The organism is Amycolatopsis sp. NPDC043885 (assembly GCF_056435685.1).
This window is the reverse complement of record NZ_JBWKEA010000001.1, coordinates 541748-595444: the sequence shown is the minus strand read 5'-3', so window position 1 is coordinate 595444 and position 53697 is coordinate 541748. Positions and strand designations below refer to the sequence as shown.

The window sequence follows — 53697 nt, the reverse complement described above, 5'->3', positions numbered from 1 at the left end:
CGGTGATCCGCAGCTTCGCGCTGGGGACGGCCTCGACGACCTGCTGGGCGATCTCGGCCACGGTCACGTTGTTGCGCTCGGTGCCGATGTTGAAGGCCTTGTCGTGGACGGCCTCCTTGGGCGCGACCAGCGCGGCCTCGAAGGCGCGCGCGATGTCCTTGGCGTGCACCAGCGGCCGCCACGGCGTCCCGTCCGACAGCACCAGGATCTCGCCCGAAACGTGGGCGTGCGCGGTGAGGTTGTTGAGCACGATGTCCGACCGCAGCCGCGGCGAGAAGCCGAAGGCGGTGGCGTTGCGCATGTACACCGGGGTGAAATCGTCGTCGGCGAGTTCGTGGAGGTCGTCCTCGACCCGCACCTTCGACTCGGCGTACGGCGTCACCGGGCGCAGCGGCGCGTCTTCGTCGACGAGGCCGTCTCCGCCCGAAGCCCCGTAGACCGAGCACGTCGAGGCGTAGAGGAACCGCTTGACTCCAGCGTCCTTCGCCAGCTTCGCGAGCTTGACCGAGGCGTGGTGGTTGATGTCGTAGGTGAGCTCCGGCGCCAGCGACCCCAGCGGGTCGTTGGACAGCGCGGCGAGGTGGATCACCGCGTCCACCCCGGTCACGTGCTCGGCCGTGACGTCGCGGAGGTCGACTTCGTAGCCCTTGGGATCGTCGGGCTTCGGGCCCAGCACGCAGGTGTCGAAGAGACCGGAGTCGAGGCCGACGACCTCGTGGCCTTCGGCGGCCAGCACCGGGGCCATCACCGTGCCCAGGTAACCCTTGTGCCCGGTCAGCAGCACACGCATGGCTTTCAGCCTTTCGGAGTGAGGTCGAGCGTCAGTTTCTTGAGGTCGAAGGCCTCCGCGTAACGCCGCCCGCATTCGATTCCGCGGATGCGGGCGAGGCCGAGGAAGGCTTCCCGGTCGTACCAGGGCCGGTGCCGCTGAGAGGCGTAGTGCTCCTGCAGCAGCCGGACCTTCTCTTCGGCGCGCTCGGGCGTGAGCGGTACGTACGCGGTGGGTTTGGCTAGGTCGCCGTCCCATTTCGCGATCTCGTACTCCAGCTGGAGATGGGTGCGGAACACCGTCGGCACCAGCGTCGCCAGCCCGCGGTGGTCCTGGTGCGCGTCCGCCGTGCGCGGGGAGAGGACGAGGTCCGGGTCGGTGCGGCGGCGCAGCTCTTCCAGGGCGTTCTTGGCCTCTTCCCAGTGCGCGGGAAACCGGCCGTCGGGCAGTTTGAGCACGGTGACCTCGACGTCGGCGCCCTGGCAGAAGGCCGCGAGCGCGGCGCGCTCCTCGGCCTCCCGTTCGGTGCCGCCGCCGGAAAGGACGAGCACGTCCACCCGGACACCGGGGTTGGCGGCGCAGAGGGTCAGCAGGGTGCCGCCCGCCCCGATGGCGATGTCGTCACAATGCGCGCCCAGCGCGACGATCCGTTCGAGCCCGCCGGTACCGAGTCCGATCACGCGATGCTCACCGGAGCCGGTTCGTTTTCCCACAACGCCCACGGGCGGTCGCCGTGCGCGTAGGCGTCGTCCAGCTGGACGCGTTCCTTGACGGTGTCCGTCGGCTTCCAGAAGCCGCGATACGGGTACGCGAGCAGCTTCCCCTGCTTGGCGAGTTCGCCGCAGCCGTCGGCCACCAGGTCGCCGCCCTCGGGGATGTGGTCGAAGATCTCCTGGCGCAGCACGAAGTACCCGCCGTTCTCCCACAGCGGCATCTCGCTGACCGGGGTCAGCGCGCCGATCCGGCCGTCCTCGCCCATCTCGACGCAGTGGAACGACGACTGCGGCGGTACGACCATCATCGACGCGCCGGCGTCGGATTCGGTGAACCGCTCGATCATCTCCGGCAGCGGGGCGTCGGTGAGGACGTCGGCGTAGTTGGCGAGGAACATCTCGTCGCCCTCGAGGTACGGGCGCACCCGGCGCAGCCGCTCGCCGATGGCCGATTCGAGGCCGGTCTGCACGAAGGTGATCGACCAGTCCGCGATGTCGGTCGACAGCAGTTCCGCCTTGCCGTTGCGCAGGACGAAATCGTTGGAGGTGGTCTCCCGGTAGTCGAGGAAGAACTCCTTGATGTGGTGCGCGCCGTAGCCGAGGCAGAGGACGAACTCGGTGTGGCCGAAATGCGCGTAGTACCGCATCACGTGCCAGATCAGGGGTCTGGGGCCGACCATGGCCATCGGCTTGGGCACGTCGGACGCGTCACCGTTGCGCATCCGCATGCCGTAGCCGCCGCAGAAGAGGACTACCTTCACGACTTCACCTCGACGATTTCCAGGTGCGGGATGGGAAAGACCAGTTTTCCGCCCCATTCGTCCACAAAGGACAGTTGGGCGGTCAGCTCCTTCCGGAGGTTCCACGGAAGGACGAGCACGTAATCCGGCTTGTCGGCTTCGATCCGTTCGGGTGGCAGGATCGGGATCCGGGTCCCGGGGGTGAACCGGCCGTGCTTGTACGGGTTCCGGTCGACGGTGTACCGCAACACGTCCGGGCGGATACCGCAGTGGTTCAGCAGCGTGTTGCCCTTGCCGGGGGCGCCGTAACCGACGACGGTCTTTCCGTCGAGCGCCGCGTCGGTGAGGAACTTGTTCAGCTCGAGCCGGACCTTGGTGACCCGCTCCGAGAATTCGGTGTAGCCGGACATTTCGTGCAGTCCGGCGGCTTTCTCGGCGTCGAGGACCTGAGTCATCCGCTCGCTCGGTTCGCCGGCGACGGCGTCCGGGCGCGCCCACAACCGGATCGAACCGCCGTGGGTGGGCAGGAGTTCGACGTCCACAACGGACAATCCGCCGCGCGCGAGGGCCCGGCGCGCGGATTCCACCGTGTAGTACTGGAAGTGCTCGTGATAGATCGTGTCGTATTGGTTCTCCTGGATCAGTGTCAGCAGGTGCTGGACCTCGATGCTGACCCAGCCGTCGTCGGCGACCAGGGCGCGGAGCCCGTGCGTGAAACCGATGATGTCCGGAATGTGTGCGTAAACGTTGTTCGCCACTACGAGGTCGGCCGGACCATGTTCCTCACGGACGTCGCGTCCGGTCTCGGGACTGAGGAACGCGGTCTTCGTCGGCACCCCGGCGTCACGCGCGGCTTGGCCCACGTTCACCGAAGGTTCCACGCCCAGACAGCGGATCTGCTGCGCCACAACGTGTTTGAGCAGATAGCCGTCGTTGCTGGCGACCTCGACGACGAACGAGGACTCGTCGAGCCCCAGCCGCTCGACGGCGCCGTCGACGAAGGTCTTCGCGTGTTCGACCCAGGAGTCGGAATACGACGAGAAGTACGCGTATTCGGTGAACGTCTCTTCCGGGGTGATCAGCGGCGGGATCTGGGCGAGCCGGCATTCGGTGCAGACTTGCAGGTGCAGGGGGTAGGTCGGCTCCGGCTCCGCGAGCTGCTCCGCGGTCAGGAATCGTTCGCACGGCGGTGTCGCCCCGAGGTCGGCGACACTGGCGAGATGGGCCGAGCCGCAGAGTCGGCAGGTGGTCATCTAAGAGGCTCCTTGGCTCGCGTCACGTATCCCAGACGTCGGCACCTCGGGTCGCCTCGTTACATGCCTTTCAGGGGACTCACGCTTCCGTCTCACAACCGAAACCTGTCGTCTCGGCCATCCGCGCAGACGTCTCCGCCATCCGGGCGCGGGTACCCCCGGCGGATCGCGTTTAGCGGGCTGAACGCGATCCGGCCAGACCCGCGTGAAGGCCCCTTCTCGCGGCTGAGCCGAGGGAAGGGGGCCTTCACGCGCCTTCAGCCCATCGTCAAGAAACCACCAGCGCGTAGTCCGCGTCGGTGGCCGACGTCTCCGGGTGACCGTCGGCGTTCACCTGCGTCGCCACGACCTCCACCGTCCACGTCCCCGCGGCCGGCTTCTCGAGGATGACGTTCTCCACCGTGTCGACCGTGTTCGGCGAGCCGCCCGCGGTCGAGAAGTTGCCCGCCTTCAGCCCGTTGTTGCCGTAGTAGACGGTCCCGTTCGGCGCGGTGACCTTCAGGGTCAGGTCGTTGACCCTGGCGACCGACGCGCTCGGAGAGCCCGCCGGGTCGGTGTAGGCGAGCGTCGCCTTGAACTGCTTGGTCCCGTTCACCGCGACCGCGTACTTCTTCGACTGCCCGGTGCCCAGCAGGTCGGTCTCGTTCACCAGCACCGGCAGTTTCCACCCGTTCGCCTTGGCCTGGTCGTGCAGGTACCGCACGTTCGCGGTGCCCCAGCCCTGATGTGTCCTGGTCATGTCGTGCGACGTGCCACTGAACGCGAACTGGTCGGCCCCGTTGACCAGCAGGGCCTTCGCGGTCGCCGCGTGCGGGCGGCTCGTGAAGACGTCGCGGCCCTTGCCGGGGCCGCCGTCGAACACGCCGTCGGCCCACATCTGGAACAGCAACCCGGCGTTCCCGCAGGTGATCGGGGTCGCGCCGCTCGTGCCGCCGAACGACGTCGTGTACGAGGTGTCACTGCCCGAAGACGTGGTGTCGATCCGGTCGTAGTAGTTCGACAGTTCCGGTTTGATCCGGCCGTCGGCGGCCGGGCCGATGCTGGCGCCGCCGCTCCACTTGTCGTCTGTGCGGCCCAGCGTGTTGTAGTGGTACTGCCCGCCGACCGAGAGCACGTTCTTCGACCAGGCCTGCGGCCGCGACTGCTGGGTGCCCGCGTTGCTCTGCGACTGGCAGATCAGCAGGTCGTGGTCGAAGACGATCTTGTCGAGCTCGGCGGAGACGGAGTTGTAGGCCGTGGTCAGCCCGCCGCCCCAGCTGTTGCTCTGGAACACCGCGCGGTACTTGCCCGCCGGGTCGACCAGCTCCTTGGTGTGGGCGTAGCGGTCCGGCTTGTTGTAGGTGGCGAAGATCCCCTGCCCCTCGGGCAGCAGCCCCCGTTGTGGCGCGCTCACCCCCGACGCGAAGATCTGGCCGTAGGTGGAGGTCCCGTGGCTGGTGCTGGTGGAGTTCGAGCCGTGCATCACCGTCGGCCGCGCCTTGAACTCCTGGTGGGTGACGCGCAGGCCGCCGTCCATCACCTCGCCGCGCACGCCCTGACCGCGATAGCCGCCGACGCTCTCGACGTAGTTCGCGCCCCCGCTCTCCCTGGCGTTGGCCATGTCGGTCTCAGGGGCGGTGATCGCGCCGACCGCGAGCACCTCGGCCCCCTGCGCCACGGTGGCGGCTTGACCGGAACCGAGTTTCGCGACGATGTGCTGTCCGCTCTGCGAGATCGCCTCGATCCCGCCGCCGAGCCGAAGGATCCGCTCGGCCACCGCGCGTTGGTCCCTGGCATCGGATTCGACCAGCGTCACCAGATAGCTACCGGTCGCGGCCAGTGAGATCTCCACCTTGTCGTCCGGCCGGTATTCGCCGAGCCAGCGGACGAAAGCCAATTCCGCCACCGATTCGCGGTTCTCCGGCTTCAGTCGGACCACGTAGGCGAAATCGGGAATGTAGGTCCCGATCCGCACGCCGAGTGAGCGCAATTTCCCGCGCTGCGCGTCGGTCAGCGCGCTTCGGACCTGCAGCAGATACGCGCCCTTCCAGTCCTGGCTCGCCGCCGCGCGCTGGGTCAGCGGGTCGAAGGTTCTGCTGGCCAGACGGATGAACTGGGGGTCTTCGGCGGCCGGGGCGGCGACGGCCGCCCCGCTCGTCAGTAGCATCGCGCCGATCATGGGCGCGAGGAAGCGGACAGACTTCGGCCGTGGCATGAAATACCTCCGGGGAGCTCTGCAGGGGAGAGGTCTTTCGAAGGTACCGGCCGAAAAGCGTGATGATCAGCCGCTGAACGGCCCAGCCGTTTTGCGGTATTGCGGGAAATGGAGCATAAACGGTTAAAAACTGATTCAGGACATCTCGTCGATCGCCCCGCTGAATCGCGTCAGCCGCTCGCGTTCTTCTTCGTCGAGCCGCCGGGTGCTGCCCTCGGGCAGGGTGCACGCGACCCAGATGGTGCGGCAGCGCGCATAGACGGCCCGTTCGTCGCGCAGCCTGCTGTTCACCACGACGTCGCAGGTGCCGATCCGGCCGACCACGGTCTCCACCTCGACCGGGTTGTCACGGAACGTCAGCCTGCGCAGGTAGCTGACGTTGTGCTTCGCGATCAGGTACGCCGGTCCCTTGGCCTGGAAAAGGTGCTCACGCCGCGGGTCGAGCAGCGCGATCTGGGCTTCCTGGAAGTACTCCAGCAGCCGCACGTTCCCGACGTGACCGAGGCAGTCCAGGTCGGCGACACGCAGGCGATGGCGGTGGAGGTGGATCTCGGGAGCGGGACGCGCACTGGTCGTCCCCAGCGGATGTGCGTGCACGAAGTGGATCTTCAACGATCGCGTGGTGTTCCGGCCGCGCGGCGCAACGGACACCGGCCCGGTTCACTCCATCAGGGCTTCGGAGAGCTCGCGGATCGCGGCGGTCTCGGCGGTGTGGATGTCCCGGATCATGGCGCCCATCGTGCCGAAGAGTTCACGGGCTTCGACGTCGGTGAACGGTGTTTCGTCGTTGTAGTGCGCGCGCAGTTTCCACATTTCCGCACCGGCCGCCGCCGCGGCGTCCTGCCCCGCGTCGCCCTCCCGGACACCCGTCGACACCGCGCTGACCAGCCCGCGCACCCAGGCGAACTCCGCGTTCGACGCCGGGACGGCCGTCTCGGCCAGTTCGGCCCAGCGCTCGCCGATCCCGCGCCAGGTCGACGCCTGTTCGGCCAGCGCCGGAAGTTCGAGCAGGCCGGCGGCTTCGGTGAGCGCGTCGGCGAACAGCCCGCGCAGGTGCCCTCCCTCCATCCCGGCCGGGGTGACGCTCTCCCAGACGTTGAACAGCGCTCCGACCAGCCCGCGCCGCTCGCCGAACGCGCGCGGCCAGCCCTTCGGGTCACGCTCGTCGGTCATCGCCTTCGCCCAGCGTCCCCATGCGGGCAGCGAGAACGACTTCGACGGCGCCGAGAGGTTCCGGACGCAGTCCGTCAGCCCGGCGCGCACGGCCGTCCGCCAGTCGGAGACCTCGCCGGGCCGGATCGTCGCGAGCAGGTTCTTGTACGAGCCGACCCGGCCGCGCGCGGCGTCGAAGGTCTTCCGGCCGACCGTCAGCGGGGCGAGGTTCCGATCGTCGACGAGCACCCGCCCGTCTTCTTCGCCGTACGCGACGACGAAGTGGCCGCCACCGCCGGACATCTCCGGCGGCAGGTGCCAGTAACCGACCGATTCGCAGTCGGGGAGGACGAGCACCGGCCGCCCCGCTTCGAGTTCGGTGTCGAGTCGTTTCGCGGCGGCGCGTTTACCACCGGTGGTGTGGAGATCGAGGCCGAGTCCAAGGCGGTCCACTGTGGACTTGAGCCAGTCCTGGGGGTACTGCCAGCGCGCGCGGAAACCGAACACGATCGTCGACATCGTTTCGTGCGCGAAATCCCACAGGATGTAGCCGGCCCCGATCCCGCCGGAGACGGCGAAGATCAGCGCCTCGCCGGGCGCCTTCCCGTCCGGCCCTTCGACACCGTGATGCGCCAGCACGGCGGCCACGGCCGAGACGTCCGGTTGCAGCCCGCCGCGCAATTCGTACTCGGTCACCCCACCATCATGCCCGCTTCGGCCTCAGAAGTCCCTGATCAGGGAAACCCTGCCGCGCAAGGGATCCGCCACGTACACCGTCCTGGTGCGCTGGTCGATCGCGACCGCGCCCGGGTTCACGCCGAGTGACAGGTCTCCGGTGAGCAGGCTCGTCACCCCGTCGATCCTGGCGAGGCCGTTCGGCCCTCCGTTGGAGTACACGGTGTTCGATCCTTCGTGGACCACCACCGACGAAGCTTCCGAGCGCAGCAACACGGTCGCCTTCTCTTTGCGCGTGCCCGTGTCCACGATGGACAGATGATGGATCGCCGAATTCGCGACGAACACCGTCCCGGACGCGCTGTGCACGGCGACTCCGGTCGGTGACTTGCCGACCGGGATCCCGCCGGTGAACTTGCCCGCGCCGATGTCGAAGACCTCCAGCGAGTCGGTGGCCGTGCTGGTGCAGTACGCGAGCTTGCGTCCGCTGTCGACCGCCGTCGACGACAGCCCCCGCGTGGGACCGGGGACGAGGTCCAGCAGGCGGCAGCCGACGCCGTCGATGACGGCCAGCGTCCCGGTGAGGGCGCTGGCCGCGTAGATGCGGTTCGCCCGCTCGTCAATGTCGACACTGGACGCTCCAGGACCGGCCGGCACCACGCTGACGACGTCGTTGGTCCGCCCGTCGAGGACGAGGACGGTCCCGCCGGGCGGGTTCGCGACGAAGATCCGGTTGGTCACCGTGTCCACGGCCAGCCCGGCGGGCTCGCCGCCGACCGGGATCACGTCGCCGACCGTGCCGGACCGTGAGTCGAGGACGACGACCGTGCCGGTGGACGGGTCGGAGACGTACGCGAAGCCGGTGACGGAATTCACCGCGACCGCCTCCGGGGCGCCTCCGACCTCGACGAGAAGCACTTTCTCGGCTCTGGCCGCCGGCGCGAAGGCGACTGCGGAGGCGCCGGCCGCGGCCAGGGCGAGCAGGGCTCGGCGGCTCAGTTCGGGTCCTCGCACAGGCGCCTCCCGATGATCGTTCCGAGGTTCGACGATAACCCGCGAGCCGAGCACGCGAAGGAACTTCGCGTCCCCCGATCGCGTTGTTTCCGATGAGTAACCCCCACCCCTGAGAAAGGAAGGAGCAGGACGCCGTGCACAAACACCAGAACGGGCTCAAGACCGTCGTCCTGCTCGGCCTGCTGTCCGCGCTCATCGTCGGGATCAGCGGTTTCTTCGGGCGGGGCGCGCTGGTCATCGGGCTGGTGGTGGCGCTCGGGGTCAACGCGTACGCCTACTTCAACTCCGGCAAGCTGGCGTTGCGGGCCATGCGCGCTCGTCCGATTTCGGAGGCCGAGCAGCCGGCCATGTACCGGATCGTGCGGGAGCTGGCGACCACCGCGCGGCAGCCGATGCCGCGGCTCTACGTCAGCCCCACCCAGGCCCCGAACGCCTTCGCCACCGGCCGCAGCCCCCGGCACGCGGCGGTGTGCTGCACCACCGGCATCCTCGGCCTGCTCGACGAACGCGAACTGCGGGCGGTGCTCGGGCACGAGCTGTCCCACGTCTACAACCGCGACATCCTGATCTCGTGTGTCGCGGGCGCGCTGGCGAGCGTGATCAGCGTGATCGCCAACATCGCGATGTTCACCAGCCTCTTCGGCGGCAGCAACCGCGAGGACGGCGACAGCCCGCTGGCCGGGCTGCTCCTGGTCTTGATCGGGCCGATCGCGGCCGCCGTGGTGAAGCTCGGGGTGAGCCGTTCGCGCGAGTTCCAGGCCGACGCGTCGGGCGCGGAACTCACCGGCGACCCGCTCGGGCTCGCCTCGGCTCTGCGGAAGCTCGACCAGGGGACGCGCGCGGCGCCGCTCGTGCCGGAACCGAAGCTGGTCTCGCAGTCGCATCTGATGATCGCGAACCCGTTCCGGCCGGGCGAAGGCCTCACGAAGCTCTTCTCGACCCACCCGCCCATGGCCGAACGCATCCGGCGCCTGGAAGAAATGGCGCGCCACCCCCACTGACCAGCCGGATCGCGTTTAGCCCGCGAAACGCAGGTCACGGCCGGGATCGCGTTTAGCCCGCTAAACGCGACCCGCCCTGGGCCCATGCCCCCGCGTCGCGGGGCCCGCTGGCCCCAATGCGGCATTGGAGACACTCACCGCCCCCAATCTCATCTGGGGCGCGCTGACCAGCCGGATCGCGATTAGCCCGCGAAACGCAGGTCGCCCGCCGGATCGCGATTAGGGGGCTAAACGCAGGTCACGGCCGCCGGTGTCCCACCTCGTGGGAGCGGGAATCGGGGCATCTGTGCGCGCGTTCCCGGGCATGGGTTCCGCACAGCAGTTGCACTTCGGGGTCGCGCTCGACGGGGCCGGGCACCATCCGGCCGCCTGGCGGGTCTCCGACGTCCGCCCGACCGCGTTGTTCACCGCAGCCCACCACCTCGCCCACGCGAAGCTCGCCGAAGCGGCTTCGCTCGACTTCGTCACCCTCGACGACAACCTCGCGCTCCAACCCGGAGGCGAGGAGGTCGTCCGAGGCCGGCTCGACGCGCTACTGACCTTCGCCGCGATAGCCCCGATGACCAGCGGAATCGGCCTCGTCCCGACGGTCACCACCACGCACACCGAGCCGTTCCACATTTCGACGGCCGTCGCTTCGCTCGACTTCGCGCACCGAAGCCGAGGTCGCGCACTTCGGCAGGCGCACCCTGCCGTCCGAGGGCGGACGCCGAAGCGGAGAACGCCGAGGTCGTCGACGTCATCGCGCGCCTCTGGGACAGCTGGGAGGACGGCGCGATCATCCGCGACGAGCCGACCGGCCGCTTCATCGACCGCGGGAAGCTCCACTACGTCGACTTCGAGGGCCGCTTCTTCAGCATCAAGGGACCTTCGATCACGCCGCGCCCGCCACAGGGGCACCCCGTCGTCGCGGTGTACGGCGACTCGCCGTACGCGCACGGCGCCGACGTCGTCCTGGTCGACGAGGTCCGCGGCGCCCGCGAGCGCTTCCCGGACGCCAAGCTCCTGGCCAGTCTGTCGATCGTGCTCGCCGAGACCGAGCAAGCGACCCTCGATCGCCGTCGCGCGCTGGAGACCTACGCGCCCTTCCCACCCAGCCTGAGCTTCACCGGCACTCCCGCCGACCTCGCGACCGAACTGCCCCGCCTCGCGGAGTCCAACGATCTCGACGGCTTCCACATCCGCCCCGCGGTCCTGCCCGACGACCTGGCGCTCTTCACCGCCGAGACTGTCCCCGCGCTCCAGGCCGCGGGCGCGTTCCGGCAGGCCTACACCGGCACCACCCTGCGCGACCATCACCAGTACGCGGAGGCGTGACAGATGCCCAAGCAGGTCAAACTCGCCGCACACTTCCCCGGCGTCAACAACACCACCGTGTGGAGCGACCCGCGTTCGGGTAGCCAAATCGACTTTTCGTCCTTCGAACATCTCGCGCGCACGGCCGAGCGGGGCAAGTTCGACTTCCTCTTCCTCGCCGAGGGCCTGCGCCTGCGCGAACACGCGGGCAAGATCCTCGACTCCGACGTCGTCGGGCGACCGAACACCACCACCGTGCTGGCCGCGCTGTCGGTGGTCACCACGCGGCTCGGGCTCGCGGGCACGCTGTCGTCGACGTTCAACGAGCCGTACGAGGTCGCGCGGCAGGTCGCGAGCATCGACCACCTCTCCGGCGGCCGCGCCACGTGGAACGTCGTCACCTCACCGGACGCGTGGACGGGACAGAACTTCCGCCGCGGTGGCTTCCTGCAACGCGAGGACCGCTACCGCCGCGCCGAGGAATTCCTCGCCACCGTGCGTGAGCTCTGGGACAGCTGGGCGCCGGACGCCCTGGTGGGGGACAAGGAGAACGGCGTCTTCGCGCGGGGCCTCGAGCGCGTTGTCCACAGCGGACCGCGGTTCGACATCCGTGGCGAGTTCACCGTCTCGAGGACTCCGCGGGGGCAGCCGATCGTCATCCAGGCGGGTGACTCCGACGAGGGCAGGGAGTTCGCCGCCAAGACCGCCGACGTCAAACGGCGGCTACCCGCTTACGGGCGCGAGCCCGGTGAGCTGCTGATCATGCCCGCGGCGACGTTCCTCCTCGGCGACACCGAGGAGGAGGCGCACGAGTACGCCCGCGAGATCCGCTATCAGCAGGTCCGCCCGGCGACCGCGATCCAGTTCCTCGAACAGGTCTGGAGCCGCGACCTCTCCGCCTGCGACGCCGACGGCCCGCTCCCCGAGATCGACCCGGACCCCGACGCCGAGCCGCTGACCTGGGGCCGCGTCCGGCACGAGAAGGATCCTCTCGCCGTGGCCGCGAAATGGCGGGCGATCGCGGAGGAGAAGAAGCTCTCCATCCGCGAACTCGTCATCGAGGTGACCGCGCGCCAGCAGTTCGTCGGCATCGCCCGGCAGGTCGCGGAGTCGATCGACGAGTACGTCCAGAGCGACGCCGCCGACGGGTTCGTGCTCGTGCCGCATCTGACCCCGGGTGGGCTGGACGCGTTCGTCGACGACGTCGTTCCGCGGTTGCAGGAACGGGGTGTCTTCCGGACCGACTACACCGGCGACACCCTGCGTGAGCTCCTGTTCAGCCGGTAGCACCCTGGGTTCGCGCGACGTTCATCAGATATTCGCCGTAGCCGGACTTCGCCAGCTTGGCGCCGAGCGCGTAGCACTGTTCGGCGTCGATGAAGCCCATCCGCAGCGCGACTTCTTCGAGACAGGCGATCCGGACACCGGTCCGGTGTTCGAGGACCTGCACGAACTGGCCCGCCTCCAGCAGCGAGTCGTGCGTGCCGGTGTCGAGCCAGGCGAACCCGCGGCCGAGGTCGATCAGGGTCGCGCGGTCCTGCCGCAGGTAGGTGAGGTTGACATCCGTGATCTCCAGTTCCCCGCGCGGCGAGGGCTTGAGGTCACGGGCGATCTCGACGACCTGGTTGTCGTAGAAGTACAGGCCGGTGATGGCCTTGTTCGACTTCGGCTTCTCGGGTTTCTCCTCGATGGAGAGGAGCTTGCCGTCGGCGTCGATCTCGCCGACGCCGTACCGCTGCGGGTCCTTGACCGGGTAGCCGAACAGCACACAGCCGTCGAGCGAGGTCGCCGCGGCCTGCAACCGGCTGGAGAACCCCTGGCCGTAGAAGATGTTGTCACCGAGCACGAGCGCGACGTCGTCGTCGCCGATGAAGTCCGCGCCGATGACGAACGCCTCGGCCAGCCCGTTCGGCGCGGCCTGCTCGGCGTAGCTGAAACTGAGCCCGAACTGGCTGCCGTCACCGAGCAGCCGCCGGAAATGCGGCAGGTCGACCGGCGTCGAGATGATCAGGATCTCGCGGATCCCGGCGAACATCAGCACCGAGATCGGGTAGTAGATCATCGGTTTGTCGTAGACCGGTAGCAGCTGTTTCGATATCGCCTGGGTGATGGGATGCAGACGCGTCCCACTGCCCCCCGCCAGCACGATGCCCTTCATGCGATGCCCCCACTTCGTAGCCGATCGCTCGGGAACTCACACTACCGGGTGGCTCAGAAAGCCGGGCCCTTCGCGAAGTACGCCTTGCAGCCGAGGTTGTACTCGGTGGAGATCTGCAACACGTTCCTGCCCTCGTCGACCGGCAGCAGCGTCGAGCTGTAGTTGGGGCAGAAGTTGTCGTGGATCCCGACGATGTGCACCGGGGCCGGACGTTCGTACCAGTGTCCGGCGCCGAAGTTGTCGTTGACCAGCAGCACCCTGCCGTTCTTGTCCTGCGGGACCCCGGCGGCGTTGGTGTAGATCTGCCCGACCATCACCAGCCGCACCCCGTTCGGGCCGCCGGGGAACAGCGTGATCGTCTGGGCGTGCTGAAAGTAGTTGCCGTTCGCGGTGGTGACGCGGGTGCCGGGGTCGCGGGGATCGCCCCAGTTGGCGCCGTCGGAGGAGATCTTGAAGTACGGGTCGCAGAAGCGGTCGCGGTAGTTGCAGATCTCGTAGGCCAGGTAGAACCGGCCGTCGGGGAGGCGGCGGATGATCGGCATCCCCGGCCGCACCCGATGGGGCGGGATGGCCATCGTGCGCTGCTTGGTGCCCCAGTTCACCCCGTCGGTGGAAGCGACCCGGTTCATCACCTGCGCGAACTGTGGCGCCTCGGTCTCGTCGGCGTAGTGCAGCCAGAGCGTGCCGCCCGCGTCGACGACGAACTCCGGCTCCCAGATGCCGTCGTGATTGTGCGACCGGGCCGCCTCGGACAGGAAGCCCCACGTGCGGCCGGCGTCGCGGCTGGACCAGATCCTGATGCCGATCCGCCGCTGCGGACCGGCGTCCTGCCGGTAGCTCGCGGCCCACAGCAGGGTGCCCGCGCGGAGCCTGCCGACCCGTTGCGGCAGTTCGTACAACGTCCCGCAGCACATGCCGCGGCGGCCGTCGCGATCGCGGATCTCGCCGATCTTGTGGAAGCTCCGGCCCTCGTCGGTGCTCTCCATGATCGGGGTGAACTTGCCGCTCGCGTCCTCGCTGGTCAGCGACGCGAGGATGCGGCCGCGGCCGATCGCCGAATGCTCCAGGCGGATGAGCCGCGGGTACGAGCCGTAGCCGGGCACGAGCTGCTGGCGCTCGGCGGCCTGCGCGGAGGTGAACAGGGACGCGACCACCGTGAGTGACAGCGCAAAGGCGAGTGCGGAGCTGAAACGGCGCTTCATCGTGACCTTCCTCGAACGCGATCGCCGGATTACAACACGGGCTTTTGTCCCTTTCGGACTCCCGCGAAGGCGTCGCGGCGGAAACCCACGTCCGAGTGGCGTGAATCGCTCGGCCGAGTGGACCGGTAACGCTGGGCTATCGGCAGGCGAAGATCCGTTGACGGGTTCGACCAGGGGGAAATTCGTGATCATGCGCTTGTGTGCGGCCGTGCTGCTGACCGTGGGCCTGGTGGCCTGCTCACCGCCGAACCTGGGCCGCGTCGTCCCGCAGGCCGCCGCCCCGGAAGGGCTGAGCGCACCTTCGCCGACCCCCACGACCACCCCGAAACCCGGCCCGCAGCCGGAGGAGAAGCACTCGGGCAAGGGGAACGCGTCGGTCCCCATGGCTTGGCCGCCGCGCCTCGGCTTCGTGACCTTCGACTGCCCGAAGTGTTCCGGCCACGTCGCGGTCAACACCGAGAACGAGCTGATCGTCAACGACATCGGCCCGTACAAGGGCACCCAGTGGATCAACGACATGCCCGGCCGTCAGGCGAAGACGTTCACCGTCAAGGCCAACGCCGCCTGGACGCTGACCATCACCGACGAAAGCGGCCTGCCCGTCCTGGAACCGGGTAAGCCCCTGTCCGGCAAGAGTGAAGCGGTGTTCGCCGTTCCCGACGCCGTCACGTCGGTCGCCGTCACGACCAAGAAGAGCGGCCGCACCGCGGTGTGGGTGCACAGCGGCGACTACTCGGAACTTCCCGTGAACCAGCTCGGCGACTACACCGGCAGCGTGCCCGTGTCCGGCCCGGCTTTCGTGTCGGTGGAAGGCGACGGGACCTGGACGGTCACCGCGTCCTAGACATGACGAAGGCCACCTCCCGCGGAAGGTGGCCTTGTCGTCGCCCGCGCTCAGCGGTAGTTCGTGAACTGCAGCGCGATCTCGAAGTCCTTGCCCTTCAGCAAGGCGATCACCTCCTGCAGCTGGTCCTTCTTCTTGCCGGACACCCGCAGCTGGTCGCCCTGGATCTGCGCCTGGACCCCCTTGGGGCCCTCGTCGCGGATGAACTTGGCGATCTGCTTCGCCTTGTCCGACGCGATCCCCTGCAGGATCTTGCCGCCGATCTTGTAGATCTTGCCGGACAGCGCCGGCTCGCCCGCCTCGAAGGCCTTCAGGGAGATGCCGCGCTTGATCAGCTTCTCCTTGAACACCTCGACCGCCGCCAGCGCCCGCTCCTCGGTCTCGGACTCGATCGCGATCGCCTCCTCGCCGGACCAGTCGATCTTGGTCCCGGTACCCCGGAAGTCGAACCGTGTACCGAGTTCCTTGCTGGCCTGGTTCAGGGCGTTGTCCACCTCCTGGCGATCGACCTTGCTCACCACGTCGAAAGAGGGATCCGCCACGTGTTCTCACACCTCGTACTCGCTTGTCAGGAGCTTCCACCCTAGCCCTGCGGAACCCGGTTGACCGGCCCGCCACGGCATTGGGTATTCTTTCGTCTCGGCCGGGGGGACCCGGCCACGGCGAGTTGCCCGAGCGGCCAAAGGGATCTGACTGTAAATCAGACGGCACAGCCTTCGGGGGTTCGAATCCCTCACTCGCCACACCAGTAAGATCGGCCCCCTGACCTGGGAAACCAGGACCGGGGGCCGATCTTGTTATGTGCAGTTGTGTGCAGCGCTGCGCGGCCCTAGGCGGCTGTCCGCCCCAAATACGCCCCAAAGTTCTCCGGGGCCTACTCGCCACCCAGAGCCCTGGTCACGCGGTCTCGGGCGGCCTGCTCCCCACCGTCGAGACACTTCGCGTAGACCCTCAGCAGCACGGAGAGGCTGTGTCCGGCCCACTTGGCCACTCGGGTTGGCTCCACGCCGCCGTTGAGCCACGTGGACACCGCAGCGTGGCGGAGGTCGTAGGGGCGCTTCCCTAGCGGCCCAGCGGCCACCTCAGCGGTGAAGACTCGTTCGCGTGCCGTCGCCCACACCCGGCCGTAGACCGAGCTGCCGACCCGGCCGCCGTCGCGGGCTCCTCGGAACAGCCTGCCGTCCGGCGCGGTCCCGAACCGTCGTAGGTGCTCGTGGAGTAGCGCGGTGAGTTGGGGCGGGCATGGCACCGTTCGCTCCTCCTCTTCTGCCCGGTGCTTGAGTGGTCCCTCTTCGGATGCCTCGCCGGAGTCCGTCCATTCCTGCCCGATCTCCGGGCGTGCTCTCCGCAGGAGAAGATCTCCCCACCCTTCCTTGGGGAGAGACAGGTCGGCCTTGTTCAGGTTCGCTACCTCCTCCGGTCGGAGAGCGGCGTAGTACATCAGCCCGTAGAACGCGACCAGGGGAGGACCCTGCTTTCCGACTGTGCCGACCGCTTCGAGCAGCATTCGTCCCTGAATCGGGTTCACGACGGATTTCGGGTCTACCTCATGGACAACGAACTTTCGTTTCTTCATCTTCACGTCCTCGACCGGATTCGCCGTCAGGAGCTTTTGCTCTGGAGACATTGCGTACTCGATGGCGTTCCCGAGGGCGACGCGCCGAAGTCGCACGGTATTGGTCGCTGCCTTCTTCCCGTCCAGTTTCAAATCCAGGGCGCGTAGAACAGTGCGCAGCGTGTCCGCGTTCGCCAACTCGCCAACGTTGCGGCTCGCCTTCGCGGCGAATGAGAGAGCCCGTCGAACCTCATCGGTTTGGGGCGCGTTCCGCGTGTTCAGATTGAAAGCGGTCTTGAGAGCCTTTCGCAAGGTCTTCGGGTCGCATGGCGGTTTCCCTTTGAGCATGGGAACCGTGATGGTCATCAGGGATTCTGCAAGAGACGCGCGGTATTTGGGCGACGACTCCAGCCACTTCATGTCCGCGTACTCGCACGCGAAGGTGAACCACGACTTGACCTCAGTCGCGCGGAGCATTGAGACTGGTAGTCCACTCTCGGTGTCGAACGCCTCACCTTCACGGGCGGCCGTGAGCAGCTTGGAGCGGAAACTGTCCGCAAGTGCGAAGGTGTCGAAGCTCTCTCCGAACCGTTCGCCGTCGACGACCCAACGAACTCGGTAGGTCGTCTTTTGCTTCCCATCGTACTTTTCGAGCTTCCAGATTCGGACGTCATGTGTAGTCGCCATCAGGCAGCAGCCTCCTCGCACATTTCCAGAAAGCGTTCGTATTCGGAACGGCGGATACGGAGATCACCGTTCGGCAGTTTCAGGCAGCTAGGCCCGCGCCTGGTGGCGCGCCATTGCTGGAATGTCCGGCGTGAGATCTTCATCTCGGCGCAAAACTCGGCGACTGTGAGCCAGTTCGTGGTGGCCATGGTGGCGGGTTCTCCTCGCGCGGTGGTGCGTGCTGGTGGTGTGCGCGATGGACATGGCGGTCTCCTTGGTGGTTTGAGCGGGTGTTGTCGGTAACTGCGGTAACCTCGGTAACTTCGCTGGTCAGACGGTTACCGATGGATTTTCGGGTCGGTAACCTCGGTAACCGGGTTACCGGGGTTACCGCAGCGATTTCGGGTCGGTAACCGTCTGACCTGCACGGTTACCGGGGTTACCGCAGTTACCGGGAATCCCCGGTTTCGGGCGGTGGGAGGTAGCGGGTCCAGGCGTCGGCGAGGCCGGTTTCGCCGGTGGTGCGGTATCCCTTGGCGGTGGTGCCGTTGTGCTTGAAGGCGTGGACTTCGACGCCGTACCGGCCGAGTTCCTTGGACAGGTGTCGGGCGTCGAACGGCTTGCCGTAGTAGTCGGCCCAAGGGCCTTCCTCCATGGCGTGCAGGGCTTCGAGGATGGTCGTGGTGGGCAGGCGTTCGGCCTGGTGTGCGGTGAACACGGTCCGCAGATCGGCGAGCAGACGGGTTCCGACGCTGCCCGCGCGGTGGCTGTTGGCGGTGACGAAGTGCTGGCAGGCTTCGCGGGCTTTCTTGGGCCAGTCGCCCCCGGCGGCGTCGGCGAGGGCCAGGAGTGGTTCCCAGATTTCGGCGGAGCGGTCGGTGACGCCGTCGGGCATCTCGGGTTCGGCCTCGCCGACCTGTTCGGCGACGCTGTGGACCCAGTCGGCGAGGCGGTCCCGCAGGGGTTCGGCCTCGGTCTCGACGCGGCGCGTTTTGAAGGGTTCGACGGTTTCGCCGGGGGCGCGGCGGCGCATGTGGACGGTGATGGCGCGGGTGGTGATGGTGTCGGGCATGTGCCCGGCGATGCCGGCGAGGGCGGCGGGGGCGTAGACCTTGAACCGCTGCACGGCCATGGCCTTCGCGTCGCCGACACAGCGCGGGATCGTGGCTGAGCGCTTGTAACCGGCGTTGAGCAGCGCGCGCAGGTCCTCGGTGTTGCCTGTGTTCTTCGGGTTGAAGATGGCGTCCACCTCATCGAACAGGATCGTGATCGGTGCGGCGGACACGAGCCGGAACAGCGCGGCCGGGGACGCGGACAACGTCATCTCCGGTGAGGCCACGAGGTATTGCGCGACCTCCAGAACGCGGGTCTTCCCGCTACCAGGCTCGGCGGACGAGAGGATCAGGCGCGGGGTGATGTAGAAGTGCTCGGCGGCGTGGGTGTGGGCGTACCAGAGCGCGAGCATCGGCGCGCAGTGCTCGGAGGGGAAGACGTTGAAGCGGGACACGAACTCTCCGATCTGGTCCAGGACTTCGGCGCCGTCGGCGGACGTGGCGGTCGGCTCGCGGGGAGGCGACACCACCCGCAGCGCGGGCACGGTCATCAGGCGGCCTTTCCTTGGGTGACAGGGTTTCGGGCACCGGCGGTCAGCCCGGCGTCGACGACCCGGGCGACTTCGCGGGCGTTGGGCGGCCAGTGGGCGGAGCCGATGAGGGTTTCCCCGGCGGCGATGAGGTCGGCCCGCGCGGTGGCGTGGTCGACGATCCGGGCACCGACCTTGCGCCCCACGGTGTAGGCCGCGCTCGACAGGACTTCGTTGTAGCTGCCTGGTGCGGCCGCCCGAATGCGGTCGCACTCCCCGGCGAGCGCGGCCGCCCCGTAGCGGGTGGTGTCGCCAGAACGGATCTCAAGCGGCCCTGAGTTGGCCGTAGAGCGCCGTTCCGCGCACACCTGCACTAGCCAGCCCGGCAGTTCCACGGGGTCGGTGTCGTCGGCGAGGTCGTAGGCGCCGTTGGGGAGCACCGACCCCGGCCCCACCACGTATCCGCCTCCTGCCCGTGTGTCCACACAGGAGGTGAGTTGTCCCTGACTGTTCCGCAGCGTGGTTCCGGCTGGGGCGAGGTAGTACAGGTGCCGCCCACCGGACGGGGTGCTCACGGTGTAGGTGTTCGGCACCGGTGCCCCGCGTTCGGCGGCGAGTGCGGCGAGTGCGGTCACGCCGTCCGGCCCGGTGTCGTCGTCCTTGGGCATGTCCAGGTCCACCACCACGAGCCGGGACGGCCCGGTAGCTACGCCGATGTTGAAGCGGTCGGCCGACCAGCACCGGCGGATACGGAGGGGGTCGGTGGTGGCGCGGTTCTCCCAGTCCTTCACGGCGGGCTGCCGCTTCGTTCCCGGTGCGAGCGGGAACACGGCCCACCCCATCCCGGCGAGGTACAGCGCCCAGTCCAAGAGCGGGTTTCCAGCGTGCGCGGTCATCGAACTACCTTCCACAGTGGACAGTCAGGGGTGGTGGTTCAGCAATGGCGGAGGATGGCGGCGATGGCGTCGTGCTCGGCCTTGTCGATGCTCATCCGGTAGGTGGTCTTCACCCGCACCCAGTGCGCGACGTAGCCGCACCGGTCCTGTGAGGGCAGCCACTTCGCGGGGTCCTGGTCGCCCTTGGCGCGGTTGGACTTCGCGGTGACGGCGACCAAGACGGCCGGGTCGTTGGCGTAGCGGGTGTGCTGGGCCTCGGTCCAGTCGCGGGTGTGCGAGCGGGCGGCCTCGGCGAGCGGCACCATGTGGTCGATGTCGACGGCTTCGGGGTCGGTGACCTTCACTCCGTCGTAACGGCTGGTCCACTCTCCGCTCAGGACTTTGCAGCCCTTGCCAGTGGTGACGTTGCGGCCTTGAGTCTTGAGGGTGTCCTCGCGACGGTTGCAGCCCTTGCCGACGCTGTCCCAGTGGGGCCAGTCGTCGCGGTTGTAGTGGGCGCCGGTGTCGGCGGGCTTCACGGCGAGCTTGGCGAGTTGGCGAGTGGCGGTGGTGGCGTCGAGGGTGCCGGGGGTTCCGGTGGCGGCCGGGACCTCGCAGCCGGTGACGAACAGCGCGGTGAGCGCGAGCGGGGCGGCGGCGATGAGGGCGCGGCCGGTGGTGTGCGTGGTCAAAGCGAGTCCTATCGTCGGTGACTGTGTGTGCCTGTTTTGGGCAGTGCTCGACCAGGGCTAGGGCCGGTGAGGTTGGCGACTAGCCGGGGTTTTCGTGGGTTTCCGCTGGTCGGCGCAGGGGTGGTCTAGGTCCCTAGAGTCCTGGTCAGAAAGTCGCGGGGTTCTAGAGTGGGGGTCTAGGTCTAGGGGCGCTCCGGTCTAGAGCGCGGAGCGCCCCTAGCTCTCTCCGTCAGTTACTTTCGGTTATCACGGGCCTTGGTGAGGGCGTCGCGGGTGTAGCCGTTGCGGTTGCTGCCCTTGCCGGTGTCGGGGTCGGTGGCCCACACCTGTCCGGGCTTCACCCCGTCCGGCTTGAGCGCGGTCGCCAGGGCGGCCGGGTTCCACTTCCCGTAGGTCGAGGGGCGCAGCTCGGCGAGCCGGGACACGATCACATCGGACCAGAGCTTTTCCTCTCCCTTCTCGAACACCGACAGGACGTCGGCGAGAGTGTCCAGGCGGGCGGTGTCCAGGTCGACTTCTTCCCCGGCGGCGTGGCCGGTGATGTTGCCCAGGGCTTCGCGCTGCTTGCGGGCACCAGCGGCGATGCGCTTGGCGGTCGGCCCGTCCTGGTAGACGGACCTGGTGATCTGCGCGTCGCTGCCCTCGCCACGGAGGTAGCCGATTCCCTTGTCGGACCAGGCAAACGTGGTCGCCCGGATGCCGTTCTTGTACTGGCTGGTGCCGAGGACCATGTCGTTTTCGGTCTGTCCCATGACTTTCAGGCAGTACCGGATGGACAGGTTCGCCGAAATGTCGGTCGGGATGGCCTTCGCGTCCGGCCGCTGTGTCGCGAGGAACAGCCCGATACCCAGCGCGGGACCACGCTTGACCAGGTCAGTGCAGATTTCCTTGAGTTCGTCGCCGTGCTCGGGGTGCTCGAACCACACCTGGCACTCGTCGACGCCGATGATGATGGGCGCCAATCCCAGGTCCTTCCGGGACGCCAGGGCCGGGGTGACCTTGTTGTCCGGGCACACGTTCTCGGGCAGGTTCCGGATCACCTTGGCGCGGCGGCGGAGTTCTTCCCGCAGTTCCCGCATCTCCACCACCATGCGCTCGACGTCTTCGGGGTCGTCGCCGACTCCGTAACCGTGGCAGACCTGCGACAACGCGGACAGGTCACCGGTGCCCTTGAGGTCGTAGGCGTAGAGCACCGAACGCGGGTCGAGGGCGGCGATGAGCAGGATTTCGCGCAGGGACACGGTTTTGCCCATGCGGGGGATGGCGCCGATGGCACCGGAGGCGAACATCATCGTGATGGGCACCCACCGGCCGCGCTGGTCCGTGCCGAACGGCTGGGGCTTGAACAGGTCCACCGTCGCGCCCGGCTTGGCGAGCGGCCACGGGGCCTGTTTGGTGGTGGACATGTCCTTGTCGCCCACCCAGAGGACCAGGCGGCCTTCGTGGATGGTCGGGTCGCCCTCGGGCCACACGCATCCAAGCTGACGGCGCAGTCCGGAGGAGAGTCGTTCACGGCGGTCGATGACGTCCCCGGCGGTAACGCCCGGCGGCAGGTCGATATCCGCGCGCCATCCGGGGCCGTCCCGCACGATCGGCGAGGGAAACCCGATGCCCCGGCCCTTCGCGATGGCCTGGTTGATCCCCGCGATACCCAGCGCGCCGAGAGCGTCTTCGATCATCGACGACGTGAGCTTCGGCGCCTTCGCGGAATCGACGGCGCGCCCGGCGACAGGCTTGTCCTTCGGCGCCCCGAACCAGCCCACCAACGTCATCGCGACCACGAGGCAGGTCCAGTTCCAGAACGGGGTGACGTAGGTGATCGCGAGGTACACGATCCCGATCAGGATGAGCACCCCGACCATCACCGGCGCGGACCGGCGGCGAACGGTCTCGTTCCGGGCCTCGCGCAACCTCATGTACTCGTTCGTGTCCTTGCGTTCACGGGCGTCCATGCGCACCGGCTTCGACTCCGCGTCGAACACCCAGCGGTGTACACGAACGGTGCCCCGGCACAGCGCGCCCGGAGCCTTGAGCAACGCGCTCGGGACGTACACGGGCACGCGCAGCGCGTGGAACGCGGTCTGGTGCGCGGCGAGCTGGACCAGGAACTTCGCGCGGGACTTGAACTCCTCGGCCGACAGCAGCCACGACGCGAACAGCGGGCGGGCCTTGGCATCGGCGACGGTCTCCCACCAGGACTTCTTGACCTCCGGCGGGTCCACCTTCGCGGTGGGTTCGGACTCGTCCACGATCTCCGCGTCGATGACGTCCGAGCGGACCATGGTGGCGGTGTCGCGCGGGGCCGGGATCTCCTCGGCGGTGCGGGCGGTGCCCGGCTTGAACTCCACCACGTTGCCGTTCACGACACGGCCGTCCGGGCGTTCGTCGGTGTGGTTCTCGGGCAGTGGATTGGGGGTGTTCACCGTGGCGTCCCTCTCGGGGTCGGGTCCGTTCGCGGATGCGGGGGTGTGGTCGGCGGTGGTGGACATCAGGCGGCCTCCTCCGAGTCGGTGCGGGCGGTGGTGGTCGGGGCGGGCACCGGCAGGACGGTGGGCGCGGTGCGGGTTTCGGCGATCAGGTCGTCGGCGACGTTCTTCGAGGTGCCGCGCGAGACCTCGGGGCAGACCTCACGAACCCACGCGGGGGTGATCTCGATGCCGGGTGCCCAGGCGGAGCGGGCCTCGGCGAGGTAGTCGGCGCGCAGTTTCCGGCCCGGCTTGGCAGGGGCCTTGGCCTTGCGGGTGGTGCGGCGCGGCTTCGGGGTCGGGGAGAGTGCCGGCGTGGGCACCGGCTCCTCCGCGTCCGGGGTCTCGGCGGATACGGGGGTGACCTCGGCGGCCGGGGCGGTCTGCCCCCGCGTATCCGCCTGTCCGGTGAAGGCGTCCCCGGCGGCCTTCATGACGGCTTCGGTGAGCTTGTCCCGCAGGACGGGGGCGGTTTCGGCGGCGAGGAACACCAGCACCGGTGGCACGGAGTGCAGCGCGACCCCCGCGACGTCGAGGTGCACCCAGGACTTCCAGGTGTTCATGACGTAGGTGGCCAGGAACGCGAACCACTTCGTCCGGTGCGCCCACCGCCCGGTCTGGACCTGGTAGCGGGCGGTGATCTGCTCCGCTCGCAGGACGGCGACCAGCACGAGCGACACCATTGGGTCCAGCAGCCACGCCGACAGCCAGCCCAGCGACCACGGGGCCGACCCCGAGGCGGCGAAGGCCTGGACGTTGACCATCGTGAAGGCGAGACCGAGGAAGATCCCGACCCACAACAGGACGTCGATCTGTGTGCGGACCTTCTCCACCCGCAGCGCGATCACGTCGGGGTGGTTGGCCAGACGGCGAACCTGCGCGGCCGACTCGGCGTCCTGGCGGAGCTTGTCCGCCTCGGTGAGCGGCACGTGCTGTGCGTCCTGCGGTCCCGCAACGGTTTCCGTGCTCATCACGCGGCCTCCTCTCGGGTCTGGTCGTCAGTGCTGGTCAGCAGCAGGTCAGCGAAGGTGCGGATCACGCGGGCGCCGATCTCGCCGAACTCGCCCCGCCACCAAGCCAGCGGCGTGGCCTCCGGTAGTCCGACCGTGGCGGCGAAGTCCGCGAACGTCGGCAGCGTCCGCAGCCGCATCGGGTGCGGTCGGAACGCCAGCGTTGGCAGCTCGTCGGCATCGTGGGCGCCGGTGATGTCGAGGAACTGACCGGACGGGGTGATCACACCCATGTGCGTCCAGCTCCACTCACCGGTCACCGCGTTGACGCCTTCCACCGAGCCGAACACCCAGCCGGTGGCCTCGTGGATTGCGCACGCGAGCAGGTGGCAGTAACCCCACTGGAAGAATTCGCGCGCCTCGTCGTCGACAACGCCGGGCCGGATGCGGAACGTGGTCCGGCCGTGGTCCGGCGTCGGCGTGTCCACCCGCATCTCCACCATCGTCGGCAGCGGCAGCATGGCGATGCTCATCAGCGACGACCTCCCCGCGTGGTGGTGACGACCTCGGTGATGGCCATGAGCCGCACGATGGTGGCGGCGGCGAACAACGCGGGGACGATGAGCGCGATCCAGGTGGCGGTGGTGTTGCCGATCTTCACGACCACGAGCCACTGCACGAACGCGATGACGGCGGTGGCCAGGATGAGCCGGATCGTGTTGCCGGTCATGCGGGTCACCTCCCGCACGCCCTTCTGCGCCTTGGTGGCGGACTTCCGCCCGGCACGCCACACGCTGAACACACCGACCAGCGCCAGGCCGCCCAGGACCATCAGAGTTTGGGTGTTCATCGTCAGCACTCCTCCCCGGTCACGGTGTCCACACCGGACGGCGCGGAGCGGTACAGGAACCCGAACAGAGCCTGTTGCAGGGCAACGAAGTCGTTGCCGTTGGTGAGGGCCGGATAGCCGTGCGCGGCGAGCACCTCGGCGACGTCGATCATCAGACCGAACGTGAACCGGGCATCCTCGGCGGACATCGGCAGCGGATAGATACGTGCGTCCATGTCAGGCCACCACCTTCGGAGTCTCGTCACGGCCGGGCCGTGCGGAACGAATCGGGATCACCGGGGCCAGCCCGGCGGGGGAGAAGCCGCGGGGAACCTCGGCGAGCTCGTGCGGCGCGAGAACTGGGGTTCCGGCCACGTACTCGTGGAGGTAGGAGTCCGGTTCGAGCCCGGCCCGGTACCGGCACGGCTCACAGGTGCGGTCGGACTTGGGCAGCTCAGCCCATCCGGTCTCCCCGCACTGGCGGCAGGTACGGCGGGCGGCCATCGCCTTGTCCAGCGCGGCGCGGCGGGCCGGGGTCATGGGCCGGACCGGCTTCGCGTGTTCGATCAGGAACAGGTCGGCGTGGACTTTCTTCCCGGCGCGGGCGCACCGGAAGTACAGAACGGCCACCGGGTCCTGACCACCCGGACGCAACCCCATCGCCCGCAACTGACGGCGGGTCGCGAGCTTGTCTGTCGGGGCGATGCCCCAGGACAGCAGCGGTAGCCCGTCACAGGTGCCCCGGGTGAACTCCTGCAAGTCCGACCACGGAACCTCCCGCAGCGTCCACGGGTACTGGCGGGCCATCAGTGCACACCCCCACCGGCCACGGTGGTGACGGCGTCGCGGACCAGGTCCAGCGCGAGAGAGCGGGTGGTCTCCGCGTCGTCCTGCTCACCGACGGCGGCCAACGCGTCGGCCATCTCGAACAGCCACCTGACACGGTCCGAGACCGGCGAGTTGGCGGCGTGGGGCCGGGTGCGCATCAGGTGCGCCACGACCTCGTGGGGAATTGGGGTGGTGACCGGGATCGCGGGGGCGAAAGCGGGGTTGGTGGTGCCTACCATGAGAGTCCTTCCCGAGTTACTACCTGCGTGGTGGTGGGGAGTCCCGGTCCGCGTGGAGCGTTCTTGGCGGTTCGAGCCGCGCGGGCCGGGGTCAGAGACAGCGAATACGGCGGTGAGAATGCGGCGGCCGGTCATGTGCGGGCCTCCTACAGCGATGCGGCGTAGGCGTCGACGGCGGTACGAGCGGCCGAGACCATGCCGAGGACCTGTTCAGCCAGGGCGGTGATCTGGGCGTAGAGCCCCACCGCTTCGTGGATCGCGGGCTGTCCGCTGCCCTGCGCCACCTGCTGCACGGTGCCGGTGATCTCCTGGAGTTCCTGCGTGGCGTGTGCCACTGCGCCCTGGACGCCCTCGGCGCGGGAGTTGGCCGAAGACAGGGCGGCGCGGATCTCGTCGATGCTGGTCATGCCAGGTCCTTCCATGCGGGTTGTCGTGGCCTGAACGGCGGGTGTGCTGGTGCGGTGGGTGTTGTCCGGGGTGTGGCGGGAGATCCCGTCCGGGCGGATGTGGTGGTTGTGACCGTGCTTGCGCAGCAGGAGGCGGGCGAAGTGCAGGAGGACGCCCAGATACGGGCCGGAGAAGCCTTTCGCCCACCAGTGCGGATTTCCGCGCAGCTCACCGACTCCGGTCAGGACGTCGCCGGGCATGTTCTCGGCCTTGACCGTGCGCATCCGCGCTTCGTGGACCTTGCCGGTCAGGTAGCGGTCGAACATGTCCTGTTTCGTGTGCTCGCCGAAGATGTCGAGCAACCGGCCGTCAGGTGTGCGGACGGCGGTGTGGACGGGCCGCCAGTCACCCCGGCGGGGCCGAACATCGACGGTGACGAGCTTCCAGCCGGTGAGCGTGTGGATGGCCCCGGCCAGCCAGTGGCAGTAGCCACGGCCGAACAGCGCTTCCGCGTCGCCGTCGATCACCCCGGCGGTGAGGGTGAAGTTCACGCGCCCGTCCGGTGTAGGCGGGTTCGAACTCAACGGCACCCGGCCGGTGAAGTCGCTGCGCAGATCCACACTCACAGGTAGCCCACGTAGGACTCGATTGCCGTGCGGGCGGCGGATGTCATGCCGAGGAGCTGTTCGGTCTGTTCGGCGATCTGCGCGAGCATTCCCGCCGCGTCGTGAATCTCGCTCCGGCCGCTGCCCTGCGCGACCGTTTCGACGGTGCCGGTGATCTCGCGCAGTTCCTGCGCGGCCTGAGCGAGAAGGCCCTGCACGCCTTCGGCGCGGGAGTTGGCCAGGGACAGAGCGGCGCGGAGTTCTTCGACGTTGGCCACAGTGGTGGTTCCTTCCGTGCGGATGGATGCGGGAGTGGTGGAAACAGCGGGGCTGGCAGACAGGGCAGGATCGGCGGGCTTCGGCCTCACCGGTCGCTTGTACGGAATGCGGATGTCGTCAAGCGACAGCGACAGCGCCGAGGAATCGCCGGTGCGGTGGTACTCCGCCGACTCGGCTTCCCGGTACTCGTCCGCCATCACATAGGCGGCCTTGACCTCGGCGGCCGTCACGTTTCGGAGAGCCGCGTCAAGCAGCGCGGAAGCCCGCTCGTACTCACCCGAGCCCTCCGCGTCGAACACGATCGCGTTGCCCTCGTGCACGACCAGCCGAGCCAACCGCGCCACCTGATCCGGCCGAACCGGCACGACCTCCGCTTCAGGTTTCGGCTTCGACCATGGCCACGCCATCACGCGGCCTCGCCCTCAGACGACGCGGCGGCGGTGGTGTCCAGCAGCGACGGCAGCGCCCGCAGCACCGTCCGGCCACTACGCCGCTCGGACCGGTTCGCCCGGCGTACGTCGGTGAACGAGTGCGTCACCCGCACATCAGCGGCCACCGTCGCGGCAGCCAGCTCCGCATCCACCGACGCGACCAACGCGTCAACCTCGCGCTCCTCGTCGGTGTAGTCCAGGAAGTCCCACCCCATCGGAGCGGCGGCCTGAACAGCAGAAACATCGAACTCCAGCCCGTCAAACGACGCTTCGGCCTGACGGCGGGAGATGTGTGCCGACCTCATCGGGTCCCCTTCGCTCGGTTTCAGGTTCATCCTGGGATGTTCTCTCCATCCCGGGATGGCATACCGAGAACCTTGCCGTCCGCATCCCGACGTTGTCAAGTCCATCCCGGGATGGAGTTTCGAAACCTGGGATGGTGTGCGAGGATGAGGGCATGGAACGAATGGACGCGAAAGCGGTAGCTGAGCAGCTCCGGGCGGACATCCACGAGGGCAAGTTCGCGCCGGGGGAGACCTTGCCGAACACCGAGCAACTTCGAGAGCGGTTCGGTGTCGGGAAGAACGTCGTTTCCGGCGCTGTGCAGACCCTGAAGGGGGAGGGGCTTCTAGCGCCCGGCGGCCGAGGGCAGCCCGTTCGTGTTCGCGTGGTTCCGCAGAAGTTGACGCGTTCGAACACTAACTATCAGGTGGAAAAAGACCTGGTCAAAGAACCCGAGGACGTTCGTCGGCGCCACGGCTCGGCGGAGCGGGACGCCAAGGTCGACATCGACACCGTCAATGACGACAAGGTCACCTATGAGGTCGTACCTCCGCCGGACGAGGTAGCCAAGATCATGGGGCTTGCGCCAAGTGATTACGTCCTACGCAGGACTTACCTGCGGCAATATCGGGAAGGCGAGGGCTACAGCAGGATGGTTTCGTACCTGCCGTATTCGCTCGTCAAGGATCATCCGCCGCTGTTGGACTCATCCAACGAACCATGGCCCGGCGGTACCCTTCACCAGCTCTACACGGCAGGGGTGGAGGTGGGGGCGATTGAAGATCGCGTTTCGGCGCGCATGCCCACCGAGGAAGAGGTGGCCCTCTATGACATCCCGTTCAACGTGCCAGTGATTCCCATTCTGAAGATCAGCTACGACACATCGGGGCGTGCGGTAGACGTGGCGGAACTCCTGACTCCGGCGGACCGAATTTCCCTGTCCTACACCACCGAACTGCGAAAGTGGGACGAGTAAGCAATGGCAACGCCACGCTTGATCTCCGTAGTGACGGCCGTCTTTGAGGGCGGACACCACTACCTCAAGGAAGCTTATGAGTCTCTACGGGTTCAGGAGATGCCGGAAGGCTGGTCCTGGGAGTGGTGCGTTCAGGAAGACGGCAGTAGCGGTGTGCCGAAACAAGAGCTTCCCGACGATGATCCTCGCGTCCACTACGGCACCGGTTTGGCCGGCCGCGCGGCCGTCACACGCAACATGGCGCTATCGCAAGCGCAGGGGATCGTGATTCGCAACCTTGACGCAGACGACGTGCTGCTACCGGGTGCATTGGCGCGGGATATCGACGCGTTGCACCGTGTCGCGTGGTGCGTCTCAGCAGGTCTTGACCTGCACGAGGATGGGACGACAACCCCCGGACCGTATGACCCCCCGAATGGTCCGGTTGAGCCTGGCCGCTTCTATAAAGAGCAGGCAGAGAACAGGCTCTCGGTGCTGGCAGCGAATGTCGCGATGCACACGGACCTCATTTGGTCCTTGGGTGGGTGGATGGCTCTCACGGGGGCCGAGACCATTGCCACGCTGTTGGCAGCGGAGGCGGTCACGTCGGGCGAGTTCATCGCCGAACCGAGCATGCTCTACCGGAAGCACTCGGCGCAGACGACGGCCGCTGAGTCCTACTGGAACCCGAAGGAAGATGAGGCGCGTAGGCGGCTCATACAGATGCGCGTGGACGCCATCCATGCCAACGGAACGCGATATCGGCCGGGCTCGATCGACGGCGACGATTCGGCGGTAGATCCGTCCGTTCCGCCGGAGGCGCGTCAGGCGCAGGGGCTTTCGCGTATGGCTCGGGGCGAGGAGCAATGAAATACCAGGGGATAGGATCGACTCATGTCCGATGAAGAGCTTGCCCAGCGCGTGACTCGGCTTGAGCGGCAGGTGGCCGAGCTGAGCGAGCGGTCCGCCGATGCCAGTGCGGCGCGGGTTCTCGCAGCGGGCGCAGACCGTGACGTCGCGGAGGTGCGTGCCGAGCTGCGCGCCCACACCGGCACGCTCAACGCGCTTCGGGAAGACCAGATCGACCTTCGCGACGACGTTCGCAACCTACGTGAAGAGATGCGGCAGGGCTTCAACACCGTCGACACGTCACTCCGTCAGATCATCGTGCTGCTAGGGCCAGAGGGCCAGGGCGGCAAGCAGTAGGGCGCTCGCTGCGCCAAATACGCCCCAAAGTTGTCGGGACAGTCGGTAAAATCGCAGTTCAGGGCGCATCTGCGCGCTTCTCTGTAAATCAGACGGCACTGCCTTCGGGGGTTCGAATCCCTCACTCGCCACACCGGAGCGGCCTCGTGATCCAGTCACGAGGCCGCTCCTTTGTGTCGCGCGTAGCACCTTTAGTTAGTGGTTAGTAACCAGTAACTTAGGGCCTATGGCACGGATGAGCGGACCCGAACGACGTGCCCAGGTGCTGGCCATCGCCGCGGAGGAGTTCGCGGAACACGGGCTGCACGGGGCGTCGACGGAAGCGATCGCGAAGACGGCGGGGATCACGCAGGCCTACGTCTTCCGGATGTTCGGGACGAAGAAGGCCCTGTTCCTGGAGTTGGTCCAGGCCGCTTTCGAGCGGCTCAGCGGCGCGATGCGAGACGCGGGCGAAAGGGAGACCGGGCTGAAGGCGCTCTCGGCGATGGGTGCGCAGTACTTCGACCTCCTGGCCGATCGGACCGGGTTGTTGTTGCAGCTTCAGGGCTTCGCCGCGTGCGGCGACCCGGAGGTGCGGGACGTGGTGCGGTCGTGTTTCGCACGGATGTGGGATACCGCTGAGAACGGCACCGGACTCGACCCGGTGACCGTGAAGACGTTCCTCGCCTTCGGGATGCTGCTGAACGCCGGCGCCGCGATGGACGTCGAGCAGGTCGACGCGCTCTGGGCCGAGGGGGTTCGCACCCGGATCCAGCCGGGCCTGTTCACGCACGTCACCACCGAGACGAACCGATGAGTGCCCCCGTCCGGCGGGACGGACGGCTGAGCGCCGCACTGGTGTGCACGGCGTTGGCGGGCGCCGTGATCGGCAGCGTCGGCGCGCCGCTGATCACCCCGGTCGCCACCGGGATGCACGTATCCCTCGACGCGGCGCAGTGGACGTTGACGGTGACGTTGTTCAGCGGCGCGATCGCGGGTCCGGTCCTGGGCAGGCTCGGCGGCGGCCCGTACCGCCGCACCACGATCCTGGTCACCCTGGCCCTGGTCATGGCCGGCGGGTTGCTGACGGTGCTCCCGCTTCCGTACGCGGCGTTGGTGATCGGACGCGGCCTGCAGGGGCTCGGGGTCGCGGCCGGGGCGCTGTTGATGAGCGTCGCCCGCGCGCATCTGCCACCCGAGCGCTCGACCTCGACGATCGCCGCGCTGTCGGTCGCGTCGACCGTCGGCATCGGGGTCGGCTACCCGGTGGTCAGCCTCCTCGATCAGCTCGCGGGCCTGCGCGTCGCGTACGGATTCGGATTCCTCCTCTCGGCCGTCGCGTTCCTCATCGCCTGGCGGATGCTGCCTGCCGAGGCACCCGGCGAGCCGCCCCGGATCGATGTCCCCGGCACGCTGCTCCTCGCTCTCGGCACACTCGGCGTCCTCCTGCTCATCGCCGTGCCCTCGCTGTGGGCGACCGTGTGGGCCGCCGGTGGTCTCCTCGCCGGTACCGCCGCGGTCCTGGCCGTGTGGGCGTTCATCGAACTGCGCACGACCGAGCCGTTGGTGGATCTTCGGCTGCTCGGCCAAGGCCCCGTTCTCCGCGCGAACCTGGCGATTCTCGTCGCCGGGGCGGGTCTGTACCTGCTGTTCAGTCTCTTCACCCGCTACGTGCAGACACCTGCGGACGCCCAGTACGGATTCGCGCTTCCCGGTGTCGCCGCGGGCGCGGCGCTGATCCCGTTCTCGCTGCTCGGATTCGTTGCGGGAAAAGCGATTCCGCACGTCAACGAGCGGTGGACGTACCTGGTCTCGACCATGATCGCGGTGGCCAGTGCGCTGTTGTTCGCCGTCGGCAGTCAGTCGTTCGTTCTCGTCCTCGCCGCGATCGCCCTGCTCGGGTTCGCCGTCGGCGGCATCTTCGCGGTGATGCCCAAACTCGTGCTCGTCGGTGTGCCGCAAGGGGAAACAGCCAGTGTGCTCTCGATCAACCAGATCGCTCGCAGCATCGGGATGGCCGTGGGCAGCGCCCTCGCCGGTCTGCTGCTCGCCGCCGCCACTCCGGACGGCGCACTGCTCCCCACCCGGGACGGCTACCTCACGACAGCACTGTGGGCTCTGCCGCTGCTCGCCGCCAGCGCGGTCATCGTCTTCACGGACGCACGCGCTCCCACACGGACACGTGCTTGGTGCTCTCGGCGGTGAGGTCCGAACGGTCCCAGTCCGCCCAGCGGTACTTCAGGCGCATCCCGGCGATGCGGGCCATGAGGTCCATTTCAGCGGGCCACGCGTACCGGAAGGGTATGCGGCGGAATCGTCCCTCTCCCTCCGGCGACACCGTGACGTGGTTCGAAGTGAACTCCTGCCTGACGACGTCGTACTGATCGAACCCCACGTAGCCGGGCGCCATCGCGAACGGGACGATGTCCTGCCCTGGCGGCAAGCGGCGTAGATCCGGCAGGCCGACCTCGACGAGGAACAGCCCACCCGGCCGCAGATGCGCGGCCGCGTTGCGGAAGACGTCGACCTGACCGTCCTGGGTGGTCACGTTGCTGATCGTGTTGTACACCAGGTAGACCAGCGAAAATTCGCCCGCCATCCGGGTTTTCGTCATATCGCCGATCGTGACCTCGACCGCGTCGCCGCCCGGCTTGCCCGCGATCCGGTCCGCCATCGCCCGGCTCAATTCGAGGCCGCTCACCGGTACGCCGCGCGCCGCCAGCGGGATCGCGATCCTTCCGGTCCCGACTGCGAACTCGAGCACCGGACCGTCGGCCAGGTTCTCGAGGACGTCCACCGCGGGCGTCACCACTTCGGGCGCGTTCGCGCCGCCCGGCGCGTCATAGCCCGCGGCCACACTCTCGGGAAACCAGCCGTCCGCCGGGTCGTCTCCCGAATCCGTCTCACTGATCACGGTCGCCGACGCTACGCCCGCGGCCGTGCGGTGTTCATTCCGTTTTCGGTGGCGTCAGCGCGACGCGGCCCGATAACGCAGCAGGACGATCCCCGACGCGAACGTCCGCTCCTCCGCCAGGCGAAGCTTCGGAACGCCGGTAGCCCCTTCGAACAGCCTGCGGCCTTCGCCGGCCACGACGGGATAGACGAACAGTCGGTACTCGTCGACGAGGCCCTCGGCGATGAGCGCCCGCACCAGCGAGATGCTGCCGGTCGTCACGATGTCCCTGCCTTCGGCGGCCTTCAGATTCTCGATCTCGGAACGCAGCTCACCGGAGAGCACTGTCGTGTTCTGCCACTCCGGCTCCGTCAGCGTGCTCGAGACCACGTACTTGTCCACTGAGTCGAGATAGGCCGAAATTCCCGTCGTGTCGCCGGTTTGCTTCGGCCAGTACCCGCGCATGTCTTCGAAGGTGACGCGTCCGAGGAGGAACGCGTCGGCGTTCTCACGTTGTTCTTCGAGGACGGCCAGGACGTCCGACCGGTCCACGTCCGGATCCGTGTCGCCCGGACTGAACCAGTCGCCCGCCAGCTCTATCACGCCGTCGATCGTGCAGTTCTCGGTGACGATCAGCTCCCGCATGGACCAGACCGTACCGCCGCCCTCCGACAAGAATGGACCGATGACCGAGCCGCCGGCCCATGGATCCGTCATCCTCCGCGAGTTCACCGAAGCCGACGTCGGGCTCGCCCTCGAACTCGGCGAAGATCCCTACATCCCGCTCATCGGCAGCCTTCCCGCGCATCCGAGCCGGCAGGAAGCCGAAGCGTGGGTGCGACGGCAGCAAAGCGGCCGAGCCGAAGGCCGCGGCTTTCCCTTCGTGATCGTCGCGGGCGGAACCGCGGTCGGCACGATCGGCCTCTGGCTGCGAAAGCTGTCCGAAGGCATCGGGATCGTGGGCTATTCGATCTCGCCCGAGCATCGGCGACGCGGTTTCGCGGCCGACGCCCTCGTGGCGATCACCGGGTTCGCCCGGACCGTGCCCGGCGTCGAGCGGATCGAGCTGTACATCGAGCCGTGGAACCGCGGCTCCCTCCGCGCGGCCGAGAAGGCGGGCTACCGGTGCGAAGGACTGCTGCCCGCTCATCACGAGATCGGCGGCGTCCCGAAGGACATGCTCCTCTACGCCTCGCCGTGAACCGCGCGCCTCGACGGGTACCACGTCTCACCCGCGGGTTCCCCCGCCATGTTCCAGCTCCACGACACCTTCGGCGTCACGCGCGAGTAGATGCCAGGGCCGACCGCTCCCACTCGTTCGATCGGGTCGTCGGCCTCGCCGTAGATCCGGATACCGCGGGCGATGAACGGGTCGAGGGAGGCCGTGTCGTCGACGACCAGGGCGACTTTGCGCCGCCCCGCACGGATGTTGCGGAACTTCCGGGTCGCGAGGACCGACGCGCCCACTCCGCCGACCCAGAAACAAGTGCCGTCGAACTCGAACGCCAGCGGCACGACATCAGGCTGTTCGCCGTCCTCCGAGAGGGTCGCGAAGCGGACCAAAGGCTGCGAACGCAGGTATGCGATCTCCTCGTCTGTAAAGGTCATGGCGTCATCATCCCGCTCAAGCCGTGAGAATCCGGGCGCGGTTGAGAACCAGCATGTCGGTGACGAAGCAGGCCGGCCTGCCGTCGGCCGCCCGGCCGATCCAGGTCGGATAACTGCCGTCGCCCCAGCCGGTGGTGAACGCGATGATGTTGCCGTCGGCTCCGTCCGGGGTGACGTCGACATACGGGTCCACCTCCTCGAACTTCTCCAGGAGGTCGTCGTCCATCTCCGCGGGGACGGCGGCCGCGTCGGCGAAGCAGCCCGTGCCGCTGTCCACGCCGTAGCCGTAGAACTCCCCGTCCCCGAGGAAAAGCGCGTTCTGCCCGGGCCAGAGCGCGGTTTCCCAGGTGACGACAGGAACATCGGCGACGACGAGTTTGGCGGCCGCGACCCGTTCGTGGGTGGGTTCGTCGACGAACCGGATCACGGAGACTGCGACCTGGTACTCGCCGGGAGGCACGGTGACCGTGAAGTGCTCCGCGTCCGCGTCCAGGAACGCCGGGTCCGCCGCGACGAGCCTGCCGCTGGGCATGCGGAGCTTCCCGGCGTCCCGGAGCTCGACCTCGACGAGGCCATGGTCGCCGCTCAGCGAGAAGCGCGTGCCCGCGGTGAACATCTCGTCCAAGCCGGAAGGGCGCAGCGGAACGGACGGCCGCCAGGGACGTTCGTCGACGGGCAGCGGCGGATCGGTGTCGGGAGCGTCGGGGGGCCGGAGGGTCAGCGGCCCCGAGTTCGCGAGAGGCTGCCAGTCACCGAAGGCGGGCTTCGGTGTGGTCAGCTCCGACACCTGCTTGCTCACCTGACCGCTGCTGGAGCCGCCGCCGTAACCCTGGGGCGCCTGGTGCATCCAGCCCTTGCCGTCCGGGCCGAAGGACATCTCCAGATGGCCGGCGCTCTTCTTGTCGAACTCTTCCTGGTCCTCGAACCGGTAGGTCCACTGCTCGACCTTCATGAGGAACAGCGCGCCGTCCTCCAGCACCCGGAACTCGAAGAAACCCCGGCGCCTGCCCAGCTCATCGAACAGCACCGTGCGGGCGAAGGAGTGCTTCCACGCGATTTCGAGCAGCACCAGCGGCATCTCGGTGCCCGGGCGCACCAAGGCGACGGCGTATTGCTCTCCGGCGGCGTCGCGTCCGCGTGCGGTGCCGGACGAGAGCCTCCCGATCACCGCGCGGGCGGCCGGATCCCAGCCTTCGCAATAGACGACGTCCAGCAAGGTCCCCTCAGACATGGAGCGGAACCTAGCGGTAACTCCCGACAAAACCCAGGGCTATTCACGGATCGCGTAGTCGCCGAACGCCGGTTCCAGCAACTCGAAAGCCCGCTGTGTCGCCTTCGTCAGCGCTTCGGCGATCTCGTCGTTGCTCTCGCCCGCGTGCGAGCGCCGGAGGACCTCGCGGAAGAGGACGCGGTCGATCGCGTTGAGCTCGGCGGCCGCCATGACCGGGGTGACGTCGTCCGCGTCCGCTCCGGTCTCGCTCGCGAGCAGTTCGGCGAGCGCCGCTTCCCGCAGTTCGTGCAGTTCACGCAGCCGGGCGGTCAGAGTCGGGCTCTCCAGCACCATTTTGGCGAAGACCGGCCCGGTGAAGCCGATCACCGGCGAGTGCTCGGCCACCGCGTCCAGGAAGGTGCGTCGTAGCGCGGCCAACGCCGACTCACCCGGCTTCCGGTCCCGGACGGCGTTCGCCAGCCCGTTCGTGAACTCCTCGTGCTGGTCGAGCGCCAGGTCCTCCTTGCGCGCGAAGTAGTTCGTGACGGTCTTCTTCGCCACTCTCGCCGCCGCTGCGATCTCGGCGATCGTCGTCTCCTCGAAGCCCTTCTCGATGAAGAGCAGCGTCGCCTGGTCGGAGATCAGCTGCCGTGTCTCCTGCTTCTTGAGCTCCCGCAAACCCACATCAGTGCTGGTCATGAGCGAAGTTTACCACCGTCGTAAAAATATCCTTGACTTACGCTGCGTCGGATGTAAACTTACGTCCGTACTACCAAGCAGTGAGAGAAGAGGCTCCTTGACCGCTCGAATCCCCCAAGGCAACGAAGGCATCAACCGCGTCCAGGTCCGTCGGAACGACCGCCGCCACCAGCAGCCGTTCCCGGGCCGCTCGATGCTGGTGCGCCGCTCGATCGGCGTCCCGCGCCGCCGGTCGTACTGACCGGCCCGCTTCTCCGAAACCCACCGCCGACCCGAAGGGGATAGCCCATGAACGTCCTTGCCTCCACCGTCTCGCTGACCGTCGACGACGTCGCCGCTTCCAGCCGTTTCTTCACCGAGCACTTCGGTTTCAGTGAGCAGATGGCCGCGGAGGGATTCGTCTCCCTCGGGCACGAAACCGCGAAGGTGACCATCGTCCTGCTTCGGGCGGGGATCGAGGTCCTGCCGGAGAACCTGCGGCAGCAGCGCGCGTCCGGGGTGATCGTGGCCTTCACGGTCGAGAACCTCGAAGCCGAGGAGAAGCGCTTGCGCGACGAAGGTGTCGAGATTACGTTGCCGCTGCGGGAAGAGCCGTGGGGAGAGCGCCTCCTCATGGTCACCGACCCGAACGGCGTACCCGTGGAACTCGTGGAATGGGTGCAGCGGTAAGGAATGCTCGTCTCTCGGTGAGACGCAGCGGGGCTTGGTCCACAGTGGACCAAGCCCCGCTTTTCCGTGTCCGGGGCTACTTCATCGTCGCGAGCTGGATCAGGTTGCCGCAGGTGTCGTCGAAGACGGCGGTGACCACCGGCCCCATGTCGACAGCGTCCTGCGTGAACTGGACCCCCAGGCCTTTGAGCCGGTCGACCTCGGCGTACACGTCGTCGACGGCGAACTGGGTGAACGGGATGCCGTCGTCGGTCAGTGCCTTCTTGAACGGCTTCGCCGCGGGGTGGCCATCCGGTTCCAACAGCAGCTCGACACCGTCGGGATTGGCGGGGGAGACCACGGTGAGCCAGCGGGCGTCGCCGGTGGGCACGTCGTGTTTCTTGATGAAACCCAGCTTTTCGGTGTAGAACTCCAGCGCCTTGGCCTGGTCGTCGACGAAGACGCTGGTGATGTTGATCCGGATCACGGGTTCGGTTCCTCTCGGTCGATCGGCCACCGCTCGACGATCGACCGCAACGGGCTCGTGTCGATGTGGTGGAACTTGTAGCGGCCCTGCCGCCGGGTGTGCACCAGGCCCGCCTGCTCGAGCATCGCGAGATGTTGCGAGATGGCCTGTCGTGACGAGGCCAGGCCGTGTTTCATGGTCAGCCTGCCGCAGATCTCGAACAGTGTCTGACCGTCCTTTTCGGTCAGCTCGTCCAGGATGGTGCGCCGCGTCGCGTCGCCGATCGCCTTGAACAGGTCGCCGTCCACGCCTCAGTTATAGGCAAGCGGTCACTTGCCTGTCAATTCGGCGTTCAGGAACCGAGGTACCGCAGGATCGCGAGGACGCGACGGCTGTACCCGGCGGTGCTGGCCAGTCTGAGCTTGTCGAAGATGGCGTTCACGTGCTTCTCGACGGCGCTCAGTGACACGAACAGTGACTCGGCGATCCCGGCGTTCGTGTGGCCCTGCGCCATTTTCTCCAGCACTTCACGCTCGCGGACGGTCAGTTTCGCGAGCGGATCGGTATGCGTGGTCCGCGCGAGCAGCCGCCGGACGACCTCCGGATCGAACGCCGCCCCGCCCGCGGCGACCCGGTCGAGCGCGTCCAGGAATTCGCCCACCTGGGCGACCCTGTCCTTCAGGAGATAGCCGACGCGCTCACCGTCGCCGGTGATCAACTCGGTGGCGTAGCGCTTCTCGACGTACTGCGAGAGCACCAGCACTCCGATCTCCGGCCAGCGCTTCCGGATCTCGAGCGCCGCGCGAAGACCCTCGTCGGTGTGGGTCGGCGGCATGCGGACGTCGGTGACGATCACGTCCGGCCGATAGGCGGCCGTCGTCGAGAGGAGCGCGTCGCCGTCGCCCACCGACGCCACGACCTCGTGCCCCTCCTCGACCAGCAGCCGGACCAGCCCCTCGCGCAGCAGGGTCGAGTCCTCGGCGAGGATCACGCGCACGGCAGCACCGCCGTCACCACGGTCGGCCCGCCGGGCGGACTGTCCACGGTGAACTGCCCGTCCGCGGCCGCGACGCGCATCGCGAGGCCGGAAAGACCGCCGCCGGACTCCCTCGCCCCGCCCGTGCCGTCATCGGTGATCCGTACCCGCACCCTGTCCCCGTCCCGTTCGGCCTCGATGTCGATCCGCGTCGCCGCGGCGTGCTTGATCGTATTGGTGACCGCTTCGGACGCGACGAAGTAGACGACGGTCTCGATGGCCGCCGGTGGCCGTTCCGGCAGGTCGACCCGGAGGTGGACCGGTATCCCCGAGCGTTCCGCGAGCGCTTCCAGCGCGGGGTGCAGCCCGTCGGAGTCCAGCGCGATCGGATACACCCGCCACGAGACCTCGCGCAGGTCGACGAGGGCGCGCTGGGACTCCTCGTGCGCCTGCCGCAGCAGATCCGACGCGCGCTTCGGGTCGGTGGCCCGCCGTGCCCGGCCGAGCAGCATCCCGAGCGCGACGAGCCGCTGCTGGACGCCGTCGTGCAGGTCCCGTTCGATCCGGCGGCGCTCGCCGTTGACCGCTTCGACCACCTCGGCCCGGCTGGTCGCGAGTTCGGAGACCCGGCGGCGCAGCTGTTCCTTCTTGCTGGGCCCGAAAAAGTACCTCGCCAGCTTGCCGTCCAGCGTCGCGGCCCCGATGAGCCCTTGCAAGGAAAGGAAAACGAGCAGCGCGCCGAAGAGCAGGGTGGTGACCGGGTCGTACCAATCGGCCGGGGCGTCACCGCCGGGCGACCTGCCGTCGAGGAGCTGATACCCGATGATCAGGCCGGATCCGGCACCCAGCAGGATCAGGCCGAAGATCCCGGCGCTGAGCAACCCGATGACGCACCGCGGGACCAGGTAGGCCATCGCGCGGCGTCCGGAGTAATCCGTCGCGTTCTCCTCGCCGAAGTACTTCTCCAGCCGTTGTCGCTCCATTTCGGACAGTGTGCGGGCGCCGGAGAAGACGGGCCGCCGCAACGCGGGAACCGCGAGCGCGATGCCGCCGAAAAGCACGTAGAAGAACTCCGCGACCCCGGTCGTGGCGCCGATCGCCAGGCCCAGCGTGCCGCGGAGCATCTTGCGCAGGTAGCGGCGCATCGCTGCCGGAACAGGCATAGCGCCAGGTTAGCGGGGTATCCGAAGGTCGGTATTGAGGTTTTCCGCAGTGATCTGTGCCGCTTCACCCCAGGGTGCGGAACCCGCGTGATTCGTACGTTCGTTGGCAACTGCAGACGACCACGAAAGGCCGCCATGAACCTCCTGCTCGCCCAAACCGCCAGCGAACCGATGGGAGGACTCGCCGGCTGGGCGGTGTCACTGATGGACGCGCTGGGCGGTCCGGGCGCCGCGATCATCGTCGGCCTGGACAACCTGTTCCCGCCGATCCCCAGCGAACTGGTGCTCCCGCTCGCCGGGTTCTCCGCCAGCCAGGGCACGTTCACCCTCGTGGAAGCGCTGGTGTGGACGACCTTCGGCTCGGTCGCGGGCGCCATCATCGTGTACTACCTCGGCCTCCTGCTCGGCCGAGACCGCACGCGCCGCTGGATGGCGAAGATCCCGCTGGTCAAGACGTCCGACTTCGACAAGACCGAGGCCTGGTTCCAGAAACACGGCACCAAGGCGGTGTTCTTCGGCAGGATGGTGCCGATCTTCCGCAGCCTCATCTCGCTGCCCGCCGGGATCGAGCGCATGCCGTTCTGGCGGTTCCTGGCCCTGACCACGCTGGGCAGCCTGATCTGGAACACGGTGTTCGTGCTGGCGGGCTACGGCCTCGGGGAGAGCTGGCACCTGGTCGAGGAGTACGCCGGGTTCTTCCAGTACTTCGTGATCGCCGCCGTCGGGGTCGCGCTGACCCTCTTCGTGGTGAACCGCCTGCGTGAGAAGAACCGCACCAACGCCTGAGCCGGTGGCGGGGCGCCCGGCCGGGCGCCCCGCACGCGGTGTCAGAGCCTGTTGGCGGAGCTGAGGATGGACTCGGAGAAGGGACACAACGCGTGAACCCGCCCGGCCGAAGGCCCCGCTATCGCGGTGGCAGGGCGCCCTTGCCTGTCAACGGGAGAGGGTTGATCAGGTCGCCCTGCCGACGTCGATCGCGGTGCGGGTTCACCAACAGGCACTCAGGAACGGAAGGGGCCGGTCACCTCGTAGGTGATCCCGCCGGAGGACGAACCGGAGGTGCCGCGTTGCGACGAGAAGTACAGCCGGTTCCCCGCCGGCGTGAACGCGGGGCCACAGATCTCCGACGAGCTCTGGCCGTTGATCCGCAGGAACGGCGCCACGATGTCGTTCGGCGTGATGATGCAGATCTCCATGTTGCCGCCGTCTTCGGCGACGAACAGGTCACCCGAAGAGGTGCCGGTGACGTTGTCGACGCCGGTCAGCGGCGCCGAGCCGGGGCTGACCAGCGAGTCGTCGTAGGCCAGCTCGTAGGTGTTGTTGGTCAGGTTGAGCTGCCAGACGCGGTTGTCGCCCTTGGTGGTGAACCACGCGGTGTCGTTGGCGTAGTGCAGGCCTTCGCCGCCGGAGAACCGCTTCGCACCGGACACCTGGTTGCGGGTGGCGGTGGGAGAGCCGTCGGGGTCGGGCACGTTCGCCCAGGTGAAGCTGCCGGAGGTCGCCGTACCCGCCTTCAGCACCTGCAGCGTTCCGGCGGAGAGGTTGCCCCAGGTCGTCGGGACGAAGCGGTAAAAGCAGCCGTCCGAGGTGTCCTCGGTCAGGTAGACGACCTTGCGCACCGGGTCGGCCGCCGCGGCTTCGTGCTTGAACTTCCCCATCGCGGGCCGCTGGACGGCGGCCGTGGCCGGACCGTTCGGCTGGCACTCGTAGACGAACCCGAGGTCGATCTCCTCACAGGAAAGCCAGGTGTTCCAAGGAGTCTTGCCGCCCGCGCAGTTCTGGCGCGTATTCGCCAGGATGCGATGGGCGCCGGTGATGTTCCCGCTCGCATCGAATTTGACCGCGCTCGCCCCGCCGCCGGGCGTGATCTCCGAATTCGACACGTAGATCCAGCCGCTGCCGTCGGCGAACACCGCGCCGCCGTCCGGGGCGCTGTGCCAGGTGTACCCGGTGTTCGCGACCTTCTGGCCGGACCTCGCGATGACGCGGCTGGTGAATCCCGCCGGCAGCTGGATCCCGTTCGCGTCGGCCGCCTGGAGCGCGCCGTACGGGCTGGGTCCGTTCTGGGCGGGGGCGGCGAGGGCCGCCCCCGAGAGCCGGTTTCCGAACGCCGTGACACCGGCGCCGACCACGGCCGCGCGCAGGAAATTCCGTCGCTTCACTCATGCCTCCGAGACATCCGCTGATGTGGTGGTGCGGGAAGGAGCGGGTCGGAGAGTACGGGCGGAACGGGACTTCCGGGTGAATTCGCGGCATATTCACCGCGACGAGGCGACTTTCGTAGGGAACCCTCGCTCAACACTATTTCCTTGGCTTTGCGGAGACCCGGCGCGTCGGTGCCCCCGCGTTGTGCGGCGATTTCCAGTGCGACGAGTATCCGGTCGATCGGCGCGCATCCGCCATTGCGGTGGTGGCGACGTCCGATCAGGTGACGCCAGTCGGCGAGATACTCGTCGATTCCCGGCTCTCCGGGAACCGCCCGGAGCAGGGCGTGCAGCAGAATCCTCATCTGGTTTTCGTTGCCGGGCAAGGTGTTCCGGGCCAGCATGTCGGCCAAGGTGCTGCGGGACCAGCCGGTCGCGGTGGCCAGCGTGCGGATGCTGAGGCCGCTTCGGTCGCGAAGTTCGCGCAGTCGCGCCATGAACTCCGATTCGGTGTTCATCGGCGTGCCCTGGCGGGCGCGGGGTGACGGAGAACGGCGCCGAACAGGGCGATGGCGATGCCCGCGGCGATCGAGGCACTGGTGCCGGCGAAGGTCAGTGCCGCGGTGAAACCGGTGAGAATGCTCAGACAGACGATCTGACCGGCCGAAACGCACCTGCGCCTCGGCCGCAACGGGGAAAGAATTCCTTGACTCATGACCTTGCCCTCTCAAGGATCACGCACCCCGGCTGGGTGGCACGCAATACACGTTATCAAAACGTGATAGGGAGTTTAAGGTGAGGTAATGTCCGGGTTCGTCCGGATCTCGGAAAGCCGAAAGCCCCGGATCCTTGGGGGATCCGGGGCTTCGGCCTCGCGCTGTTACGCCGCTTGGGCGACCGGAGCCGTCGCCGGGGCCAGCGCGATGTCCAGGACGTCGCGGACGTTCGCCACGGCGTGGACGTCCAGCTGTGCCAGCACTTCGGCCGGGACATCGTCCAGATCAGGTTCGTTGCGCTGCGGGATGATCACCGTCTTCATCCCCGCCCGGTGCGCGGCCAGCAGCTTCTGCTTGACCCCGCCGATCGGCAGCACGCGCCCGGTCAGCGACACCTCACCGGTCATCGCGACGTCCGACTTCACGACCCGGCCCGAAAGCAGGGACGCCAGCGCGGTCGTCATCGTGATGCCGGCGCTCGGCCCGTCCTTGGGCACCGCGCCCGCGGGGACGTGCACGTGGATGCCGCGGTCCTTCAGGTCGCCGACCGGCAGTTCCAGCTCGGCGCCGCGCGAGCGCAGGTACGACAACGCGATCTGCACCGACTCCTTCATCACGTCACCCAGCTGACCGGTCAGCGACAGCCCGGTCGAGCCCGACTCCGGATCCGCCAGCGACGCCTCGATGTAGAGGACGTCACCGCCGGCGCCGGTCACGGCCAGCCCGGTCGCCACGCCCGGGGTCGACGTTCGCTGTGTCGACGCGGGCAGCGAGGACTCCGGCAGGTGCCGAGGACGGCCGAGGTAGGTCTCGAGCCCGTCGGCGTCGATCGTCAGCGGCAGCTCGACCTCGTCGAGGGCGACCTTGGTCGCCACCTTCCGCAGCACCTTCGCGATGGTCCGGTTCGCGTTGCGCACCCCGGCTTCCCGCGTGTACTCGGCGGCGATGCGGCTGAACGCGCCGTCGGTCAGCGTGACGTCGTCCTTGCCGAGGCCGGCGCGCTCCAGCTCGCGGGGGAGCAGGTGGTCGCGGGCGATCGTCACCTTCTCGTGCTCGGTGTAGCCGTCGAGGGTGACCAGCTCCATCCGGTCCAGCAGCGGGCCGGGGATGGTCTCGAGCGCGTTCGCCGTCGCCAGGAACACGACGTCGGACAGGTCGAGCTCGACCTCGAGGTAGTGGTCGCGGAAGGTGTGGTTCTGCTCCGGGTCCAGCACCTCCAGCAACGCGGCCGTCGGGTCGCCGCGGTAGTCGGCGCCGACCTTGTCGATCTCGTCGAGCAGCACGACCGGGTTCATCGAGCCCGCTTCCTTGATGGCGCGGACGATCCGGCCGGGCAGCGCGCCGACGTAGGTGCGGCGGTGACCGCGGATCTCGGCCTCGTCGCGGATGCCGCCGAGCGCGACCCGGACGAACTTGCGGCCCATCGCCTTCGCCACGGACTCGCCGAGCGACGTCTTGCCGACCCCGGGAGGACCGGCGAGCGCCAGCATCGCGCCCGAACGACGGCCGCCGACCGGGCCGAGTCCGGACTCCGCGCGACGTTTGCGCACGGCCAGGTACTCGATGATGCGTTCCTTCACGTCGTCGAGACCGGCGTGGTCGGCGTCGAGGATGTCGCGCGCCGCCGCGATGTCGTGGACGTCGGTGGTGCGCTCGTTCCACGGCAGTTCGAGGACGGTGTCCAGCCACGTGCGGATCCAGCCGCCCTCGGGGGACTGGTCGGAGGTCCGCTCCAGTTTGTCCACTTCGGACAGTGCGGCCTTCTTGACCGCGTCCGGCAGCTCGGCGGCCTCGACGCGGGCGCGGTAGTCGTCGTCGTTGGCGGTGCCGTCGAGCTCGCCCAGCTCCTTGCGGATCGCTTCGAGCTGGCGGCGCAGCAGGAACTCCTTCTGCTGCTTCTCCATGCCCTCCTGGACGTCCTTGCGGATGGTGTCGGTCACCTCGAGCTCGGCCAGCTGCTCGCGGCTCCATTCGAGGGCCTTCTCCAGTCGCGTGGAGACATCGAGCGTGGTCAGCAGTTCGAGCTTCTGCTCGGTCTTGAGGTAGGACGAGTTGCCTGCCAGGTCGGCGACCGCGGACGGGTCTTCGACCTCCTGGACGGCGTCGATCATCTGCCAGCCGCCGCGCTGCTGGAGGATCGCGATGACGACGGACTTGTACTCGGACGCGAGTTTCGCGGCGTTGTCGTCGGTGGTCTCGGTGGCGACCTCGGCGTGCACCCAGCGGGCGGCGCCGGGTCCGTCGGCGATGCGGCCGACGACGGCGCGGCGGGTGCCGCGCAGCAACACCGCGGTCTTGCCGCCGGGCACGCGCCCGATGCGCTCGACGGTCGCGATGGTGCCGAGTTCGGCGTACTCGCCGTGGACTCGGGGGACGATCAGCACTTCGGCCTTCGTGGCGGCACTGGACCGGATCCCCGGGAAGGAAGCCTGGGCAGGCGCGTTGGCCTGGGCGGACTCCACCGCGGCGCGCGTCTCCGTGTCGGCGAGGTCGAGCGGGACGATCATGCCCGGCAGCACGACGTCGTCATCGAGCGGGAGGACGGGCAGGAGGCGGTTGTCGGTCATCTGTGCACTCCTCGGTTAGTTGAGTCTGCCTAGCTCAACTCTCCGATCGACCCGTTTGTTTCCTTTCCGCGTTCGCCGTCAGCGATCACCCACTCCTCCGACCTCTAATGCCCAACGCGTCGCGTTTAGCCTGCTAAACGCGACGCGTTGGGATCAAAGGTCGGATGTCAGGGGTGGACGGCGACCCCGCACCAGGCGAACGGCCGGGCGCCTTCTTCGTCCCGCCGCAGCTCCCGCACCGGCCGCCAGTCGGGCAGGTGGACGACGCCGGGCTCCAGCAACGGCCAATCCCCGAAGAGCGGCTCGATCTCTTCGCGATCCCGCATCCACACGGGGTTGCTCGTCTTCCGGTACTGCTCGACCATCCAGTGGAGCCCGTCGGCGTCCTCGCCCGTCTGGCCGCCGAAGCTCATGTGCGACAGCCCCAGCCAGCTACCCGGCGCCAGCGCGTTCCGGTAGGTCGCGACCAGCGCGGGCGGATCGTCGTGCGGCCCGGCGAAATGCAGGACGGCCATCATCATCAGGCACACCGGCTGGTCGAAATCGATCAGCCGCAGCGTCTCGGGATGCCGCAGGACGTCCTTCGCCCGCCGCATGTCCGCCTGGACGATCCCGGCCCAGCCGGTCGCCTCGTGCCGTTCGAGGATCAGCTCCGCGTGCGCCACCGCCACCGGCTCGTAGTCGACGTACACGACCTTCGCCGTATCGCCCGGCTCCAGTTCCTCCTGGACGATCTCGTGCACGTTCCCGGCGGTCGGGACACCGGAGCCCAGATCGATGAATTGCCGGATCCCGGCGTTCAGCGCCGCGCGCACGACCCGGTTCATGAACTCGCGGTTGTGCCGCGCGCCCGGTTTGACCCACCGCCACTGCTTTTCCAGCGCGCGGGCGAACTCGCGGTCGACCGCCCAGTTGTGGGTCCCGCCGAGGAACCAGTCGTAGATCCTCGCCGCGGACGGCTTTTCGGTGTCGACCCCGGTCGGCGCCACCGGGGCCGCGTCATCGTCCCTCTTCACGAAATGAGCCTATCGGGATCAGGGCACCGCGGGTCGGCGCTGCCAGTACGTCCCGAGCGGCCGGTAGCCCTGCGCGTACCAGAACGGCGTCGATCGTGGGTTGGCCAACGCGTGGTGCAGCAGCACGGCTTCGGTGCCGCATTCGTCGAAGACCTGGTGCGCGTGCGCGGCGAGCGCCGTCCCCACCCCGCTCGATCGCGCGGGTTCGGCCACCGCCAGGGACGACAGGTAGCCGACCCGGTCGGCCGCGACCCGGCCGCCGATCCACGCCGTCTCACCGGGGAACTGCACCCGCACCATGCCCAGCGGACGTCCGTACAGCTCGGCGATCCACAATGTCGGATTTTCCCGGCCCAGATGTTTCGACAGCTCCGCCGTGATCGTTTCCTCCGCGCCCTCGCGCAAAGTGACAGAACCGAACTGCGCGTCATAACGCTGCAATTCCAGTTCGAGTCCGACGGCGGTTTCGAGATCATCCGCTTCGGCGGGCCGGATGTGCACTCCGGGAGTGGCGGGCGGCCCCGTCACGGCGAGCCGGTCGGCCGGGCGGACCGCGATCACCAGCACCGGCGCGAAGCCGCGGCGCAGCAATTCGGCCGAGCCGGGGGAGTCCCGGCTGGGCCGCACCACGGTCGCCGCGGTCTCGACATCCCCAGGTGGGGCGACGGTCTTCAGATGTTCATCCCATCGGGTGAGTAATGCGTCAAGGGCAGCTTCCGGACGAGGGCCGGTGAGCCGCGCTTCGAGGCGATGCTCGACGAGCGCCCGCCACGGAGAGTCAACAGAATCGGGGCGCGTCTCGGTCCGTACCGACAATCCGGCGGCGGCCGACTCGCCTGCCGTCGCGGAGAGTGACACGGAGCCTTCGACAGGCTCCAGTGCAGGCATTTCGGGGAGCAGGGCGTCCACGGTGGCGAGCCGCTCGGCGTGCCCGGCGGCGATGGCATGGCTATTCATAGGGCTATTCAAGCCCCTACTGATGGGTCCGCCGGGAACTTCACGAGATTGGCCGGGGCGTGGCGCCAGGTGACTTCCGGTAGTCGGAAGGAACGCGAATAACGCTCCCATTTCACCCCTTGGTCCACGCAGGTCAGCGGGACGCGCCCATTGTTAACCCTGGGGTGATCTCATACTGTCTCGAATGGGACTCGGGTACGCCCTCCGGGGTACTGTATTGCCCTCGTCCCCGAGGTCGCGGTAGGACAAGACCGGTTGGGCAGCCGGGAAGGAAGGTCGGATGCCGGACACGAACGGCAGGCCCGGGAGCGCCGCACAGGCGCCGGCGGGCAAGGGAGGCGCCGTTACGGAGGCTCGTACCGACGAGCGACGGTTCCGCGTCTACACCTTCGCGGTACTCACCATGGGCATCGCCGCCGCGGCCGCGGTCAGCCTCTGGCTGGACTTCGAGGCTTCGGACGACCTGTTGTGGATCGGGCCGATTCTCGCGCTCGCGTTCCTCCTCGCCGAACAGCTCGGCATCAACGTCGACGTCCGCAGCGGTATCTCGTGGACGATCTCGTTCACCGAGATCCCGCTGGTCATCGGCTTCTTCGTCGCTCCCTTCGAAGTCGTGCTCGCCGCCCACCTCGCGGCGGGCATCGGGACATTGCTGGCCCGCAAGGTCGCGGGCCGCGTGCTCTACAACGCCGGCGCCTTCCTGCTGGAGATCACCGGCGCGTTCGCCGTGGCAGGGCTGGTGAAACAGGCCTCCGGCGCCCACGACATGACCTGGATCGCCGCGCTGGCGGGCACTCTGACCGCGCCGCTGGTCAGCACGCTGCTCGCGCTCGCCGCCGTCCGCGTGCTGCGCCGCCGCATGCGGGTCAGCACCGCGATCCGCTTGACCGGCCGCATCCTCGTCGTCGGCTTCGTCAACGCTTCGGTCGGCCTTTCCGGATATTTGGTCATTTCCGGGACGCCGAAGGCCTGGCCGCTCGTGCTGGCGGTGTTCCTCGGGCTCACCGCTTTGTACTGGGCGTACTCCGACCTGCTCCGCGAGCAGCGCGACATGGAAGCGCTGTCCGACGTCAGCCTGATGGTCGCGCGATCCGGTCAACAGGCCGCCGCGCGGCCCGCCGGGCGAGCCGACGAACTCGTCGGCGGTGTCGACGTCCGCGAATGGGCGACCATCGCCGAACGCATCAAGGACCAGCTCGCCGCCGGCCGGGTCGTGCTCAGGCTCCGGCTGGAACCGAAGGACACCATGCGGATGGTCGTCGCGGGCGACGAACTGCCACCCGTCGACCCGGCCGCCGACGACCCGCTGCTGCGCCTGCCCGGCGCGCACGTCCGGCACTTCCGGATCACCGAAGCCAATCCCGACGTCCGTTCCGCGTTGCTCGACCGTGGCGCGCAGGAGGCGCTGGTCGTCCCGTTGCGCAGCGCGAACCAGCTCCTCGGCGTCGTCGAAGCGCACGACAGGCTGTCCCGCTGGCGCGGGTTCGGCAAGTACGACGTCCAGCTGCTCGGCACGATGGCCAGCCACCTCGCGACGTCGCTGGACAATCGGCGCCTGCTCGCGACCCTGCGCCACGACGCCTACCACGATCCGCTGACCGGCCTGCTCAACCGGCCGGGCTTCCGCCAGGTCGCCAAGGAACCGTTGCGGGAACAGGCCAACGCGGTCGTGCTCCGGATCGACCTCGACGTCTTCTCCACCGTCAGCGACGCCCTCGGCTACGTCTGGGCCGACCGGATGGTCATCGCCGCGGGCCGCCGGATCCGCGACGCGCTCGGCCCCGACGTCCCGCTCGCCAGGCTCGAAGGCGCGTCCTTCGCGGCGCTCCTTGTCGGCTGCGCGCCGGAACGCGCCCAGGCCTCCGCGGAACTGCTGCGCGCGGAACTCGTCGCCCCGTATCCGGTGGACCGGCTTTCCGTCGAAGCCAACGCGATGATCGGCTACGCCACTTCGTCGGCGGAAGACGACGAACAGGTCGACGTCGACGGGCTCCTGCAGCGCGCCGACGTCGCCGTCCGCGCGACCAAGGGCGGCGAAGAGGTCCGCGGCTACATGGCCAGCATGGGCCAGATCTTCATGCGCCGGTTCCAAATGGTCACGCAGTTCCGGCAGTCGCTGGAAGAAGGCCAGCTGAGCGTCCACTACCAGCCGAAGATCACCTTGCCGAACCGGCAGATCCAAGGCGTCGAGGCGCTCGTGCGCTGGGTGCATCCGGAGTTCGGCAGGCTCGGCCCCGACGAGTTCGTCCCGGCGATCGAAGCGGCCGGCCTCATCGGCGTCCTGACGTCGTTCGTGCTCGAAGAGTCGTTGAAGCGCGTGCGCAAGTGGCTCGACGAGGGTCTGCGCATCTCCGCCGCGGTGAACCTGTCGGTCCGGAACCTGGCCGACGAGGACTTCCCGACGAAGGTCGCGCGCGAACTCGACCGTTTCGGCATCCCGCCCGAGCTGCTCACCTTCGAGCTGACCGAGTCCGGTGTGATGTCCGACCCGCAGAAGGCACTGCCGATCCTGCGGGAGCTGCACTCCCTGGGCATCGTGCTCGCCGTCGACGACTTCGGCACCGGCTACTCGTCCCTGGCGTACCTGCGGCAGCTCCCGGTCGACCAGGTCAAGATCGACAAGAGCTTCGTCCTCGGCATGGGCACCGACCTCGGCGACCTCGCCGTCGTGCGCTCCATCGTCGAACTGGGCCATTCGCTCGGCCTCACGGTCGTGGCGGAGGGTGTCGAGGAAGACGTCGCGCGGGATCAGCTCGAGGCGATGGGGTGTGACGTGGCGCAGGGCTACCTCATCTCGCGGCCGCTGCCGGAGGACCGCCTGGAGGCGTGGCTGCAGGCCCGCACGGCACGCTCGCCGGGGCGGCACTCCGAGACCGTCCTGACCCTGCTGACCTGAGGTTTTGCGGTAAGGGGACCCCCCTGAAATCGGGGTCCTCCGAAGTTGGTAATCTTTCCAAGTCCTCGCGAGAGGCAAGGCCCCTTTAGCTCAGTCGGCAGAGCGTCTCCATGGTAAGGAGAAGGTCTACGGTTCGATTCCGTAAAGGGGCTCGCGACCTCAGCCGCGTCACGTAAGCGTGTCGCGGCCAGGTTCATGTAAGGCGGTGTAGCTCAGCTGGCAGAGCAAGCGGCTCATAATCGCTGTGTCGCCGGTTCAAGTCCGGCCACCGCTACGCGGTAATCCTGGGTATCCCAGGCCTAGTAGAGAAGGAAATGCTGTGGCTGCCACTGACGTGCGACCGAAGATCACGCTCGCGTGTGAGGAGTGCAAGCACCGCAACTACATCACCAAGAAGAACCGGCGCAACAACCCGGATCGCCTGGAGATGAAGAAGTTCTGCCCGAACTGCGGTACGCACCGGACTCACAAAGAGACCCGCTGAGCGTCTAGCGGTTCTACCTGTCTTACCCGAAGCCGTCCTGGTCACCAGGGCGGCTTCGGGTATTTTTCGGGTTCGGTAGCCTGCTCGGGTGGCCTTGGACCAGTCGTTCACCGGGCGGGTGTACCCGCCGACCAGTACCTATGAAGTGAGTCGCGAGAAGATCCGGGAGTTCGCCGACGCGCTCGGCGACGCGAACCCGCTCTACCGCGACACCGAAGCGGCGAAGGCGGCCGGCTACCCCGACGTCATCGCCCCGCCGACGTTCCTGACGATCATCAACCTCGCCTCGATCAACGCGATCGTCTCGGACCCCGAGCTGGGGCTCGACTATTCGCGGATGGTCCACGGCGACCAGCGGTTCACCTACACGCGGCCGGTGCACGCGGGCGACGTCCTGTCGCTCACCACGTACATCGACAACATCATGACCCGCGCCGGGAACGACTTCATCAACCTGCGCGCCGAGATCTCCGGCGCCGACGGTGGCCCGATCGCCACCACGAACGCCCAGCTCGTGGTCCGAGGGGAGGACGCGTGAGCACGTTCACCGTCGGGGAAGAACTGACACCGCTGACCATCGAGGTCACCCGGGAGCAGCTGGTGCGCTACGCCGGCGCCTCGCTGGACTTCAACCCCATCCACTGGAACGAGGCCTTCGCCAAGGAGGTCGGCCTGCCCGACGTCATCGCGCACGGGATGCTCACCATGGCGCTCGGGGCGCGGCTCGTCACCGACTGGCTCGGCGACCCCGGCCGCCTCGTCGACTACTTCGCGCGCTTCACGCGGCCCGTGGTCGTGCCGAACGACGGCGCGGCGACGATCGAGTTCACCGGGAAGGTCGCCGTGGTCAACGACGACGGCACCGCCCGCGTCGACATCACCGCCAAGTTCGAGGGCAAGGCCGTTCTGGGCAAGGCCCAAGCGGTCGTCCGCGCCTGACCTCAAGTGGAGCAAGGGACCTTTGCTATCACTCGCTTAGCGTGCCTAAGTAAGTGATAGCAAAGGTCCCTTGCTCTCTTTCCGCAGGTCAGCGAGTCGGAGTCGGCCGCGTAGGAGCTTCGCGAGCCTACGAAAGGTCGCTTCGCAGCTTTAAGCCGCGGAAGGGCGCATGACCGGACCAATGAGGTCCACTGTGTGGATTTTGGGACGTTGGATGACCCGAAATCCACACAGTCCCGCATGAAAGGTCCGGTCATGCAGCTCGGCATCCCGAGGCCTCGCCAGTCCGGAGAAACCCCTACGCGAGCTTGAGCAGCTTCTCGATGACCTCCGCCATCCCTTCCGCGCCCCGCGCGTTCGGGTGCAGCGGCGCCGCGGGCACGGAGGGAGCAGGGCCTTCGACCCAGCGCCGGTTCGCGGCGCTGCACATGTCCCGCCCCTTGCTCGCTGTCGACATGTCGGCGAAGCCCGCTTCGTGCTCCTTCGCGGTCTCCTGCAGCGCCGTGTTCAGTCGTTTCAGCGAGTCGCGGAAGTAGGCGACGTCCCCCGCGCCGACGGGCAGGACCGGCCAGCAGCCGGCGTCGTCGTCCGGAAGCACCGTCGGATACCCCACGACCACGATGCGCGCCGACGGGGCTTTCGAGCGGATCTGGTCCAGGATTCCGCCGACCCGCCCCGCCGCGGCGGTGATCCGTTCGGCCAGCTGGTCGCGCCCGCTCGCGGTCAGCTGGGTCTTGCAGGGCGAAGCGGTCTGCACCTGCGTCGCGCACTGGCTCGCGAAGCCGACGAAGCCGACGTCGTTGCCGCCGATCCCGATGGTCACCAGCGTCGTGTCGCCGTCGATGGCGTCGAGTTGCGGAGCGTTCGTGCCGTCCCGGGTCTTCTGCTCACCGGTGAGGTGTTCGGTCGTGGCGCCCCCGCAGCTGGCGTCGACGAACTCGGCCGGGCGCAGCTTCGCGGCGAGCAGGCTCGGGTAGTTGTTGTCCGAGCGGTCGCAGCCCGGCGGCGCACCCACAGGCCGACCGGTGCCCGGCGACGCCGTGTACGAATCACCCAGCGCCACGTACCGGCCCGCGCCGTCCGAAACGGTGACTCCCGCAGGTGTCTCCGACGTCCCACGCTCCCACAGGTGGTAAGCGATCCCCAGGACGGACAGCACGATCACCAGGAAGAGGCAGCCTCCGCCCGTTCTCCGCTGCGTCACCCGTTCGTTGTACGCGACCTGGGTCACATTTGTCATCGGTCCGCTCGTCGGTGAACGACGCGTGAACGGGTGATCTCCGGTTGCCTGAGACATGGATCACTTTCAGGGTGATGCCGTACCTGCCCCGAGGAAAGGCGAAAACCGTGAGCCTGAACTTGACCAAGCTGGTCGACAAGGCATGGGAGGACAAAGGGATCAGCGAGTTGCTGGACGCGCCCCCGTCCGCTCTCGAAGGCCTGACCAAGAAGCACGACGAACTCCTCGCCGAGCTCAAGACCATCCGGGACCTCGGCAACAGGAAGTACGCCGCGAAGGCACACGCGCTCGTTCAGCTCGCCGACGGCGAATCCTGAGCCGCTGAAGGCCCTTCCCGGCGAACGGGGAGGGCCTTCAGTCGCGGGGGACGAGGTCGCGCAGCTCGGCGGCGAGATCGAGGGCGTGGCCGACGTCCCGCGCGAGGTAGTGCGGGTCGACGAAGGCTTCGGCGATCCCGGTTTCGGCAGCCGCCTTCAGCTGCGAGGCGACGTCTTGGAGATCGGTTCCGGGCTTCGGGTTGATCCGCAGGACCCGCCGCAGCGTGCCGGGATCGCGACCCGCCTTCTCGGCCGCGCTCACCACGGTCTCCCAGAGCTTCGCCAGATACGGCGCGGGTAGTCCCGCGGGAAGCCAGCCGTCCGCGCGGCGGCCGACGCGATTCAGCGCCACCGGCGACAGCCCGCCCAGCAACACCGGCGGATGCGGGCTCTGCGCCGGTCGCAAGCCGACCTTCGACGCCGGGATCCGCCAGCGTTCGCCTTCGTGCTCGACAGGGTCTCCGGTCCAGAACTTCCCGAGGACGTCGAGAAGCTCCTCCAGTTGCCCGCCACGGCCCTTCCAGGGCGTGCCCGTCGCCGTGTACTCGTCGCGAAGCCAGCCGATGCCCAAGCCGACGTCCAGGCGGCCGCCGCTCACCTGATCCAGTGAAGTGAGCATCCGGGCGAGCACGACGGCCGGATACACCGTTCCGGTGAGTGTGCTGGTGCCCAGCCGGACCTTGTTCGTGACGCTCGCGGCGACGGTCAGCAGGATGAGCGGATCGGCGAAGGTGACGAACTCGGGCGGGTACGGCCGTTCCGGCGTGCCGCCGGGGTAGAAGTCCGACGGCGAGACCGGGGCCAGCACCCGATCCCCGACCCACAAGGACTCGTACCCGAGCTCTTCGGCGGCCGCGGCGAAACCGGTGACGGCGTCCATCGACGCGAGGGGACCGTATTGCGGAAGGGCGATTCCCAGGCGCATCACGGTCACCGTGCTTC

Annotated in this window: 62 protein-coding genes and 3 tRNA genes (2 of these 65 only partly in view); 21 read left to right on the top strand and 44 right to left on the bottom strand. The window is 68.0% G+C overall.

What is annotated here, in order from left to right; all coding sequences use genetic code 11:
• From AC069I_RS03060 to AC069I_RS03025, 8 genes are all read right to left on the bottom strand, one after another.
• Positions 1-790: the 5' portion of an NAD-dependent epimerase/dehydratase family protein gene (locus AC069I_RS03060; RefSeq protein WP_478224914.1), read on the bottom strand. Its footprint begins 233 nt before the window's first position; 790 of the gene's 1023 nt are visible here — the first part of the coding sequence; its start codon is at positions 788-790; its stop codon lies beyond the left edge, outside the window.
• A gap of 5 nt (positions 791-795) precedes the next feature.
• Positions 796-1449: a PIG-L deacetylase family protein gene (locus AC069I_RS03055; protein WP_478224915.1), complete on the bottom strand. Its 654-nt coding sequence runs from the start codon at positions 1447-1449 to the stop codon at positions 796-798.
• A complete protein-coding gene (locus AC069I_RS03050; protein ID WP_478224916.1) occupies positions 1446-2243 on the bottom strand; it encodes a sugar phosphate nucleotidyltransferase in 798 nt (265 codons plus the stop codon). Before AC069I_RS03050 ends, AC069I_RS03055 begins: the two co-directional genes overlap by 4 nt.
• Entirely contained in the window at positions 2240-3475 is a 1236-nt protein-coding gene (locus AC069I_RS03045; RefSeq protein WP_478264741.1) for a class I SAM-dependent methyltransferase, read from the bottom strand. The genes AC069I_RS03050 and AC069I_RS03045 overlap by 4 nt, the downstream gene beginning before the upstream one ends.
• Before the next feature lie 268 nt (positions 3476-3743).
• The gene (locus AC069I_RS03040; RefSeq protein ID WP_478264740.1) at positions 3744-5669 is read right to left on the bottom strand and encodes a S8 family serine peptidase; all 1926 of its coding nucleotides are present in this window, start codon (positions 5667-5669) and stop codon (positions 3744-3746) included.
• Between the two features lie 135 nt (positions 5670-5804).
• Complete coding sequence (locus tag AC069I_RS03035; protein ID WP_478224919.1) at positions 5805-6320, bottom strand: acyl-CoA thioesterase; 516 nt, start codon at positions 6318-6320, stop codon at positions 5805-5807.
• Positions 6321-6329: 9 nt separating this feature from the next.
• Positions 6330-7517 carry a BtrH N-terminal domain-containing protein gene (locus AC069I_RS03030; protein ID WP_478264739.1) on the bottom strand — a complete coding sequence of 396 codons (1188 nt, stop codon included), beginning with the start codon at positions 7515-7517 and terminating at the stop codon, positions 6330-6332.
• Between the two features lie 24 nt (positions 7518-7541).
• On the bottom strand, positions 7542-8510 hold the full coding sequence (locus AC069I_RS03025) for a YncE family protein (protein WP_478224921.1): 969 nt from the start codon (positions 8508-8510) through the stop codon (positions 7542-7544).
• Positions 8511-8644: 134 nt separating this feature from the next.
• Between AC069I_RS03025 and htpX the strand changes: the two genes are divergently transcribed.
• From htpX to AC069I_RS03010, 3 genes are all read left to right on the top strand, one after another.
• The gene (gene htpX / locus AC069I_RS03020; RefSeq protein ID WP_478264738.1) at positions 8645-9511 is read left to right on the top strand and encodes a zinc metalloprotease HtpX; all 867 of its coding nucleotides are present in this window, start codon (positions 8645-8647) and stop codon (positions 9509-9511) included.
• 912 nt (positions 9512-10423) lie between these two features.
• Entirely contained in the window at positions 10424-10828 is a 405-nt protein-coding gene (locus AC069I_RS03015) for a hypothetical protein (protein WP_478264737.1), read from the top strand.
• A 3-nt stretch (positions 10829-10831) separates the two neighbouring features.
• Complete coding sequence (locus tag AC069I_RS03010; protein WP_478264736.1) at positions 10832-12094, top strand: LLM class flavin-dependent oxidoreductase; 1263 nt, start codon at positions 10832-10834, stop codon at positions 12092-12094.
• Here the strand turns inward: AC069I_RS03010 and rfbA are convergent.
• Together rfbA and AC069I_RS03000 are read right to left on the bottom strand one after the other, a co-directional pair.
• Complete coding sequence (rfbA, locus tag AC069I_RS03005) at positions 12084-12965, bottom strand: glucose-1-phosphate thymidylyltransferase RfbA (RefSeq protein WP_034324212.1); 882 nt, start codon at positions 12963-12965, stop codon at positions 12084-12086. The genes AC069I_RS03010 and rfbA overlap by 11 nt on opposite strands.
• 53 nt (positions 12966-13018) lie before the next feature.
• Positions 13019-14167 (bottom strand): sialidase family protein, encoded by a 1149-nt coding sequence (locus AC069I_RS03000; RefSeq protein ID WP_478264735.1) that lies wholly within the window; start codon positions 14165-14167, stop codon positions 13019-13021.
• A gap of 190 nt (positions 14168-14357) precedes the next feature.
• On the opposite strand from AC069I_RS03000, the gene AC069I_RS02995 reads away from it, so the two are divergent.
• Positions 14358-15011 carry a hypothetical protein gene (locus AC069I_RS02995; RefSeq protein ID WP_478264734.1) on the top strand — a complete coding sequence of 218 codons (654 nt, stop codon included), beginning with the start codon at positions 14358-14360 and terminating at the stop codon, positions 15009-15011.
• Positions 15012-15061: 50 nt separating this feature from the next.
• Here the strand turns inward: AC069I_RS02995 and AC069I_RS02990 are convergent, their stop codons facing one another.
• Positions 15062-15553, bottom strand: a complete 492-nt coding sequence (locus AC069I_RS02990; RefSeq protein WP_340684804.1) for a YajQ family cyclic di-GMP-binding protein — start codon at positions 15551-15553, stop codon at positions 15062-15064.
• 119 nt (positions 15554-15672) lie between these two features.
• Between AC069I_RS02990 and AC069I_RS02985 the strand changes: the two genes are divergently transcribed.
• A tRNA-Tyr gene (locus tag AC069I_RS02985) sits at positions 15673-15754 on the top strand.
• Between the two features lie 131 nt (positions 15755-15885).
• Here AC069I_RS02985 and AC069I_RS02980 read toward each other — a convergent pair.
• From AC069I_RS02980 to AC069I_RS02910, 15 genes are all read right to left on the bottom strand, one after another.
• The gene (locus tag AC069I_RS02980; protein ID WP_478264733.1) at positions 15886-17253 is read right to left on the bottom strand and encodes a tyrosine-type recombinase/integrase; all 1368 of its coding nucleotides are present in this window, start codon (positions 17251-17253) and stop codon (positions 15886-15888) included.
• Complete coding sequence (locus AC069I_RS02975; RefSeq protein ID WP_478264732.1) at positions 17253-17441, bottom strand: helix-turn-helix transcriptional regulator; 189 nt, start codon at positions 17439-17441, stop codon at positions 17253-17255. The genes AC069I_RS02980 and AC069I_RS02975 overlap by 1 nt, the downstream gene beginning before the upstream one ends.
• A gap of 239 nt (positions 17442-17680) precedes the next feature.
• Complete coding sequence (locus AC069I_RS02970; protein ID WP_478264731.1) at positions 17681-18835, bottom strand: DUF3631 domain-containing protein; 1155 nt, start codon at positions 18833-18835, stop codon at positions 17681-17683.
• Positions 18835-19710, bottom strand: a complete 876-nt coding sequence (locus AC069I_RS02965) for a bifunctional DNA primase/polymerase (RefSeq protein WP_478264730.1) — start codon at positions 19708-19710, stop codon at positions 18835-18837. Before AC069I_RS02965 ends, AC069I_RS02970 begins: the two co-directional genes overlap by 1 nt.
• Positions 19711-19748: 38 nt before the next feature.
• On the bottom strand, positions 19749-20381 hold the full coding sequence (locus AC069I_RS02960; protein ID WP_478264729.1) for an HNH endonuclease family protein: 633 nt from the start codon (positions 20379-20381) through the stop codon (positions 19749-19751).
• 233 nt (positions 20382-20614) lie between these two features.
• Positions 20615-22870: a cell division protein FtsK gene (locus AC069I_RS02955; protein WP_478264728.1), complete on the bottom strand. Its 2256-nt coding sequence runs from the start codon at positions 22868-22870 to the stop codon at positions 20615-20617.
• Positions 22870-23817 carry a hypothetical protein gene (locus AC069I_RS02950; RefSeq protein ID WP_478264727.1) on the bottom strand — a complete coding sequence of 316 codons (948 nt, stop codon included), beginning with the start codon at positions 23815-23817 and terminating at the stop codon, positions 22870-22872. Before AC069I_RS02950 ends, AC069I_RS02955 begins: the two co-directional genes overlap by 1 nt.
• Positions 23817-24329 carry a hypothetical protein gene (locus tag AC069I_RS02945; RefSeq protein ID WP_478264726.1) on the bottom strand — a complete coding sequence of 171 codons (513 nt, stop codon included), beginning with the start codon at positions 24327-24329 and terminating at the stop codon, positions 23817-23819. The genes AC069I_RS02950 and AC069I_RS02945 overlap by 1 nt, the downstream gene beginning before the upstream one ends.
• Positions 24329-24646: a hypothetical protein gene (locus AC069I_RS02940; RefSeq protein WP_478264725.1), complete on the bottom strand. Its 318-nt coding sequence runs from the start codon at positions 24644-24646 to the stop codon at positions 24329-24331. The genes AC069I_RS02945 and AC069I_RS02940 overlap by 1 nt, the downstream gene beginning before the upstream one ends.
• 2 nt (positions 24647-24648) lie before the next feature.
• On the bottom strand, positions 24649-24861 hold the full coding sequence (locus AC069I_RS02935) for a hypothetical protein (protein WP_478264724.1): 213 nt from the start codon (positions 24859-24861) through the stop codon (positions 24649-24651).
• 1 nt (position 24862) lies between these two features.
• On the bottom strand, positions 24863-25432 hold the full coding sequence (locus AC069I_RS02930; RefSeq protein ID WP_478264723.1) for an RRQRL motif-containing zinc-binding protein: 570 nt from the start codon (positions 25430-25432) through the stop codon (positions 24863-24865).
• Positions 25432-25692 (bottom strand): hypothetical protein, encoded by a 261-nt coding sequence (locus AC069I_RS02925; RefSeq protein ID WP_478264722.1) that lies wholly within the window; start codon positions 25690-25692, stop codon positions 25432-25434. The genes AC069I_RS02930 and AC069I_RS02925 overlap by 1 nt, the downstream gene beginning before the upstream one ends.
• Before the next feature lie 146 nt (positions 25693-25838).
• On the bottom strand, positions 25839-26699 hold the full coding sequence (locus AC069I_RS02920) for a hypothetical protein (protein WP_478264721.1): 861 nt from the start codon (positions 26697-26699) through the stop codon (positions 25839-25841).
• Positions 26700-26701: 2 nt separating this feature from the next.
• Positions 26702-27283 carry a hypothetical protein gene (locus tag AC069I_RS02915; protein WP_478264720.1) on the bottom strand — a complete coding sequence of 194 codons (582 nt, stop codon included), beginning with the start codon at positions 27281-27283 and terminating at the stop codon, positions 26702-26704.
• Positions 27284-27369: 86 nt separating this feature from the next.
• Positions 27370-27729 carry a hypothetical protein gene (locus tag AC069I_RS02910; protein ID WP_478264719.1) on the bottom strand — a complete coding sequence of 120 codons (360 nt, stop codon included), beginning with the start codon at positions 27727-27729 and terminating at the stop codon, positions 27370-27372.
• A gap of 122 nt (positions 27730-27851) precedes the next feature.
• Here AC069I_RS02910 and AC069I_RS02905 point away from each other — a divergent pair, with 122 nt between their 5' ends.
• The 5 genes from AC069I_RS02905 (at position 27852) to AC069I_RS02885 (ending at position 32021) form a co-directional block, all read left to right on the top strand.
• The gene (locus AC069I_RS02905) at positions 27852-28652 is read left to right on the top strand and encodes a GntR family transcriptional regulator (RefSeq protein ID WP_478264718.1); all 801 of its coding nucleotides are present in this window, start codon (positions 27852-27854) and stop codon (positions 28650-28652) included.
• A 3-nt stretch (positions 28653-28655) separates the two neighbouring features.
• Positions 28656-29501: a glycosyltransferase gene (locus tag AC069I_RS02900; RefSeq protein ID WP_478264717.1), complete on the top strand. Its 846-nt coding sequence runs from the start codon at positions 28656-28658 to the stop codon at positions 29499-29501.
• Positions 29502-29525: 24 nt separating this feature from the next.
• A complete protein-coding gene (locus AC069I_RS02895; protein WP_478264716.1) occupies positions 29526-29837 on the top strand; it encodes a hypothetical protein in 312 nt (103 codons plus the stop codon).
• Between the two features lie 226 nt (positions 29838-30063).
• Positions 30064-30633, top strand: coding sequence for a TetR/AcrR family transcriptional regulator (locus AC069I_RS02890; RefSeq protein WP_478264715.1), 570 nt, complete (start codon positions 30064-30066; stop codon positions 30631-30633).
• Positions 30630-32021, top strand: a complete 1392-nt coding sequence (locus tag AC069I_RS02885) for an MFS transporter (protein ID WP_478224925.1) — start codon at positions 30630-30632, stop codon at positions 32019-32021. Before AC069I_RS02890 ends, AC069I_RS02885 begins: the two co-directional genes overlap by 4 nt.
• Here AC069I_RS02885 and AC069I_RS02880 read toward each other — a convergent pair.
• Both AC069I_RS02880 and AC069I_RS02875 read right to left on the bottom strand, forming a co-directional pair.
• Positions 31969-32730: a class I SAM-dependent DNA methyltransferase gene (locus AC069I_RS02880; RefSeq protein ID WP_478264714.1), complete on the bottom strand. Its 762-nt coding sequence runs from the start codon at positions 32728-32730 to the stop codon at positions 31969-31971. The two genes, AC069I_RS02885 and AC069I_RS02880, sit on opposite strands and share 53 nt — an antisense overlap.
• A gap of 54 nt (positions 32731-32784) precedes the next feature.
• Positions 32785-33354 carry a dihydrofolate reductase family protein gene (locus AC069I_RS02875; protein ID WP_478264713.1) on the bottom strand — a complete coding sequence of 190 codons (570 nt, stop codon included), beginning with the start codon at positions 33352-33354 and terminating at the stop codon, positions 32785-32787.
• A 40-nt stretch (positions 33355-33394) separates the two neighbouring features.
• On the opposite strand from AC069I_RS02875, the gene AC069I_RS02870 reads away from it, so the two are divergent.
• Positions 33395-33910: a GNAT family N-acetyltransferase gene (locus AC069I_RS02870; RefSeq protein WP_478264712.1), complete on the top strand. Its 516-nt coding sequence runs from the start codon at positions 33395-33397 to the stop codon at positions 33908-33910.
• Here the strand turns inward: AC069I_RS02870 and AC069I_RS02865 are convergent.
• From AC069I_RS02865 to AC069I_RS02855, 3 genes are read right to left on the bottom strand one after another with little or no spacing between them, the layout of a single operon-like run.
• Positions 33895-34317, bottom strand: a complete 423-nt coding sequence (locus AC069I_RS02865) for a PPOX class F420-dependent oxidoreductase (protein WP_478264711.1) — start codon at positions 34315-34317, stop codon at positions 33895-33897. The two genes, AC069I_RS02870 and AC069I_RS02865, sit on opposite strands and share 16 nt — an antisense overlap.
• A 16-nt stretch (positions 34318-34333) precedes the next feature.
• Positions 34334-35548: a DUF4241 domain-containing protein gene (locus tag AC069I_RS02860; RefSeq protein WP_478224930.1), complete on the bottom strand. Its 1215-nt coding sequence runs from the start codon at positions 35546-35548 to the stop codon at positions 34334-34336.
• A gap of 39 nt (positions 35549-35587) precedes the next feature.
• Positions 35588-36226, bottom strand: a complete 639-nt coding sequence (locus tag AC069I_RS02855) for a TetR/AcrR family transcriptional regulator (protein ID WP_478224931.1) — start codon at positions 36224-36226, stop codon at positions 35588-35590.
• Between the two features lie 97 nt (positions 36227-36323).
• Between AC069I_RS02855 and AC069I_RS02850 the strand changes: the two genes are divergently transcribed.
• Both AC069I_RS02850 and AC069I_RS02845 read left to right on the top strand, forming a co-directional pair.
• A complete protein-coding gene (locus tag AC069I_RS02850) occupies positions 36324-36467 on the top strand; it encodes a hypothetical protein (RefSeq protein ID WP_478264710.1) in 144 nt (47 codons plus the stop codon).
• Between the two features lie 47 nt (positions 36468-36514).
• Complete coding sequence (locus tag AC069I_RS02845; RefSeq protein WP_478224933.1) at positions 36515-36895, top strand: VOC family protein; 381 nt, start codon at positions 36515-36517, stop codon at positions 36893-36895.
• A 76-nt stretch (positions 36896-36971) separates the two neighbouring features.
• Here AC069I_RS02845 and AC069I_RS02840 read toward each other — a convergent pair whose 3' ends face one another.
• The 4 genes from AC069I_RS02840 to AC069I_RS02825 are packed head-to-tail and all read right to left on the bottom strand — an operon-like array spanning position 36972 to position 39479.
• Complete coding sequence (locus AC069I_RS02840) at positions 36972-37361, bottom strand: VOC family protein (protein ID WP_340684793.1); 390 nt, start codon at positions 37359-37361, stop codon at positions 36972-36974.
• The gene (locus AC069I_RS02835; protein ID WP_005152025.1) at positions 37358-37648 is read right to left on the bottom strand and encodes an ArsR/SmtB family transcription factor; all 291 of its coding nucleotides are present in this window, start codon (positions 37646-37648) and stop codon (positions 37358-37360) included. Before AC069I_RS02835 ends, AC069I_RS02840 begins: the two co-directional genes overlap by 4 nt.
• Positions 37649-37692: 44 nt before the next feature.
• Positions 37693-38337 carry a response regulator gene (locus AC069I_RS02830; protein WP_478264709.1) on the bottom strand — a complete coding sequence of 215 codons (645 nt, stop codon included), beginning with the start codon at positions 38335-38337 and terminating at the stop codon, positions 37693-37695.
• Entirely contained in the window at positions 38328-39479 is a 1152-nt protein-coding gene (locus tag AC069I_RS02825; protein ID WP_478224935.1) for a sensor histidine kinase, read from the bottom strand. The genes AC069I_RS02830 and AC069I_RS02825 overlap by 10 nt, the downstream gene beginning before the upstream one ends.
• Before the next feature lie 135 nt (positions 39480-39614).
• On the opposite strand from AC069I_RS02825, the gene AC069I_RS02820 reads away from it, so the two are divergent.
• A complete protein-coding gene (locus AC069I_RS02820; protein WP_219146160.1) occupies positions 39615-40265 on the top strand; it encodes a DedA family protein in 651 nt (216 codons plus the stop codon).
• Between the two features lie 215 nt (positions 40266-40480).
• Here AC069I_RS02820 and AC069I_RS02815 read toward each other — a convergent pair whose 3' ends face one another.
• From AC069I_RS02815 to AC069I_RS02790, 6 genes are all read right to left on the bottom strand, one after another.
• Positions 40481-41641: an alkaline phosphatase PhoX gene (locus AC069I_RS02815; RefSeq protein ID WP_478224936.1), complete on the bottom strand. Its 1161-nt coding sequence runs from the start codon at positions 41639-41641 to the stop codon at positions 40481-40483.
• Positions 41638-42141, bottom strand: a complete 504-nt coding sequence (locus tag AC069I_RS02810) for a helix-turn-helix domain-containing protein (protein ID WP_478264708.1) — start codon at positions 42139-42141, stop codon at positions 41638-41640. Before AC069I_RS02810 ends, AC069I_RS02815 begins: the two co-directional genes overlap by 4 nt.
• Positions 42138-42338, bottom strand: coding sequence for a hypothetical protein (locus tag AC069I_RS02805; RefSeq protein ID WP_478234008.1), 201 nt, complete (start codon positions 42336-42338; stop codon positions 42138-42140). The genes AC069I_RS02810 and AC069I_RS02805 overlap by 4 nt, the downstream gene beginning before the upstream one ends.
• A 165-nt stretch (positions 42339-42503) precedes the next feature.
• The gene (gene lon, locus AC069I_RS02800) at positions 42504-44906 is read right to left on the bottom strand and encodes an endopeptidase La (RefSeq protein ID WP_478264707.1); all 2403 of its coding nucleotides are present in this window, start codon (positions 44904-44906) and stop codon (positions 42504-42506) included.
• A 167-nt stretch (positions 44907-45073) separates the two neighbouring features.
• Positions 45074-45922, bottom strand: coding sequence for an SAM-dependent methyltransferase (locus AC069I_RS02795; protein WP_478264706.1), 849 nt, complete (start codon positions 45920-45922; stop codon positions 45074-45076).
• A gap of 18 nt (positions 45923-45940) precedes the next feature.
• The gene (locus tag AC069I_RS02790) at positions 45941-46879 is read right to left on the bottom strand and encodes a GNAT family N-acetyltransferase (RefSeq protein ID WP_478264705.1); all 939 of its coding nucleotides are present in this window, start codon (positions 46877-46879) and stop codon (positions 45941-45943) included.
• Between the two features lie 280 nt (positions 46880-47159).
• Here AC069I_RS02790 and AC069I_RS02785 point away from each other — a divergent pair, with 280 nt between their 5' ends.
• The 6 genes from AC069I_RS02785 to AC069I_RS02760 all read left to right on the top strand — a co-directional run bounded on the left by AC069I_RS02785 (position 47160) and on the right by AC069I_RS02760 (position 51198).
• A complete protein-coding gene (locus tag AC069I_RS02785) occupies positions 47160-49775 on the top strand; it encodes a putative bifunctional diguanylate cyclase/phosphodiesterase (protein WP_478224942.1) in 2616 nt (871 codons plus the stop codon).
• Between the two features lie 79 nt (positions 49776-49854).
• Positions 49855-49927 (top strand) — tRNA-Thr (locus AC069I_RS02780).
• Between the two features lie 49 nt (positions 49928-49976).
• Positions 49977-50049: transfer RNA gene (locus AC069I_RS02775), tRNA-Met, on the top strand.
• Between the two features lie 45 nt (positions 50050-50094).
• Positions 50095-50259, top strand: a complete 165-nt coding sequence (gene rpmG, locus AC069I_RS02770) for a 50S ribosomal protein L33 (protein WP_005152047.1) — start codon at positions 50095-50097, stop codon at positions 50257-50259.
• Between the two features lie 88 nt (positions 50260-50347).
• A complete protein-coding gene (locus tag AC069I_RS02765) occupies positions 50348-50797 on the top strand; it encodes a MaoC family dehydratase N-terminal domain-containing protein (RefSeq protein ID WP_034304171.1) in 450 nt (149 codons plus the stop codon).
• The gene (locus tag AC069I_RS02760) at positions 50794-51198 is read left to right on the top strand and encodes a MaoC/PaaZ C-terminal domain-containing protein (protein WP_478224944.1); all 405 of its coding nucleotides are present in this window, start codon (positions 50794-50796) and stop codon (positions 51196-51198) included. The genes AC069I_RS02765 and AC069I_RS02760 overlap by 4 nt, the downstream gene beginning before the upstream one ends.
• A gap of 298 nt (positions 51199-51496) precedes the next feature.
• Here AC069I_RS02760 and AC069I_RS02755 read toward each other — a convergent pair whose 3' ends face one another.
• Positions 51497-52429, bottom strand: coding sequence for an SGNH/GDSL hydrolase family protein (locus AC069I_RS02755; protein WP_478265150.1), 933 nt, complete (start codon positions 52427-52429; stop codon positions 51497-51499).
• Positions 52430-52545: 116 nt separating this feature from the next.
• On the opposite strand from AC069I_RS02755, the gene AC069I_RS02750 reads away from it, so the two are divergent.
• Entirely contained in the window at positions 52546-52755 is a 210-nt protein-coding gene (locus AC069I_RS02750; RefSeq protein ID WP_478264704.1) for a hypothetical protein, read from the top strand.
• Positions 52756-52792: 37 nt separating this feature from the next.
• Here the strand turns inward: AC069I_RS02750 and AC069I_RS02745 are convergent, their stop codons facing one another.
• Complete coding sequence (locus AC069I_RS02745) at positions 52793-53689, bottom strand: TIGR03619 family F420-dependent LLM class oxidoreductase (RefSeq protein WP_478264703.1); 897 nt, start codon at positions 53687-53689, stop codon at positions 52793-52795.
• Positions 53686-53697, bottom strand: the 3' end of a protein-coding gene (locus AC069I_RS02740) for a pyridoxal phosphate-dependent aminotransferase (RefSeq protein WP_478224946.1). 1218 nt of this gene lie beyond the right edge of the window; only the last 12 of its 1230 coding nucleotides appear in the window; its start codon lies off the right edge, out of view; it ends in the stop codon at positions 53686-53688. Before AC069I_RS02740 ends, AC069I_RS02745 begins: the two co-directional genes overlap by 4 nt.

Excerpts from the sequence above, each read along its gene's own strand:
- AC069I_RS03045 (WP_478264741.1), bottom strand. The coding sequence starts at position 3,475 with ATGACCACCTGCCGACTCTGCGGCTCGGCCCATCTCGCCAGTGTCGCC.
- AC069I_RS03040 (WP_478264740.1), bottom strand. The coding sequence starts at position 5,669 with ATGCCACGGCCGAAGTCTGTCCGCTTCCTCGCGCCCATGATCGGCGCG.
- AC069I_RS03010 (WP_478264736.1), top strand. The coding sequence starts at position 10,832 with ATGCCCAAGCAGGTCAAACTCGCCGCACACTTCCCCGGCGTCAACAAC.
- rfbA (WP_034324212.1), bottom strand. The coding sequence starts at position 12,965 with ATGAAGGGCATCGTGCTGGCGGGGGGCAGTGGGACGCGTCTGCATCCC.
- AC069I_RS03000 (WP_478264735.1), bottom strand. The coding sequence starts at position 14,167 with ATGAAGCGCCGTTTCAGCTCCGCACTCGCCTTTGCGCTGTCACTCACG.
- AC069I_RS02995 (WP_478264734.1), top strand. The coding sequence starts at position 14,358 with ATGCGCTTGTGTGCGGCCGTGCTGCTGACCGTGGGCCTGGTGGCCTGC.
- AC069I_RS02980 (WP_478264733.1), bottom strand. The coding sequence starts at position 17,253 with ATGGCGACTACACATGACGTCCGAATCTGGAAGCTCGAAAAGTACGAT.
- AC069I_RS02975 (WP_478264732.1), bottom strand. The coding sequence starts at position 17,441 with ATGGCCACCACGAACTGGCTCACAGTCGCCGAGTTTTGCGCCGAGATG.
- AC069I_RS02970 (WP_478264731.1), bottom strand. The coding sequence starts at position 18,835 with ATGACCGTGCCCGCGCTGCGGGTGGTGTCGCCTCCCCGCGAGCCGACC.
- AC069I_RS02965 (WP_478264730.1), bottom strand. The coding sequence starts at position 19,710 with ATGACCGCGCACGCTGGAAACCCGCTCTTGGACTGGGCGCTGTACCTC.
- AC069I_RS02955 (WP_478264728.1), bottom strand. The coding sequence starts at position 22,870 with ATGTCCACCACCGCCGACCACACCCCCGCATCCGCGAACGGACCCGAC.
- AC069I_RS02950 (WP_478264727.1), bottom strand. The coding sequence starts at position 23,817 with ATGAGCACGGAAACCGTTGCGGGACCGCAGGACGCACAGCACGTGCCG.
- AC069I_RS02945 (WP_478264726.1), bottom strand. The coding sequence starts at position 24,329 with ATGAGCATCGCCATGCTGCCGCTGCCGACGATGGTGGAGATGCGGGTG.
- AC069I_RS02940 (WP_478264725.1), bottom strand. The coding sequence starts at position 24,646 with ATGAACACCCAAACTCTGATGGTCCTGGGCGGCCTGGCGCTGGTCGGT.
- AC069I_RS02935 (WP_478264724.1), bottom strand. The coding sequence starts at position 24,861 with ATGGACGCACGTATCTATCCGCTGCCGATGTCCGCCGAGGATGCCCGG.
- AC069I_RS02930 (WP_478264723.1), bottom strand. The coding sequence starts at position 25,432 with ATGGCCCGCCAGTACCCGTGGACGCTGCGGGAGGTTCCGTGGTCGGAC.
- AC069I_RS02925 (WP_478264722.1), bottom strand. The coding sequence starts at position 25,692 with ATGGTAGGCACCACCAACCCCGCTTTCGCCCCCGCGATCCCGGTCACC.
- AC069I_RS02910 (WP_478264719.1), bottom strand. The coding sequence starts at position 27,729 with ATGAACCTGAAACCGAGCGAAGGGGACCCGATGAGGTCGGCACACATC.
- AC069I_RS02905 (WP_478264718.1), top strand. The coding sequence starts at position 27,852 with ATGGAACGAATGGACGCGAAAGCGGTAGCTGAGCAGCTCCGGGCGGAC.
- AC069I_RS02900 (WP_478264717.1), top strand. The coding sequence starts at position 28,656 with ATGGCAACGCCACGCTTGATCTCCGTAGTGACGGCCGTCTTTGAGGGC.
- AC069I_RS02895 (WP_478264716.1), top strand. The coding sequence starts at position 29,526 with ATGTCCGATGAAGAGCTTGCCCAGCGCGTGACTCGGCTTGAGCGGCAG.
- AC069I_RS02890 (WP_478264715.1), top strand. The coding sequence starts at position 30,064 with ATGGCACGGATGAGCGGACCCGAACGACGTGCCCAGGTGCTGGCCATC.
- AC069I_RS02885 (WP_478224925.1), top strand. The coding sequence starts at position 30,630 with ATGAGTGCCCCCGTCCGGCGGGACGGACGGCTGAGCGCCGCACTGGTG.
- AC069I_RS02875 (WP_478264713.1), bottom strand. The coding sequence starts at position 33,354 with ATGCGGGAGCTGATCGTCACCGAGAACTGCACGATCGACGGCGTGATA.
- AC069I_RS02870 (WP_478264712.1), top strand. The coding sequence starts at position 33,395 with ATGACCGAGCCGCCGGCCCATGGATCCGTCATCCTCCGCGAGTTCACC.
- AC069I_RS02865 (WP_478264711.1), bottom strand. The coding sequence starts at position 34,317 with ATGACCTTTACAGACGAGGAGATCGCATACCTGCGTTCGCAGCCTTTG.
- AC069I_RS02860 (WP_478224930.1), bottom strand. The coding sequence starts at position 35,548 with ATGTCTGAGGGGACCTTGCTGGACGTCGTCTATTGCGAAGGCTGGGAT.
- AC069I_RS02855 (WP_478224931.1), bottom strand. The coding sequence starts at position 36,226 with ATGACCAGCACTGATGTGGGTTTGCGGGAGCTCAAGAAGCAGGAGACA.
- AC069I_RS02845 (WP_478224933.1), top strand. The coding sequence starts at position 36,515 with ATGAACGTCCTTGCCTCCACCGTCTCGCTGACCGTCGACGACGTCGCC.
- AC069I_RS02825 (WP_478224935.1), bottom strand. The coding sequence starts at position 39,479 with ATGCCTGTTCCGGCAGCGATGCGCCGCTACCTGCGCAAGATGCTCCGC.
- AC069I_RS02820 (WP_219146160.1), top strand. The coding sequence starts at position 39,615 with ATGAACCTCCTGCTCGCCCAAACCGCCAGCGAACCGATGGGAGGACTC.
- AC069I_RS02810 (WP_478264708.1), bottom strand. The coding sequence starts at position 42,141 with ATGAACACCGAATCGGAGTTCATGGCGCGACTGCGCGAACTTCGCGAC.
- AC069I_RS02805 (WP_478234008.1), bottom strand. The coding sequence starts at position 42,338 with ATGAGTCAAGGAATTCTTTCCCCGTTGCGGCCGAGGCGCAGGTGCGTT.
- lon (WP_478264707.1), bottom strand. The coding sequence starts at position 44,906 with ATGACCGACAACCGCCTCCTGCCCGTCCTCCCGCTCGATGACGACGTC.
- AC069I_RS02790 (WP_478264705.1), bottom strand. The coding sequence starts at position 46,879 with ATGAATAGCCATGCCATCGCCGCCGGGCACGCCGAGCGGCTCGCCACC.
- AC069I_RS02785 (WP_478224942.1), top strand. The coding sequence starts at position 47,160 with ATGCCGGACACGAACGGCAGGCCCGGGAGCGCCGCACAGGCGCCGGCG.